Consider the following 57671-nt stretch of genomic DNA (forward strand, 5'->3'; position numbering starts at 1 on the left):
TCATGGGCGATTCCGGCTCGATGCTGATCGGCCTGATGATCGCCGCGGCGGCCACGACCGCCGCCGGCCCGGTCTCGCAGAACGCCTACGGCGCCCGCGACGTGTTTGCTCTGCTGTCACCGTTCCTGCTGGTGGTGGCCGTCATTTTCGTGCCGATGCTCGACCTTCTGCTGGCGATCGTGCGCCGCACCCGCGCGGGCCGCAGCGCATTCAGCCCGGACAAAATGCACCTGCATCACCGGTTGCTGCAAATCGGGCATTCGCATCGCCGGGTGGTCCTGCTCATCTATCTGTGGGTGGGCATCGTCGCGTTCGGCGCCGCGAGCACCATCTTTTTCGACCCGCGCGACACCGGGGCGGTCATGCTGGGCGCGATCGTGGTCGCCGGGGTGGCCACCGCGATCCCGCTGCTGCGCCGCCGCGACGACTACCAAGACGTGGACTTGGACTGACGAAACGCACCTACGACAGCCGGTAGTAGGCGTGCCGATCGTATGGTACGGTGCAGGTAGAACCCCAAAAAGAAGCTTTGAGGGTTGCCGGCCAGCCGGCCCTTCGGATGCATCTCCGAGCGCGCCGAATCACGACCGACGTGGGGAGCTACCCCTTGGGTGATTCCCCTGTGACGTGCGATACGCTCGGCGGGCCACCGATCGGTCGGTCGGGGGTTCCCCGTTTCACTACCTGGGATTGAGGTGCTGCAGTGACGACGCCAGCGCAGGACGCGCCGTTGGTGTTTCCCTCTGTTGCTTTCCGTCCGGTTCGGCTGTTTGTGCTCAGCGTCGGGATCACCGCGCTCGCGATGCTCGCCGCCGGATTGCTCGGGCATCTCATGGTCGGGGTGTTCTTTGGAATCGGGTTGTTCCTGGGTTTGCTCAACGCGCTGCTGGTACGGCATTCGGTGGATTCGATTACCGCGCGGGAACACCCGTTGAAAAGGTCGATGGCGGTCAATTCGCTGTCGCGCCTGGCCATCATCACCATCGTCGGGCTGATCATCGCCTACGTATTCCGGCCCGCGGGGTTGGGTGTGCTGTTCGGCCTGGCGCTGTTCCAGGTGCTGCTGGTCGTGGCCACCGCGCTGCCGGTCTGGAAGAAGCTGCGCACGGGCGAACCGGTACCGGCGTCGGCCCGTGAGGCCCTGGAAGACACCGACGGAGGCAACACCAGCGATGATTGAGACGTTCCTGGCCGGTTCCCAGATCGAGGTCGGCGAGCACACCACCGCCAAGTGGCTCGGTCTGACCGTCAACACCGACACCGTCCTGTCGACCGCGCTCGCCGCGGTGATCGTGCTCGCGCTGGCCTTCTTCCTGCGCGCCAAGATCACGTCGAGCGGCGTCCCCAGTGGGGTCCAATTGTTCTGGGAGGCGCTCACGATTCAGATGCGCGACCAGATCGAGGGCGCCATCGGGATGCGGATCGCGCCGTTCGTGCTGCCGCTGGCGGTCACGATCTTCGTGTTCATCTTGATCTCCAACTGGTTGTCGGTGCTGCCGCTGCAGTACACCGACAAATCCGGTCAGACCACCGAATTGCTCAAGTCGGCCGCAGCGGACATCAATTACGTGTTGGCGCTGGCCCTCTTCGTGTTCGTCTGCTACCACGTGGCCGGGATCTGGCGCCGCGGCATCATCGGGCATCCGCTCAAGGTGCTCAAGGGCCACGTCGCGTTCCTGGCGCCGATCAACCTGGTCGAAGAATTGGCGAAGCCGATCTCGTTGTCGCTCCGACTTTTTGGCAACATCTTCGCCGGCGGCATCTTGGTGGCGCTGATCGCGCTCTTCCCCGCCTACATCATGTGGTTGCCCAACGCCATCTGGAAATCGTTCGACCTGTTCGTCGGGGCGATCCAGGCCTTCATCTTCTCGATCCTGACCATCTTGTACTTCAGCCAGGCCATGGAGCTGGAGGAGCACCACGACTAGAACGCGCACGAATCGTTCGGGCACACAAACGATCACAAGATAACGCTAGATAAGGAGAAACACATGGACCCCACTATCGCTGCCGGTGCCCTCATCGGCGGTGGACTGATCATGGGTGGCGGCGCCATCGGAGCCGGTATCGGTGACGGTGTCGCGGGCAACGCGCTGGTTGCGGGTATCGCCCGGCAACCCGAGGCGCAGGGCCGTTTGTTCACGCCGTTCTTCATCACCGTCGGTCTGGTCGAGGCGGCCTACTTCATCAACCTGGCGTTCATGGCGTTGTTCGTCTTCGCAACCCCCGTCACGTAGTTCGCTGTGATGGGTGACTCGAACGCCATTGTGCTGGCGGCCGGCCAGGCAGTAGCAGAGGGAGGCAAGGGGGGCGGCAACTTCCTTGTCCCCAACGGCACGTTCTTCTTCGTGCTGGCCATCTTCCTCATCGTGCTTGCCGTCATCGGCACCTTCGTGGTCCCGCCGATCCTCAAGGTGCTGCGCGAGCGCGACGCCATGGTCGCCAAGACCCAGGCCGACAACAAGAAGTCGGCCGAGCAGTTCGAAGCCGCCCAGGCCGATTACGAAGAAGTCATGAAGGATGCGCGCGTGCAGGCGTCGTCGTTCCGCGACAACGCCCGCGCCGAGGGCCGTAAGGTCGTCGACGACGCGCGCGCCCGTGCCGAGCAAGAAGTGATGTCGACGTTGCAGCTGGCCGCCGAGCAATTGAAACGGGAAAGGGACGCCGTGGAACTGGATCTGCGCGCCAACGTGGGATCCATGTCGGCGACCCTGGCCAGCCGAATCCTCGGTGTCGACGTCGCGCCCGCCGCCGCGTCCGCCTCCGCCACCAAGTCGTCCGGGCGGTAATCGGCACATGTGGACTTTCCTTGGACAGTTGTTCGGGTTCGCGGTCATCGTGGCGCTGGTGGTGCGGTATGTCGTGCCGCCCGTGCGCAGGATGATGACCGCCCGGCAAGACCTGGTGCGCCAGCAGTTGGCCGACTCGGCCGCGGCCGCCGAGCGGTTGACCGAGTCGACGACGGCCCACAGCAAGGCAGTCGAGGCCGCCAAGGAAGAGGCGGAAAAGGTCGTCGAAGAGGCCAAGTCGGACGCCGAACGCATCACCGAGCAGTTGCAGGCCCAGGCCACGGTGGAGGCCGACCGCATCACGGCGCAGGGCGCGCGCCAGTCAGAGCTGCTGCGCGCGCAGCTGACCCGTCAACTCCGCCTGGAGCTTGGACACGAATCCGTCCGCCAGGCAGGGGAATTGGTGCGCAGCTACGTCGCCGACTCCGAACAGCAGTCGGCCACCGTCGATCGTTTCCTGGACGATCTGGACGCCATGGCGCCGGCACCCGCCGAGGTCGCCTACCCGCTGCTGGCGAAGATGCGCTCGGCCAGCCGGGAGGCGCTGCGCGCGGTGTCGGATCGGTTCGGCACCATCGCCAAGGACCTCGACAACAAAGCGCTTTCCACCCTCTCCAGCGAGCTGGTGGCGGTGGCAACAATGCTGGACCGTGAAATCGTGGTCACCCGCTACCTCACCGTGCCCGCCGAAGACGCGGCACCGCGGGTCCGGCTCATCGAGCGACTGGTGTCCGGCAAGGTTGGCGACGCCGCGCTCGACGTGTTGCGGGCGGCGGTGTCCGAACGCTGGTCGGCCAACACGGATTTGGTCGACGCCATCGAACACATTTCGCGGCAAGCCCTGCTGGAGGTCGCCGAACGCGAAGACAAGGTCGATGAGGTCGAAGACCAATTGTTCCGGGTCTCCCGCGTTCTTGACGCGCAGCCGCGACTTGCCATCCTGTTGGGCGATTACGGTTCCCCCGCCGAAGGCCGGATCGGCTTGCTGCGCAAGGTGCTTGAGGGCGCGAACACGCGGGTAAACCCGGTAGCGCTGTCGCTGCTGACCCAGACGATCGAGCTGCTGAGGGGAGAGCCGGCCGAGGTGGCCGTGAAGTTCTTGGCGGAAGTCGCGGTGGCCCGCCGCGGCGAGATCGTCGCGCAGGTCACCGCCGCGGCCGGCCTCAGCGATGCCCAGCGCGCCCGCCTCACCGAGGTTCTCAGCCGCATCTACACCCATCCGGTGACGGTGCAGCTGCAGGTCGACCCCGACGTGCTGGGCGGGCTGTTGATCGCGGTGGCCGACGAGGTGATCGACGGGACGCTCTCCTCTCGCCTGGCCGCGGCCGAGGCCCAGTTGCCCGACTGAACACATCAGCTACAACCCCACGAACGAAGATCAAGTAGGAAGACGAAAAGCCATGGCAGAGTTGACAATCTCGGCTGACGACATCCAGGGCGCCATCGAGGAGTACGTAGGCTCCTTCACCGCCGACACCTCGCGCGAGGAAGTCGGCACCGTCGTCGACGCCGGGGACGGCATCGCGCACGTCGAGGGTTTGCCGTCCGTCATGACTCAGGAGCTGCTCGAGTTCCCGGGCGGTGTCCTCGGCGTCGCCCTCAACCTGGACGAGCACAGCGTCGGCGCGGTCATCCTGGGTGACTTCGAGAAAATCGAAGAGGGCCAACAGGTCAAGCGCACCGGCGAGGTCCTCTCGGTGCCCGTCGGCGACGCGTTCCTGGGCCGGGTCGTCAATCCGCTGGGGCATCCGATCGACGGGCGCGGGGACATCGAGACCGACGTGCGGCGCGCACTCGAGCTCCAGGCGCCGTCGGTGGTCGAGCGTCAAGGCGTCAAGGAGCCCCTGCAGACGGGGATCAAGGCCATCGACGCCATGACCCCGATCGGCCGCGGCCAGCGCCAGCTGATCATCGGCGACCGCAAGACCGGCAAGACCGCAGTCTGCATCGACACCATCCTCAACCAGCGGCAGAACTGGGAGTCCGGCGACGAAAGCAAGCAGGTGCGCTGCGTGTACGTGGCCATCGGCCAGAAGGGCACCACTATCGCCGCCGTCCGTCGCGCGCTGGAAGAGGGCGGCGCGATGGACTACACCACCATCGTCGCTGCCCCCGCGTCCGACGCCGCCGGCTTCAAATGGCTTGCGCCGTACACCGGTTCGGCGATCGCCCAGCACTGGATGTACGACGGCAAGCACGTGCTGATCGTGTTCGATGACCTGAGCAAGCAGGCCGAGGCCTACCGTGCGATCTCGCTGCTGCTGCGCCGCCCCCCGGGCCGCGAGGCCTACCCGGGCGACGTCTTCTACCTGCACTCGCGGCTGTTGGAGCGCTGCGCAAAGCTTTCCGACGAGCTCGGTGGCGGCTCGCTCACGGGACTGCCGATCATCGAGACCAAGGCCAACGACATCTCGGCCTACATCCCGACCAACGTCATCTCGATCACCGACGGGCAGTGCTTCCTGGAATCCGACCTGTTCAACCAGGGTGTCCGGCCCGCCATCAACGTCGGTGTCTCGGTCTCCCGCGTCGGGGGCGCCGCGCAGATCAAGGCGATGAAGGAAGTGGCGGGCTCGTTGCGGCTGGACCTGTCGCAGTACCGCGAGCTGGAATCGTTCGCGGCCTTCGCGTCCGATTTGGACGCCACGTCCAAGGCGCAGCTGGAGCGCGGCGAGCGGCTGGTCGAACTGCTCAAACAACGGCAGTACCAGCCGATGCCGGTCGAGGAGCAGGTGGTTTCGATCTTCCTGGGCACCGGCGGCCACCTGGACTCCGTGCCCGTCGAGGATGTCAGGCGGTTCGAAACCGAACTGCTGGACCACATGCGCGCCTCCGAGGAGAAGTTCCTGGCCGGGATCCGCGACAGCCAGAAGCTTTCCGAAGAGGGCGAGAACCAGCTCGTCGAGATCATCAAGAAGTTCAAGAAGGGCTTCGCGGCCTCCGACGGCGGATCGGTGGTGCCCGACGAGCACGTCGAGGCGATGGACGAGGAAGACCTGGAAAAGGAGTCGGTGCAAGTCAAGAAGGAGAAGCCGAAGAAGGAATCCAAGGACTCCAAGGACTCCAAGAAGGACAAGAAGTAGCTAACGATGGCGGCCACACTTCGCGAATTGCGCGGGCGGATTCGTTCGGCAGGGTCGATCAAAAAGATCACCAAGGCCCAGGAGATGATCGCTACGTCGCGCATCGGTAAGGCGCAGACCCGGCTGGAATCCGCACGGCCCTACGCCTTCCAGATCACCGCGACGCTCACCACCCTGTCCGCCGAGGCCGCCCTGGACCACCCGTTGCTGGTCGAGCGGGAGGACCCGAAGCGGGCGGGCGTCCTGGTGGTGTCCTCCGACCGGGGGCTGTGCGGCGCCTACAACTCCAGCGTGTTCCGTCGCTCCGAGGAGCTGTTCTCCCTGCTGCGGGAGGAGGGAAAGACGCCGGTTCTGTACACGGTCGGCCGTAAGGCGTTGAACTACTTCAAGTTCCGCAACTGGGACATCACCGATTCCTGGACGGGGTTCTCCGAGCAGCCGACGTACGAAAATGCCACGGAGATCGCCTCGACCCTGGTCGACACGTTCATGAAGGGCGCGGGTGACGACGAGGGTCAGCCGGACGACGTCCAAGGCGTCGACGAATTGCACATCGTCTACTCGGAGTTCAAGTCGATGATGTCGCAAACCGCGGTGGCCCACCGCATCGCGCCGCTGGTGGTGGAGTACGTCGAGGAAGAACCCGAGCTGCACACCCTGTACTCGTTCGAGCCCGACGCCACAACGCTTTTCGAGGCTTTGCTGCCGCGTTACCTGACCACCCGCGTCTACGCGGCGCTGTTGGAAGCCGCGGCGTCGGAGCTGGCGTCGCGCCAGCGAGCGATGAAGTCGGCAACGGACAACGCGGACGACCTGATCAAGGAGCTGACGCTGATGGCGAACCGCGAGCGGCAGGCCCAGATCACCCAGGAGATCAGCGAAATCGTCGGCGGCGCAAACGCGCTCGCCGACGCTAAGTAGCGCACGAGGAAGAAGAAAAATGACTGCTACTGACCAGAAGACCAAAGACACCGGGAAGTCCGCGGACACCGACACCAGCGGCCGGGTGGTGCGCGTCACCGGCCCCGTCGTCGACGTCGAGTTCCCGCGCGGCTCGGTCCCCGAGCTGTTCAACGCGCTGAACGCCGACATCACCTACGAGGCGATGGCCAAGAAGCTCACGCTGGAGGTGGCGCAGCACCTGGGCGACAACCTGGTGCGCACGATCTCCATGCAGCCCACCGACGGTCTGGTGCGCGGCGTCGAGGTCACCGACACCGGCAAATCGATCTCGGTGCCGGTCGGTGAGGCCGTCAAGGGCCACGTCTTCAACGCGCTGGGGTACTGCCTGGACGAGCCGGGGTACGGCGAGGACTTCGACCACTGGTCGATTCACCGCAAGCCGCCGGCCTTCGAGGACCTCGAGCCGCGCACCGAGATGCTCGAGACCGGCCTCAAGGTCGTCGACCTGCTCACCCCGTACGTGCGTGGCGGCAAGATCGCCCTGTTCGGCGGTGCCGGTGTCGGCAAGACGGTGCTGATCCAGGAGATGATCAACCGCATCGCCCGAAACTTCGGTGGCACTTCGGTTTTCGCCGGGGTGGGCGAGCGCACCCGCGAGGGCAACGACCTGTGGGTGGAGCTCAAGGAAGCCGACGTGCTCAAGGACACCGCGCTGGTGTTCGGTCAGATGGACGAGCCGCCCGGCACACGTATGCGGGTGGCGCTGTCCGCGCTGACGATGGCCGAGTGGTTCCGCGACGAGGCGGGCCAGGACGTGCTGTTGTTCATCGACAACATCTTCCGGTTCACCCAGGCCGGCTCCGAGGTGTCGACGCTGCTCGGCCGCATGCCGTCGGCGGTGGGCTATCAGCCCACCCTGGCCGACGAGATGGGCGAGCTGCAGGAGCGCATCACCTCGACGCGAGGCAAATCGATTACCTCCATGCAGGCCGTGTACGTGCCCGCCGACGACTACACCGACCCGGCGCCGGCCACCACGTTCGCGCACCTGGACGCCACCACCGAGCTGTCGCGTTCGGTGTTCTCCAAGGGCATCTTCCCCGCGGTGGACCCGTTGGCGTCGAGTTCGACGATCCTGGACCCCGGTGTCGTCGGTGACGAGCACTACCGCGTGGCACAGGAAGTCATCCGAATCCTGCAGCGCTACAAGGACCTTCAGGACATCATCGCCATCCTCGGCATCGACGAGTTGTCCGAGGAGGACAAGCAGCTGGTGCAGCGTGCCCGGCGCATCGAGCGGTTCCTGTCGCAGAACATGATGGCTGCCGAACAGTTCACCGGCCAGCCGGGTTCGACGGTGCCGGTGAAGGAGACCATCGAGGCGTTCGACAAGCTGACGAAGGGCGACTTCGACCACATCCCCGAGCAGGCCTTCTTCCTGATCGGCGGCCTCGACGACTTGGCCAAGAAAGCCGAAAGCTTCGGCGCCAAGCTCGATTCCTGAGGATCAGTCGAAAGGTATTGGCATGGCCGAATTGAACGTTGAGATAGTCGCCGTCGAACGGAAGATCTGGTCGGGCGAGGCAACGTTCCTGTTCACCCGCACCACCGTCGGCGAGATCGGCATCCTGCCCCACCACATCCCACTGGTGGCTCAGCTGGTGGACGACGCCATGGTGCGCGTCGAACGCGAAGGCGAGGACGACCTGCGGATCGCGGTCGATGGCGGGTTCCTGACGGTGACCGAGGAACAGGTCAGCATCCTGGCCGAATCGGCCGAGTTCGAGTCGGAGATCGACGAGAACGCCGCCCGGGAGGCGGCCGAGTCGGACGATCCCCGCATCGCCGCGAGGGGGCGCGCCAGACTGCGCGCCGTCGGCGCGATCGACTAGCGCCGTCGATGAGCGCGCCCATGGTCGGCATGGTCGTGCTCGTCGTCATGCTGGGGGCCGCCGTCCTCGCACTGAGCTATCGGCTGTGGAAGCTGCGCCAGGGCGGCACGGCCGGGATCATGCGGGACATCCCCGCCGTCGGCGGGCACGGCTGGCGGCACGGCGTGATCCGCTATCGCGGTGGCGAGGCCGCCTTCTACCGGTTGTCGAGCCTGCGGTTGTGGCCGGACCGCAGGCTCAGCCGGCGTGGGGTGGAGATCGTGGCCCGCCGTGCGCCGCGCGGCGACGAATTCGACATCATGACCGACGAGATCGTCGTCCTGGAGCTGCGCGACACGACTCAGGACCACAGGTCCGGTTACGAGCTCGCACTCGACAGGGGCGCGCTGACCGCATTTTTGTCCTGGCTGGAATCCCGTCCCTCGCCGCGCGCACGCCGGCGCAGCGTGTGACTACCACCCGCTGACGGTCTGGCACCCGTATTCTTCGGGCGCGACGTCGCGCACCGTTTCGCTGAACTGCCAGCGATGCCCCGCGAGGTCCTCGACGGTGCATTCCCGTTCGCCGTATTCGCGGTCGACCGGCGCCTCCAACACCTTCGCGCCGGCCGCCCGGGCGCGTTCGAACTGGCCGTCCACGTCGGCGACCCGCACCTTGATCTCGTGCGTGACGACGCCGGCCGTCGGCGGTCGCCGCTCGCCAGCCACGTCCGCGAGGATCACGGCCCCGTGTGCGCCGATGCCCAGCTGCGCGCGGTGGCCGTCGCCGATCCGGGTTCGCTCGACGAAGCCGAAGGCCGCGGCGAGCCAATCCACCGCCGCCCGCACGTCCGGGTAGACCAGCACCGGGATCACGGCGACCGGTGGGATCGATCGGTTGTTTTTCATTGCCGCACTGCAGCTTTCATCGGTCGCCGCCCGGCTTCCAAAGCACGTCGCCCTCGGGATTGGCCGCCCGCGCCAGGATGAACAGCAGGTCCGACAGCCGGTTGAGGTACTTCGCCGGCAGCACGCTGACCGCGTCGGGCTGGGAATCGATCGCGGCCCACGCCGAGCGCTCGGCCCGTCGCACCACGGTGCGGGCGACGTGCAACAGCGCCGACAGCGGCGAACCTCCGGGCAGCACAAAGGAATTCAGCGCAGGCAGGGGTTCGTTGTACTTGTCGCACCATGCTTCGAGCCGATCGATGTAGGCCTGGGCAACTCGCAGCGGGGGATATTTGGGGTTTTCCACCACCGGGGTCGACAGATCCGCGCCCGCGTCGAACAAGTCGTTCTGGATCTGCCGCAACACACCGGCGACTTCCCCGTCGGGGCGACCGAGGGCTATCGCGACGCCGATCGCGGAGTTGGCCTCGTCGCAGTCGGCGTACGCCACCAGGCGGGGATCGTTTTTGGAGACCCGTGAGAAATCGCTCAATCCCGTCGTCCCGTCGTCGCCGGTACGCGTATATATGCGGGTCAGGTGGATCGCCATGAGAAAACGGTACTCGGCCGGCCGCCCCGCTCCGCTGCGCGGAGCGCATCGTCGTCAAGCGAGGCTGACTGACAAGCCGAAACCGCTTCACTAAACTGACGCGGGTGACTGAGCGATTCGTGGTGACCGGCGGTAACCGGTTGTCCGGCGAAGTCGCCGTCGGGGGCGCCAAGAACAGCGTGCTCAAGCTGATGGCTGCGACCCTGCTGGCCGAGGGGACCAGCACCATCACCAACTGCCCCGACATCCTCGACGTGCCATTGATGGCCGAGGTCTTGCGCGGCCTGGGCGCCACCGTCGAACTCGACGGCGACGTCGCCCGCATCACCTCGCCCGACGAGCCCAAGTACGACGCCGACTTCGCGGCGGTGCGACAGTTCCGCGCCTCGGTCTGCGTGTTGGGCCCGCTGGTCGGCCGCTGCAAGCGCGCCAGGGTCGCGCTCCCGGGCGGCGACGCGATCGGATCGCGCCCGCTGGACATGCACCAGGCGGGCCTGCGGCAGCTGGGCGCGCAGTGCAACATCGAGCACGGGTGTGTGGTCGCCCAGGCAGACACCTTGCGCGGCGCGGAGATTCAGCTGGAGTTCCCGTCGGTCGGGGCCACCGAGAACATCCTGATGGCCGCCGTCGTGGCCGAGGGCGTCACCACTATTCACAACGCGGCGCGCGAACCGGACGTGGTCGATCTGTGCACGATGCTGAACCAGATGGGCGCCCAGATCGAAGGTGCGGGTTCGCCCACCATGACCATCACCGGCGTCCCGCGGCTCCATCCGACGGAACACCGCGTGATCGGTGACCGCATTGTGGCCGCCACCTGGGGCATCGCCGCCGCGATGACGCGTGGCGATATCGAGGTGACCGGCGTCGACCCGGCCCACCTGCAGGTGGTGCTGCACAAGTTGCACGACGCGGGCGCCACGGTCACCCAAACCGACAGCAGCTTCCGGGTGACTCAGTACGAGCGCCCGAAGGCGGTCAACGTCGCGACCTTGCCTTTTCCCGGGTTTCCGACTGACTTGCAGCCGATGGCGATCGCGCTGGCCTCGATCGCCGACGGCACGTCGATGATCACGGAGAACGTGTTCGAGGCGCGCTTCCGGTTCGTCGAGGAGATGATCCGGCTGGGCGCCGACGCCCGCACCGACGGGCACCACGCCGTCGTGCGGGGTTTGCCACAACTTTCCAGCGCCCCGGTGTGGTGTTCGGACATCCGGGCCGGCGCCGGCCTGGTGCTGGCCGGGCTCGTCGCCGACGGCGACACCGAGGTCCACGACGTCTTCCACATCGACCGCGGCTACCCGTTGTTCGTGGAAAACCTGGCGATTTTGGGAGCGGAGATCGAGCGGGTAGAGTAGTCAAAGTCAGTGCCCCACAAGGGCGGTCACCCCGCGAGAGGGACCGAAACCGGGGAATTGACTCCCTCGCCGGATCGGTACTAGCCTGGCACGGCTGCCCGCAGCGGTCACCACGCAAGATGGCCAAAACTGGGGCTTGACGCCTCCGCCGGACTGGTATTAAGCTGGCAGGGTTGCCCGGAAGCGGGCGAAAACAAGCATGAGTGTTGTTTGAGAACTCAATAGTGTGTTTGGTCTTTTTTAATTGTTGTTGTTTTTTGGCCATACTCTGCACTCCCCGTGTGTGGGTATGGCTGTTTTTTGATGCCAGATGTTTGGTGTCTTTTTGTTAGGTCAGATTTTCTCTGATTGTAAATTCACCTCGTTTCTCGAGGAGATTTTGTTTGGAGAGTTTGATCCTGGCTCAGGACGAACGCTGGCGGCGTGCTTAACACATGCAAGTCGAACGGAAAGGCCCCTTCGGGGGTACTCGAGTGGCGAACGGGTGAGTAACACGTGGGTAATCTGCCCTGCACTTCGGGATAAGCCTGGGAAACTGGGTCTAATACCGGATAGGACCTCGAGGCGCATGCCTTGTGGTGGAAAGCTTTTGCGGTGTGGGATGGGCCCGCGGCCTATCAGCTTGTTGGTGGGGTGACGGCCTACCAAGGCGACGACGGGTAGCCGGCCTGAGAGGGTGTCCGGCCACACTGGGACTGAGATACGGCCCAGACTCCTACGGGAGGCAGCAGTGGGGAATATTGCACAATGGGCGCAAGCCTGATGCAGCGACGCCGCGTGGGGGATGACGGCCTTCGGGTTGTAAACCTCTTTCAGCAGGGACGAAGCGCAAGTGACGGTACCTGCAGAAGAAGCACCGGCCAACTACGTGCCAGCAGCCGCGGTAATACGTAGGGTGCGAGCGTTGTCCGGAATTACTGGGCGTAAAGAGCTCGTAGGTGGTTTGTCGCGTTGTTCGTGAAATCTCACGGCTTAACTGTGAGCGTGCGGGCGATACGGGCAGACTGGAGTACTGCAGGGGAGACTGGAATTCCTGGTGTAGCGGTGGAATGCGCAGATATCAGGAGGAACACCGGTGGCGAAGGCGGGTCTCTGGGCAGTAACTGACGCTGAGGAGCGAAAGCGTGGGGAGCGAACAGGATTAGATACCCTGGTAGTCCACGCCGTAAACGGTGGGTACTAGGTGTGGGTTTCCTTCCTTGGGATCCGTGCCGTAGCTAACGCATTAAGTACCCCGCCTGGGGAGTACGGCCGCAAGGCTAAAACTCAAAGGAATTGACGGGGGCCCGCACAAGCGGCGGAGCATGTGGATTAATTCGATGCAACGCGAAGAACCTTACCTGGGTTTGACATGCACAGGACGCCGGCAGAGATGTCGGTTCCCTTGTGGCCTGTGTGCAGGTGGTGCATGGCTGTCGTCAGCTCGTGTCGTGAGATGTTGGGTTAAGTCCCGCAACGAGCGCAACCCTTGTCTCATGTTGCCAGCGGGTAATGCCGGGGACTCGTGAGAGACTGCCGGGGTCAACTCGGAGGAAGGTGGGGATGACGTCAAGTCATCATGCCCCTTATGTCCAGGGCTTCACACATGCTACAATGGCCGGTACAAAGGGCTGCGATGCCGCAAGGTTAAGCGAATCCTTTTAAAGCCGGTCTCAGTTCGGATCGGGGTCTGCAACTCGACCCCGTGAAGTCGGAGTCGCTAGTAATCGCAGATCAGCAACGCTGCGGTGAATACGTTCCCGGGCCTTGTACACACCGCCCGTCACGTCATGAAAGTCGGTAACACCCGAAGCCAGTGGCCTAACCCTTTGGGAGGGAGCTGTCGAAGGTGGGATCGGCGATTGGGACGAAGTCGTAACAAGGTAGCCGTACCGGAAGGTGCGGCTGGATCACCTCCTTTCTAAGGAGCACCACGAAAAGCACCCCAATTGGTGGGGTGCAGGCCGTGAGGGGTTCTCGCCTGTAGTGGGCGGGGGCCGGGTGCGCAACAACAAAGCGAAAGCCAGACACACTATTGGGTCCTGAGGCAGCACTCGGGTTGTTTCGAGTGGTGTCCCCCCATCTTGGTGGTGGGGTGTGGTGTTTGAGAACTGGATAGTGGTTGCGAGCATCTAAATGGATGCACTGCCTTCGCGGTGGTGTGTCCATTAAATGTGTAATTTTTCTTTGGTTTTTGTGTTTGTAAGTGCTTAAGGGCGCATGGTGGATGCCTTGGCATCGAGAGCCGATGAAGGACGTGGGAGGCTGCGATATGCCTCGGGGAGCTGTCAACCGAGCGTTGATCCGAGGATTTCCGAATGGGGAAACCCAGCACGAGTGATGTCGTGTTACCCGCACCTGAATATATAGGGTGCGGGGGGGAACGCGGGGAAGTGAAACATCTCAGTACCCGTAGGAAGAGAAAACAATTGTGATTCCGTCAGTAGTGGCGAGCGAAAGCGGAACATGGCTAAACCGCACGCATGTGTAACCGGGTAGGGGTTGTGTGTGCGGGGTTGTGGGATTGATACGTCTCAGCTCTACCTGGCTGAGGGGTAGTCAAAAAGTGTCGTGGTTAGGGGAAATGGCCTGGGATGGTCTGCCGTAGACGGTGAGAGCCCGGTACGCGAAAACCCGGCACCTACCTTGTATCAACTCCCGAGTAGCAGCGGGCTCGTGGAATCTGCTGTGAATCTGCCGGGACCACCCGGTAAGCCTAAATACTTCTCGATGACCGATAGCGGATTAGTACCGTGAGGGAATGGTGAAAAGTACCCCGGGAGGGGAGTGAAAGAGTACCTGAAACCGTGTGCCTACAATCCGTCAGAGCCTCCTTGTGGGGTGATGGCGTGCCTTTTGAAGAATGAGCCTGCGAGTCAGGGACATGTCGCGAGGTTAACCCGTGTGGGGTAGCCGCAGCGAAAGCGAGTCTGAATAGGGCGCATCCCCTTTGGGGTGTAGTGGCATGTTCTGGACCCGAAGCGGAGTGATCTACCCATGGCCAGGGTGAAGCGCGGGTAAGACCGCGTGGAGGCCCGAACCCACTTAGGTTGAAGACTGAGGGGATGAGTTGTGGGTAGGGGTGAAAGGCCAATCAAACTCCGTGATAGCTGGTTCTCCCCGAAATGCATTTAGGTGCAGCGTTACGTGTTTCACCACGGAGGTAGAGCTACTGGATGGCCGATGGGCCCTACTAGGTTACTGACGTCAGCCAAACTCCGAATGCCGTGGTGTATAGCGTGGCAGTGAGACGGCGGGGGATAAGCTCCGTACGTCGAAAGGGAAACAGCCCAGATCGCCGGCTAAGGCCCCAAAGCGTGTGCTAAGTGGGAAAGGATGTGCAGTCGCAGAGACAACCAGGAGGTTGGCTTAGAAGCAGCCACCCTTGAAAGAGTGCGTAATAGCTCACTGGTCAAGTGATTGTGCGCCGATAATGTAGCGGGGCTCAAGCACACCGCCGAAGCCGCGACAACCGCAAGGTTGGGTAGGGGAGCGTCCCCCATTCAGCGAAGCCGCCGGGTGACCGACGGTGGAGGGTGGGGGAGTGAGAATGCAGGCATGAGTAGCGATAAGGCAAGTGAGAACCTTGCCCGCCGTAAGACCAAGGGTTCCTGGGCCAGGCCAGTCCGCCCAGGGTGAGTCGGGACCTAAGGCGAGGCCGACAGGCGTAGTCGATGGACAACGGGTTGATATTCCCGTACCCGTGTGTGCGCGTCCCTGACGAATCAGCGGTACTAACCACCCAAAACCGGATCGACCATTCCCCTTCGGGGGCATGGAGTTTCGGGGCTGCGTGGGACCTCCGTTGGTAGTAGTCAAGCGATGGGGTGACGCAGGAAGGTAGCCGTACCAGTCAGTGGTAATACTGGGGCAAACCTGTAGGGAGAGCGATAGGCAAATCCGTCGCTCATATTCCTGAGAGGTGATGCATAGCCGATTGAGGTGAATTCGGTGATCCTCTGCTGCCAAGAAAAGCCTCTAGCGAGCACACACACGGCCCGTACCCCAAACCGACACAGGTGGTCAGGTAGAGCATACCGAGGCGTACGAGATAACTATGGTTAAGGAACTCGGCAAAATGCCCCCGTAACTTCGGGAGAAGGGGGACCGGAATACCGTGAACAGCCTTGCGCTGGGAGCGGGATCCGGTCGCAGAAACCAGCGAGAAGCGACTGTTTACTAAAAACACAGGTCCGTGCGAAGTCGCAAGACGATGTATACGGACTGACGCCTGCCCGGTGCTGGAAGGTTAAGAGGACCCGTTAACCGCAAGGTGAAGCGGAGAATTTAAGCCCCAGTAAACGGCGGTGGTAACTATAACCATCCTAAGGTAGCGAAATTCCTTGTCGGGTAAGTTCCGACCTGCACGAATGGCGTAACGACTTCTCGACTGTCTCAACCATAGACTCGGCGAAATTGCACTACGAGTAAAGATGCTCGTTACGCGCGGCAGGACGAAAAGACCCCGGGACCTTCACTACAACTTGGTATTGGTGTTCGGTACGGTTTGTGTAGGATAGGTGGGAGACTGTGAAACCCCAACGCCAGTTGGGGCGGAGTCGTTGTTGAAATACCACTCTGATCGTATTGGATACCTAACGTCGAACCGTATATCCGGTTCACGGACAGTGCCTGGCGGGTAGTTTAACTGGGGCGGTTGCCTCCTAAAATGTAACGGAGGCGCCCAAAGGTTCCCTCAACCTGGACGGCAATCAGGTGTTGAGTGTAAATGCACAAGGGAGCTTGACTGCGAGACCTACACGTCAAGCAGGGACGAAAGTCGGGATTAGTGATCCGGCACCCCCGAGTGGAAGGGGTGTCGCTCAACGGATAAAAGGTACCCCGGGGATAACAGGCTGATCTTCCCCAAGAGTCCATATCGACGGGATGGTTTGGCACCTCGATGTCGGCTCGTCGCATCCTGGGGCTGGAGCAGGTCCCAAGGGTTGGGCTGTTCGCCCATTAAAGCGGCACGCGAGCTGGGTTTAGAACGTCGTGAGACAGTTCGGTCTCTATCCGCCGCGCGCGTCAGAAACTTGAGGAAACCTGTCCCTAGTACGAGAGGACCGGGACGGACGAACCTCTGGTCCACCAGTTGTCCCACCAGGGGCACCGCTGGATAGCCACGTTCGGACAGGATAACCGCTGAAAGCATCTAAGCGGGAAACCTTCTCCAAGATCAGGTTTCTCACCCTTTTAGAGGGATAAGGCCCCCCACAGAACATGGGTTCGATAGGCCAGACCTAGAAGCTCAGTAATGAGTGTAGGGAACTGGCACTAACCGGCCGAAAACTTACCAACACAAATCGCAACCACGATCCAGCGCCCGGCAGCAATGTCGCGGCGCGCCACACCCCCCACCAGAACACTTGGTTGAAAAATAAATAGAGTTACGGCGGCCACAGCGACAGGGAAACGCCCGGTCCCATCCCGAACCCGGAAGCTAAGCCTGTCAGCGCCGATGATACTGCCCTATTCGGGTGGAAAAGTAGGACACCGCCGAACATATACAAAAACACCCCCGGCAACGGGGGTGTTTTTGCATATTCTCCGCCACCCGGCGTCGAGTCGTTGCGCGATTATCAGGAAATCACCACAACAATTCGACCTTCGGCCGCCTAGTCGAACAAGGTCAGATCCGCCGGCGCGCGCTTTTTCTCCAGTTCGAGCAGGGTGCGCTTTCGATCCAGCCCGCCCCCGTAGCCGGTGAGGCTCCCGCTGGCGCCGATCACCCGGTGGCAGGGCACCACGATCGCGATGGGGTTGTGCCCGTTGGCCCAGCCCACCGCGCGCGCGGAACCGGGGGCACCGATCTGCTCGGCGATCTCCCCGTACGATCGCGTCTCGCCGTAGGGGATGGTCAGCAGCGCCCGCCACACCCGCCGCTGAAATTCGGTGCCCCGCAGCTCGAGCTCGAGGTCGAAGTCGGTGAGCTCGCCCGCGAAATAGGCGCCGAGTTGCTCGACGGCCGCATCGAACGCCCGCGCGTTGGGCGACCAGCCGGCGCGGTTCGGTTCGTAGGTCTGGTCGACCATCCGCAAGTTCGTCAAGACCGGGCCATGCCCGGCCAGGGTCAGCAGCCCGATCGGGCTCTCGATGGTGCGATAGCTGATCATGCGCGCTCCTCTGGAGGCTTTGGCGGCCAATGGTTTACCGGATGCTCGAGGGTGGTCCACAGATGCTGGGTGGCATACGAGCGCCAGGGTCGCCAGCGGGCGCTGCGCTCAACGAGTTTCCCCTGATCCGCGGGCAGCCCGAGCCGCTTTGCGGCCAGCCGAAGTCCGAGGTCGCTGGCGGGAAACGCATCCGGGTCGCCCAGGGCGCGCATCGCGATCACCTCGGCGGTCCAGGGGCCGACGCCGGGCAGCGCCAGCAACTGTGCGCGGGCGGCCTCCCAATCGCTCCCGGCGTCCAGGACGACGCTTCCGTCGGCGAGGCCGGCGATCAGCGCGTGCAGCGTCCGCCGCCGGGCTTCGGGGATCGCGAGATGGGCGGGATCGATGTCCCCGTCCTTCAAGAGCTGTTCGACCGACGGGAAGGCATGCGTCAACGTGCCCTCGGGGTCGTGCACCGGGCGTCCGTAGGCCGCGACCAGCCTGCCCGCGTGGGTGCTGGCGGCCTTGGTCGAGATCTGCTGGCCCAGCACCGCGCGCACGGCCAGCTCGGCCTCGTCTACCGTGCGCGGAATGCGTTGCCCCGGCGCCTTTTCCACCACCGCGGCCAGCCCGGGATCGGCGGCCAGCGCGTCGACCACCGCCTCGGGGTCGGCGTCGAGGTCCAGCAACCGCCGGCAGCGGGCGATCGCGGTGGTGAGGTCGCGGAAGTCGTCGAGCGCCAGCCGGCAGCGGACGTGGTCGACGGCCGGCGCGAGCGTCACGACCGCGCTGCCGTGCGGAAGCCGCAGGCTGCGCCGGTAGGCCCCCTCGCGCACCTCCTCGCAGCCGGGCACGACGCCGGCCGCGAGGTGGCCGAAGACGCCCTCGTACGCGAACGGTGTGCGCACGGGCAGCCGAAGGCACAGCGCGCCGGGGGGATTCGTTTCGTCCCCAATCCGGACGGCCGGCCGCCGGCGCAATGCCGACGGCGTGGTCTCGAACACCGAACGCACGGTGTCGTTGAACTGGCGGATGCTGGAGAATCCCGCGGCGAACGCGACATCGCCGAACGGCAGCTTGGTGGTCTCGATGAGCAGCCGCGCGGTCTGGGCCCGTTGCGCCCGGGCCAGCGCGAGCGGGCCGGCGCCCACCTCGGCCTGCAGGAGCCGCTCCAGCTGCCGCGGTGTGTAGCCGAGGTGGGCCGCCAGGCCGCCGACGCCCTCCCGGTCCACGGTGCCGTCGCCGATCAACCGCATCGCGCGGGCGACGACGTCACCGCGCGCGTTCCACTCGGGCGATCCGGGTGAGGCGTCGGGACGGCACCGCTTGCAGGCCCGGAACCCGGCCCGTTGGGCGGCCGCCGCCGTCGGGTAGAACCGGACGTTGCGCGCGAAAGGCGGCCGCACGGGGCAGCTGGGCCGGCAATAGATCCGCGTCGTCAGCACCGCGGTGACGAACCAGCCGTCGAACCGGGCGTCCTTGGACTGGACGGCCCGGTAGCAGCGGTCGAAATCGTCGTGCACGGTTCCAGACTTACACCCGCCCACCGACAAAACTGGCGGAAAACCGACATCGCAGTCCCGGCGCGCTACGGGCCGTGGTGGAGGACCGCGGCGCTCGCGATGAAGTCGCGGGCCGGGCGCGACAACGGCCGCCCGGAATTCCAGATCATCCCGACATCGCGGTAGGCGTCGGCGTCGGCCAGTGGCAGCACGCTGATCCCGGGTGCGTGCTCGCTGCCGTCGATGGGCATCAGGCTGATGCCCAATCCCGCGGCCACCAGGCCGGCAGTCGACGTGAGGTTCGCCGACTCGAGGACGATCCATGGCTGGAATTGCGCTGCGGCACAAAGCTCGTCGAGCAGCCGCCGCATGCCGAAGCCCGCCCGCATGGCCACGAACGGCTCGTCGGCCAGATCGGTCATGGACACCGCCGCGGCACCCGCAAGCGCGTGGTCGCACGGGAACGCGACACCGAGTCGCTGACGAAACAGGCCGCGCCAGGCTAGGTTTGGCGCCTGCGGCCGCGGCGAGACCACGCCGAGGTCGATCGACCCGGACTGCACGAGATCCCCGATCGATTCGGCGGCACCTTCGTCCAGCGTGAACGTCACCCGCGGTGACGCTTCCCGGAACCCGGCGATCAAACGCGGCACCACGGTGGAGCCGAACGAACCGAGAAAGCCGAGCCGGATCTCGCCGACGGCCGGATTGGCCAGGTCGTCGATCGCCCGCCGCGCCGCATCGAGCTCGCTCTGGGCGCGTCGCGTGTGCTCGTAAAAGACTCGGCCGTAGGTGTTCAGCGCGAGTCGCTTGCCGCGGCGATCGAACAGTGCGACGCCCAATCGCCCCTCCAGGCGCCCCAGCATCCGGGTCAGTGTCGGCTGCGCGATGTGCAGCTGTTCGGCCGCCGCCGTGACGTGTTGCAGCTCCGCGAGTGTGATGAACCACTCGTAGTCGCCGTCGGGCACGCCCACCACCTCATCTTATGCTGTTTCTGCATCATAAGTCAGTTTATAATTCATTTCCGTTCCCCCGCCCCGGCACCGAGCATCGTTGTTATGCCTACCGCCCACCACGCCGGCAGCCGCGGCTACCGGCGAGTGACCGCGGCGCTCTACGGTGCCGGCCTGGCCAGTTTCGCCGCAATGTACTGCACGCAGGCGCTGTTGCCGGCGTTGTCGGCGTACTACCGGATCACCCCCGCCACGGCGGCGCTCGCGGTCTCGCTGACCACGGGGATGCTCGCGCTGTCCGTCATTCCCGCGAGCGTGCTCTCCGAGCGCTACGGGCGCATCACCGTGATACTGACGTCCGGGGTGGTGTCCACCGTCATCGGGTTGTTGTTGCCGTTCAGTCCGTCGCTCGGCGTTCTCCTCGCCGGCCGGGCGCTGCAAGGCGTCGCGCTCGCCGGAATCCCCGCCGTCGCGATGGCCTTTCTCGCCGAGGAAATCCACGCCGCGTCGCTCGGGTCGGCGATGGGACGGTACATCGCCGGGACCACGGTAGGTGGGCTGGCCGGCCGGATCGTCCCGGCCCTGGTCGTCGACGTCAGCAATTGGCGGGTGGCGCTGCTGGTGTGCTCATTGGTGACGCTGGCCGGCACGGTGGTCTTCGCGGTCGCGGTTCCCCGGTCGCAATTTTTCACGCCGAAGGCGGCGAGCGGGCGGGACACGGCGCGCAACCTGGCGGTTCATCTGCGAAACCCCGTGCTGCTGAAGCTCTTTGCGTTGGGGTTCGCGCTGATGGGCGGATTCGTGACCGTGTACAACTACCTGGGGTACCGACTGATCGCGCAGCCGTTCGGATTGGCCTCGTCGGTCGCCGGGCTGTTGTTCGTGCTGTACCTGGCGGGCACGTGGACGTCCGTCGTGGCGGGGCGGCTGGCCGACCGCAGGGGACGCGCGCTCGTGTTGGGCGGCGCCCTGCCCATCACGGTGGCCGGCCTGCTGTTGACCGTCCCGCACGCGCTGGCCTCGATCGTCCTCGGCGTCGGGGTGTTCACCGGCGGGTTCTTCGCCGCGCACACGGTGGCCAGCGGCTGGGTGGGCGCGGTGGCGCATCGGCATCGCGCCGAGGCGTCCGCGCTGTACCTGTTCAGCTACTACCTGGGCGGTTCGGTCGCCGGAGTGTTGGGAGGCGTCGTCTACGCGGCCGGCGGCTGGCCGGCGACGGCGTGGTTCGTGGGCGCGCTGCTGCTGGCGGCGTCCTTGCTGGTGGCGCTGCTGGTGCGGGAACGGCCCCAGGGTCAGGCGCCGAACAACTGGGTGATCTTCGAAAAGAGTTGCCAGACGCCATAAGCGAAGGGCAGCGCCACCCACAGCCAGGCCAGCGTGATGGGGGCGGGGCGGACCGTCGTCGGCGGGTTCGTCACGGCTGCCTCTCCGGTTGCCGGTGGGGAATCGCCTCGGGCGCCAACGCGGCGCCGTCGGGCGGTGCGGGCTCATGGAATCTGGTTGCCACGGGCCTGATCAGCTCGTTGCAGATCAGGGCGACGGCCAGCAGGGCGATCATCACCTCGAACGACACGAGGTACAGGTCCGGGCCGTGCTTCCCGGCCGTCTTCTGGGAATCGGCGATGGCGTTGACGATGAGCGGGCCCAGCACACCCGCGACCGACCAGGCGGTCAGCAGCCTGCCGTGGATGGCGCCAACCTCGTAGGTGCCGAACAGGTCGCGCAGATACGCCGGCACCGTCGAGAAACCCGCGCCGTAGAACGACAGGATCAGCACGGTGCATAGCAGGAAGGCGACCTTGTTGGTGTTCGTCGTCAACAGCAGCGTCAGATACAGGAGTGCGCCGCCGCCGAGGTAGAGCCGGTACATGGTCTTGCGGCCCAGCGCATCCGACAGCGACGACCAGCCGATCCGGCCGAGCATGTTGGCCAGCGACAGCAGGGCGACGAACCCGGCGGCCGCCGAGGCCAGCACGGCCGCGCGCGGCGCCCGCGGGAAGAAGTCCTGGTAGATCGGTGAGGCCTTCTCCAGGATGCCGATCCCGGCGGTCACGTTGAAGCAGAGCACGACCCACAAGAGCCAGAACTGCGGCGTCTTGATCGCGTTGGCCGCCGACACACCGGCCGTGCTGACCAGTGATCCGGCCTTGTGCGGCTTGGGTTTCCAGCCCGGCGGGGCCCAATCCGGCGCCGGCACCCGGATCAGCAGGCACCCCATCGACATGAATACGGCGTAGGTGCAGCCCATCACGAGGAAGGTCCGCGCGACGCCGGCGGTGCTGGCGCGCCCGAACGCGTCGAGCAGGCTGTTGGTCCACGGCGACGCGATCAGCGCGCCGCCGCCGAAGCCCATGATCGCCAGGCCGGTCGCCATTCCCGGACGGTCGGGAAACCACTTGATCAACGTGGACACCGGCGAGATGTAGCCGATACCGAGGCCGACCCCTCCCACGACCCCGTAGCCCAGCACAACGAGCCAGTATTGGCGGACTGAAACTCCGAATCCCGCGATCAGCAGCCCGCTGCAGAAACACACGGTGGCAACGACCATGGCCCAGCGTGGCCCGTAGTGGTCGACGCGGGTGCCGAAGGCCGCGGCCGAAAGGCCCAGCGCCACAATGGCGACGGTGAACGGCATCGCGCTCGCGGTTCCGGAGACGTGCAGCGACTTCTCCAGCGGGATCTTGAAGACGCTCCAGGCGTAGGCCGAGCCGATGGCGAGGTGGATGGATAGCGCGGCGGGCGGAACCAGCCAGCGGCTCCATCCGGGTTTAGCAACGATTCTCGAACGGTCCAGCAAGCCAACGCTTGTCACGATGCACCCTTCTCCCGCGGGCGGAGCTCCGTCCCGTCGCCACTATTTGTGGGTGCGGCCTCGCGGTCAAGGCGCGATTTCTATTGTCCGATAAGGGATTTCTATCGACAACGCTCATCGGCACTGACCACGGGCGTTGTCAACGCGGATCAGCGATCGGACCGGGCGACCTCAACCGGTTGGGCCAGTCGCGTGGGGCGCTCGTGCCCGCGCAGGGTCACGGTGTCGCCCAAAGACCAACGGGCGCATTCGTCTTCGCTGGCGCCCTCGAGCGCGCCGGCGGTCGCAAGCAACTTGCCCGGACGGGACTTGGCCAGTTCGCACAGTCGCGCGGCCTCGTTGACCGGCTCGCCGATGACGGTGTATTCGAACCTTTCCTTGGCGCCCACGTTGCCGGCGACGACCTGGCCGGCCGCGACGCCGATGCCGGCGTCGAGCTCGCACATCTCGCCGGCAAGGCGCTTGGCGATGCAGCGCGCGGCGGCCAGCGCCGCGTCTTCGGGCGAGTCCAGGCGGTTGGGGGCCCCGAAGATGGCCAGCGACGCGTCGCCTTCGAACTTGTTGACCAGTCCGCAATGGCGGTCCACTTCCTCGACGACGATCGCGAAAAACCGGTTGAGCACTTCGACGACCTGGGTCGGCGGTTGCGTGGTCACCAATTGAGTGGAGCCGACGATGTCGATGAAGACCACGGCGACGTGGCGTTCTTCGCCGCCGAGTTTCGGTCGCTCGCGCTCGGCGGCCAGCGCGACCTCGCGGCCGACGTGCCGGCCGAAGAGATCGCGCACGCGTTCGCGTTCGCGCAGGCCATTGACCATCGCGTTGAAACCCCGCTGCAGCTCGCCCAATTCGGTGCCGTCGAAGACCACCAGGTCGCCGCGCAGATTGCCCTGCTCGACGCGCCGCAGCGCCGCGCGCACCACCCGCACCGGTGTCGCGGTCAGCCAGGCCAGAATCCACATCAGGAGGCAGCCGAAGATCAGGGTGGCGAACGAGATGATCAGCACGCCGACCGCGAACTGGGTCTCGGTCAGGTTCCGCATCAGGATCTGAAACATCGCCAGGAGGGCGATGCCGATGACGGGCACGCCGGATCCCAAAAACCACACCATCATGGTTCGGCCCATGATCCCCGCCGACAGCCGTCGCGGCGGTGGCCCGGCCTCGAGCGCCTGAGCGGCCACCGGGCGCAGCGCGAACTCGGCGAGCAGATAGCTGCCCGTGGCCACCAGCACCCCGCAAAAGCTCACGCAGACCAGAAACCGCGGGATGAACTGGGTGTTGACGAGGCCGTAGAGGATGGTCGACACCACCGCGCCGAGTCCCCACAGGATGAGGTCGGCGATGGCGATCCGCCACGGGGCCAGGAAGGTGTTCCGCTCGTCGATGCCGCTGGGCTTGCGCTCCTCGATCGCCCAGCGCAGGGCGAGCACGGTCTGGCGGGTGATCCAATAGGTGCCCAGCGCCAAGGCGATCGCGACGTAGGCGGGCACGACCGCGAAGGTGAGCCAGGCCGGCGCGTCGTCGAACACGCTCGGCTCGGGAATCGCGACCGCCACCAACAGCAGCGTGACCCCGATGCCGATGAAGTTCGCGCCCAGGACCAGCACGGTCAAAATGATCTGGATGCGGATGCGGCGACGTCGCTGGCTTTCCGATACCCGCCCGAGGAGCAAGGATCCGTACGCAGGCGTTTCCGGCAGGCGGCCGCTCTGGCGGGTAATCCGCTCGAGCACCCGGCCGATACGTTGCGCCATGCTCTTTTTGGACGACATGGTGGCGCAAGCCTAATTTGTCGCCCAAGCTCTAAGGTGAGTCGGGTGCGCCTCGTCATCGCCCAATGCACCGTCGACTACGTCGGCCGGCTCACCGCACACCTGCCGTCGGCGCGGCGGCTGTTGCTCTTCAAGGCCGACGGGTCGGTCAGCGTGCACGCCGACGACCGTGCCTACAAGCCGTTGAACTGGATGAGCCCGCCGTGCTGGCTGACCGAGGAGGCGGGCGGCTCCGGCGATCAGGCGCCGCTGTGGGTGGTGGAGAACAAGGCCGGCGAGCAGCTGCGCATCACTGTCGAGGAGATCGAACACGACTCCAGCCACGACCTGGGTGTCGACCCCGGCTTGGTGAAGGACGGCGTCGAGGCGCATCTTCAGGCGTTGCTCGCCGAACACGTCCAGCTGCTGGGCGAGGGATACACGTTGGTCCGCCGCGAGTACATGACCGCGATCGGACCGGTGGATCTGCTGTGTCGCGACGAGCGCGGTGGCTCGGTCGCGGTCGAAATCAAGCGCCGCGGCGAGATCGACGGGGTCGAACAGCTCACCCGCTATCTGGAGTTGCTCAACCGCGACAGCGTTCTGGCACCGGTCAAGGGGATCTTTGCCGCTCAGCAAATCAAGCCGCAGGCGCGCACGCTGGCCACCGACCGCGGGATTCGTTGCGTCACATTGGATTACGACAAGATGCGCGGTATGGACAGCGATGAATACCGGTTGTTCTGACGCGCTTAACTAGACTGTCGGGCATGCCTCGGCGCCGTACACCGCCACGCCGGCAGCGCCCGGTGTCGCTCCCGCCGGTTCCGCACCGGGTGGAGACGGGCCCGGACGGTTACGAATACGAGGTGCGCCCGGTCGCCGCGGCCCGCGCGGTCAAGACCTATCGCTGCCCCGGTTGCGATCACGAAATCGGTTCCGGCACTCCACATCTGGTGGTGTGGCCCGCCGAAGGGCCGCAGGGAGCCGATGACCGGCGGCATTGGCATACGCCGTGCTGGGCTAACCGCGCCACTCGCGGCCCGACCCGAAAGTGGTCTTGAAATCTCGGCATGCCATCACGAATGTGCGGCTCGCCGCGCCCGAAGACCGAAGGTGCGGCCAGCCGCACACTCGGCGGATTCCGCCGCTTCCGGAGCCCTCCTAGGAGGCCGGCTCGACCAACTCGATCAGGACCCCGCCGGCGTCCTTGGGATGGATGAAGTTGATCCGTGAGTTTGCTGTGCCGCGGCGGGGCGCCTCGTAGACGAGTCGCACGCCCTGCTCATGCAGCTGCTCACAAATGGCGTCCAGGTCGCTGACCCGAACGGCCATCTGTTGGATGCCCGGTCCGCGCTTTTCCATGAACTTCGCGATCGTCGACGAGTCGTCGAGCGGGGCCATCAGCTGGAGCTGGGCGGTGGTCCCGGGGACGGCCAGCATCGCCTCGCGTATGCCCTGGTCGTCGTTGACTTCCTCATGCACCAGGATCATGCCGAGGTGGTCGTGGTACCAGGTGATGGCGGCGTCCAGGTCGGCGACCGCAATGCCGACGTGATCCAGGCCGGTCACCAAGGAGGTTGCCAGGAGGTGACGGGCGTCAACTTGATCGGTCGTCATCACGTAACGGTAACCTGACGGCAAAGATTGCGCTTCTCCAGGATGCCGAATCGGCCGTCCGGGCACGCTCAGGAGGTACTCATGACGACGTCGGTGATAGTTGCTGGGGCGCGGACGCCCATCGGCAAGTTGATGGGTTCGCTGAAGGATTTCTCGGCCAGCGACCTGGGCGCGATTGCGATCGCCGGGGCGCTCGAGAAGGCCCAGCTGCCGGCGTCGGCGGTCGAGTACGTGATCATGGGCCAGGTGCTGACGGCCGGCGCCGGCCAGATGCCCGCCCGTCAGGCGGCGGTCGCTGCGGGCATCGGCTGGGACGTTCCGGCGCTGACCATCAACAAGATGTGCCTGTCCGGCATCGACTCCATCGCCCTGGCTGACCAGCTCATTCGCGCCGGCGAGTTCGACGTGGTGGTGGCCGGCGGCCAGGAGTCGATGACGAAGGCGCCCCACCTGCTGATGGACAGCCGGGCGGGCTACAAGTACGGCGACGTGACGGTGCGCGACCACATGGCCTACGACGGCCTGCACGACGTGTTCACCGACCAGCCGATGGGCGCGCTCACCGAGCAGCGCAACGACCTCGACAAGTTCACCCGGCAGGAGCAGGACGAGTTCGCTGCGCGGTCCCACCAGAAGGCGGCCGCGGCATGGAAGGACGGCGTCTTCACCGACGAAGTGGTGCCGGTCAATATCCCGCAGCGCAAGGGTGATCCGTTGCAGTTCGCCGAGGACGAGGGGATTCGCGCTAACACCACTGCGGAGTCCCTGGCCGGCCTGAAACCCGCGTTTCGCCGCGATGGCACCATCACGGCCGGCTCGGCGTCGCAGATTTCCGACGGCGCGGCCGCGGTGGTGGTGATGAACAAGGCGAAAGCGCAGGAGCTCGGCCTTTCCTGGCTCGTCGAGATCGGCGCGCATGGCGTTGTCGCCGGTCCGGACTCGACGCTGCAGTCCCAGCCGGCCAACGCGATCAAGAAAGCGCTCGGCCGAGAGGGCATCTCCGTTGACCAGCTCGACGTCGTCGAGATCAACGAGGCTTTCGCCGCGGTGGCCCTGGCCTCGACCCGTGAACTTGGCGTCGATCCCGAGATCGTCAACGTCAACGGCGGCGCGATCGCGGTCGGTCATCCGATCGGCATGTCGGGCGCCAGGATCACTTTGCACGTCGCCCTGGAGTTGGCGCGGCGGGGGTCCGGTTACGGCGTAGCGGCCCTCTGTGGCGCGGGCGGCCAGGGTGACGCCCTGATCCTGCGGGCCGGTTAGGCACACCCGCCGCCGTTGCTGAAGTTAGCTGGGGGCAAAGTTTGTGATCTTGGTCATAACACCCGGTAACGGTCCGTATGGGCGCGGGTTCGGGCCGATTCGCCCGGGCAGGAGCGTCGGCGCGACCGGCTGGCTCGGTGTGCGGAGCGCATGACAGACTTGACGGCGTGACGCGTCCGCGACCCTCGATCGGGCCCGCACTGGCCGGTGCGGTCGACCTGTCCGGCCTCAAGCAGCGAGCCCAGCAGAACGCTTCCTCCGCCGGCCCCGCGGGCCCTGCGGCGCCCGCGACGCCGGGTGGCACGGAGGTCAACGAGGCCAATTTCGAGGAACAAGTGATCGTCCGGTCCGACGAGGTCCCGGTCGTGGTCTTGCTGTGGTCGCCGCGCAGTGACGCGTGCGTCCAGCTCCTCGAGACGCTGTCCGACCTGGCCGCCGAGGACGGCGGCACGTGGGCGCTGGCGACGGTCAACGTCGACGTGACGCCCAGGGTGGCCCAGATATTTGGCGTCGACGCGGTGCCGACCGTCGTGGCATTGGCCGCCGGTCAGCCGCTGTCGAGCTTTCAGGGCGTTCAGCCGCCCGACCAGTTGCGCCGGTGGGTGGACTCGCTGCTTTCGGCGACGGCCGGAAAGCTCAGGGGCCCAAGCGGTTCCGGAGAAGCGGAAGTGGATCCGCAGCTGGCCCAGGCGCGCCAACAACTCGAGGACGGCGATTTCGACGCCGCCAAAGAGTCGTATCAGGCGATCCTGGACGCCAACCCGGCCAGCGTCGAAGCCAAGGGTGCGATCCGGCAGATCGAATTCCTTACGCGCGCAACGGCGCAACGCCCGGATGCGGTCGCGGCGGCCGATGCCGCGCCGGGCGACATCGACGCCGCGTTGGCCGCGGCCGACGTGCAAATCCTCAACCAGGACGTGAGCGCGGCGTTTGAGCGCCTGATCGCCTTGGTGCGCAGCACATCCGGCGACGAACGCACCCGCGTGCGCACCCGGCTGATCGAGCTGTTCGAGCTCTTCGATCCCGCCGACCCCGAGGTCGTCGCCGGTCGGCGCAACCTGGCCAACGCGCTGTACTGAGTCCAGCCTTACGGGCCCGATATCCCGTTGATCCCGGGCAGGCCGAGCACCCCGCCCGTGCCGCCGGCACCGCCGGTGCCGCCGAGACCCGTCGCCCCGCCGACTCCGCCGTTACCGCCGTTACCGCCGTCGCCGACCAGGACGGCACTGCCGCCCGCGCCGCCGGCCCCGCCGGCACCCGTCGGCACCAGGCTGTTGCCGCCCGCGCCGCCGCCGCCGCCGTTGCCGATGGCGCCGCCGGCCGCGCCGTTGCTCGTGGCGGTCGCGGCACCGCCGCCGGCACCGCCCGCCCCGCCGATGCCGAACAGGCCTGCGGCCCCGCCCTTACCGCCCGGCTGCCCGAGCCCGCCGGACCCGCCGGCGCCGCCGTTGCCGAGCAGGATCCCGCCGGCGCCGCCCGGCGCCCCGGTGCCCGGTGCGCCGTTGGCGCCGTTGCCGATAAGCGGGCGGCCCAGGAGCAACTCGGTGGGCGTGTTCACGAGGCCGAGCAGCTGCTGCTCCAGGCCCTGCAACGGTGAGGCGTTCGCGGCCTCGGTGGCGGCGTACGACATCGCGCCCGACGCCACTGCCTGCACGAACTCTGAATGGAAGGCCTCCACTTGCGCGCTGATCGCCTGGTACTGCGCGCCGTGCGCGGAAAAGAACGCCGCTACGCTCGCCGACACCTCGTCCGCGGCCGAGGCCACCATTCCCGTCGTGGGCGCCGCCGCCGTCGCGCTGGCCGTGCTAATTGTGGAACCGATATTTGCCAAATCCGACGCCGCCCCCGAAACCATTTCTGGTACCGCGAACACGAACGACATGCCTGCCTCCCAGCGAGTACGGCGACGATGACGCCTGGGGAGTGGATCATATCCAGACTTTCCGAAATTCGGAAAGTAGCTCGGCTTTACTGGAGCGGCGATTAAATGGTGCTTTACTTATCGCAATGCAAGCGGTATAAGCGGCGCCGACCGCTTTTTATTCGGGTTCCAGCCACAGCGCCGACGTGGGCGGCAGGACCAGCACTGCCGAAGCCGGACGGCCGTGCCACGGGTCCTCGGTGGCGTCGACCCCGCCCATGTTGCCGATCCCAGACCCGTTGTAGACGGTCGCGTCGGTGTTGAGCACCTCGCGCCAGCGGCCCGCGTAGGGCAGGCCGAGACGGTAACCGCTGTGCTCGGATCCGGCAAAATTGAATACGCACGCCATTACCGAGCCGTCGTTTCCATATCGGAGGAAACTCAACACGTTGTTGGCGGAATCGTTGGCGTCGATCCAGGAATAGCCGTCGGGAATGGTGTCTTGGCTCCACAGCGCCGGGTGGCTGCGGTAAATCTCGTTGATGTCGCGCACCAGGCGCAGAACGCCGTTGGAGAAACCCTGTTCGTCGAGTTGCCACCAATCCAAACCGCGCTGCTCGGACCACTCGGCGCGCTGGCCGAATTCCTGTCCCATGAATAACAATTGCTTGCCCGGGTGCGCCCATTGATAGGCGAGCAGGCTGCGCAGCCCCGCGGCCTTGACGTGGTTGTTGCCCGGCATCCGGCCCCACAGGGTCCCCTTGCCGTGCACCACCTCGTCGTGGCTGAGCGGCAGCACGTAGTTCTCGCTGAACGCGTACAGCATCGAAAAGGTCATCTCGTGGTGGTGGAAGCTGCGATAGATCGGGTCGCGGCTGATGTAGTCGAGCGTGTCATGCATCCAGCCCATGTTCCACTTCATCGAAAAGCCAAGGCCGCCAAGGTTTGTCGGCCGGGTCACGCCAGGCCACGACGTCGACTCCTCGGCGACGGTGACGATGCCGGGCGCGGCCTTGTGCGCCGTCGCATTCATCTCCTGCAGGAACTGCACCGCCTCCAGGTTCTCCCGGCCGCCGTAGATGTTCGGCGTCCAACCGCCCTCCGGACGTGAGTAGTCGAGGTAGAGCATCGACGCGACAGCGTCCACCCGCAGGCCGTCGATGTGGAACTCCTCGAGCCAATACAAGGCGTTGGCCACCAGGAAGTTGCGCACCTCCGCACGCCCGAAGTCGAAGACGTAGGTCCCCCAGTCGAGTTGCTCCCCGCGCTTGGGGTCGGCGTGCTCATACAGCGGGGTGCCGTCGAAACGGCCGAGCGCCCAGGCGTCCTTCGGGAAGTGCGCCGGCACCCAGTCCACGATCACCCCGATGCCGGCCTGGTGCAGCGCGTCGACCAGCCCCCGGAAGTCGTCGGGCGTGCCGAAGCGCGACGTGGGCGCGTAGTACGACGTCACCTGGTAGCCCCACGAGCCGGCGAACGGGTGCTCGGCGACCGGCAGCAGCTCCACGTGGGTGAAGCCCTGCTCCACGACGTAGTCCGTCAGCTCCCGGGCGAGCTGGCGGTAGCTCAGCCCGGGGCGCCAGGACCCCAGGTGCACCTCGTAGGTGCTCATCGGCTCGAAAACCGGGTTGCGCTGCGCGCGCCGCGTCATCCAGTCGGCGTCCTCCCACGTGTACCTGCTGCGCGTGACCCGCGACGCGGTGTGCGGCGGCACCTCGGTGGCGAATGCCATCGGGTCGGCACGCTCGGTCACCACGCCGTCGGCGCCGTGCACGCGGAACTTGTACAGGCCGTCCACCGGGAAATCGGGCCAGAACAACTCCCACACCCCGGAGGAGCCCAGCACCCGCATGGGCGCCTCGTTGCCGGTCCAGGCGTTGAACTCGCCGATCAGGCTGACGCCCTTGGCGTTGGGCGCCCACACCGCGAACGACACCCCGTTCACCACGCCGTCGGCCGTGGTGAACGAGCGGGGGTGAGCGCCGAGGACTTCCCAAAGCCGTTCGTGGCGGCCCTCGCCGAAGAGATGGAGATCGACTTCACCCAGGGTGGGCAGGAAGCGGTAGGCGTCGGCGACGACGTGCGGATCGGAACCCTCGTAGGTCACCTCCAGCCGGTAGTCGATGAGGTTGACGAACGGCAGTGCCACCGCGAACAGGCCGGATTCGATGTGCCGCAATGGGAACCGGTCGCCACCGACCAGCGCGACGACGTCGCGGGCGTGCGGGCGCAACGCGCGGATGACCGTGTGGTCGCCGTACTCGTGGGCCCCCAGGATGCCGTGCGGGTTGTGGTGCGCGCCCGCCACCAGGCGCGCCAGATCAGCTGGGTCGGGCGCCAGATTTAGTCCGGCGAGTTCGTCCGTTCGGCTCAAAGCCCGTCACCTCCTACGCAACAGCGTGTTTCGGGATTCGTACGGTATGAGCGGCATGTTGATGATGTGCGCGACCGCCCGCGATGGGTCGAGGCGTATGTAGTTCGACTGCCCCCATTGGAATTCCTGACCCGTGATCTCGTCGCGCACCCAAAACCGCTCATAGGGCTCCATACCCAATGCGGCCATGTCCAACCACAGCGTCGCTTCCTCGGGCCCGAACGCGTTGAGTGTCACCACGACCAGCACGCAGTCGCCGGTGGCCGGGTCGAACTTGCTGTAAGCCAGCAGCGCGTCGTTGTCGACGCCGTGGAAGTGAATCGTGCGCAGCTGCTGCAACGCGGGATGCAGGCGTCGAATCGTGTTGAGTTGCTTGATGAACGGCTCGAGCGACCGGCCCTCGGCGAGCGCGCGCTCAAAGTCGCGAGGCCGCAGCTCGTACTTCTCGGAATCCAGGTACTCCTCGCTGCCCTCGCGCACCGCGCGGTGCTCGAACAGCTCGTAGCCCGAGTAGACCCCCCACGCCGGGCCCATGGTCGCCGCGAGCACCGCGCGGATGGCGAACATGCCGGGACCGTGGTGCTGCAGTACCGCGTGCAGGATGTCGGGGGTGTTGACGAACAGGTTCGGCCGCCGGAAGTCGGCGAGGGCGGCGATGTCGTTGCCGAATTCGATGAGCTCCCACTTGGCCGTGCGCCACGTGAAGTAGCTGTAGGACTGCGTGAAGCCGAGCTTGGCCAGGCCGTACTGGCGGGCCGGCGGGGTGAAGGCCTCGGACAGGAACAGCACATCGGGATCGGCGTCTTTGACCTGGCCGATCAGCCAGGCCCAGAAGTCCGGAGGCTTGGTGTGCGGGTTGTCGACCCGAAAGAACTTGACGCCGTGGTCGATCCAGTGCCGGACCACCCGCAGCACTTCGTCGTAGAGACCCGCGGGATCGTTGTCGAAGTTGATCGGGTAGATGTCCTGATACTTCTTCGGCGGGTTCTCCGCGTACGCGATGGTTCCGTCCGGCAACTCGGTGAACCACTGCCGGTGTTCGCGGGCCCACGGGTGGTCGGGTGCGCACTGCAGCGCCAGGTCCAAAGCCACCTCCATGCCCAGATCGCGTGCCGCGGCGACGAAGTCGTCGAAGTCGTCGATCGTGCCCAGGTCGGGGTGGACCGCGTCGTGGCCGCCCTCGTCGCTGCCGATCGCCCACGGGGATCCCACGTCCCCGGGAGCGGCGGTGGGGGAGTTGTTGCGGCCCTTGCGGTGTACCTTGCCGATCGGGTGGATGGGCGGGAGGTAGACGACGTCGAAGCCCATGTCGGCGATCCGCGGAAGCTGTGCGGCCGCGGTGGCGAAGGTGCCGTGCACGGGCTTGCCCTTCTTGTCCCAGCCGCCGGTCGAGCGCGGGAACATCTCGTACCACGCGCCGAAGCGCGCCAGCGGCCGGTCGACCCACACCCCGAACTGTTCGCCGCGGGTGACCAGGTCCCGCAACGGGAAAGCGGCCAAAAGCTCTTCGATCTCCGGGCTCAGGGCCAGCGCGGTGCGGGTGACCGGGTCCCCGGGGGCCCGCAACGCCGTGGCGGCCGCCAGCAGCGGATCGCGGCGCGCCCGGGGCACACCGGTCGCCGCGCGCTCGAACAGCGCGGCGCCCACCAACAGATCGTTGGACAATTCCTTCTCGCCTTGGCCGGCGTCGAGTTTGGCGACCAGCCCATGGCGCCACGAGTGAATCGGGTCACCCCATCCGTCGACGCGGAAGGTCCACAGCCCGACCCGGTCGGGGGTGAAAACACCGTGGAAGACGTACGGTTCCTGACCTTCGGTCATGGGCAGCAGCAGCGGCTTGATCCGCTGCTCCGCCGCCTTGCCGTCGAGGGCGGGTGCGGGACGTTCGGGGGCCTGCACCGCCTTGATCCGGCGCGATTCGCCGACCTGCGGGTACCGCCGCCCGAGGTAGCGCACGACCAGGGTTGCTGCGACGGCCTCGTGGCCCTCTCGCCAGACCGCGGCGCTCACGGGGACCATCTCACCGACCACGGCCTTGGCCGGGTACGCGCCGCAGGAGACGACGGGCTGGACGTTATCGATCTCGACACGACCGGGCACAAACACTCCGTTCGGCTTCTCCGGTTCCTCCTCGGCCCGCCGCGCGGGCCGCATCGTCACCGCAGGCGTTTCGATCGTCGTGGCGAGACCGCGCAGTGCTTCGTCGCGGAATGCCTCGCCTCTCGGAAACTTCCTGTCGTGGGGGCTTTCTCTGACGGACCGCATCGTTGCGGCCCCAACAACTAACCGATACCCACCCTAGTGCGCCGTCACACACCCCCGAAGCCGAAGGTCAGTCGCTCGCCCTGCGGCCGGCGGAATCCTCAGTAAGGTAATGACGTGTGAAAGCCCTTCGCCGCTTTACCGTCCGTGCTCATTTGCCCGAGCGTCTCGCCGCGCTGGATCAGCTTTCGACCAACCTGCGGTGGTCGTGGGACAAGCCCACGCAAGACCTGTTTGCGGCCATCGACTCGACGCTGTGGGCGCGATGCGGCTCCGACCCGGTGGCGCTGCTCGGTGCGGTGAGCCCGGCGCGGCTCGACGAACTCGCGCTGGACGAGCAATTCGTGGGCCGGCTCGACGAGCTCAGTGCCGACCTGAACGATTACCTGAGCCGTCCGCTCTGGTACCAGCAGCGGCAGCACGCCGGCGCCGCGCTGCCCGCCGCCATCGCGTACTTCTCGATGGAGTTCGGCGTGGCCGAGGTGCTGCCCAATTACTCCGGCGGCTTGGGCATCCTCGCCGGTGACCACCTGAAGTCCGCGTCCGACCTGGGCGTCCCGCTGATCGCCGTGGGCCTGTACTACCGCTCTGGTTACTTTCGGCAGTCGCTCACCGCCGACGGCTGGCAGCACGAGACCTACCCGGCGCTGGACCCGCAAGGGCTGCCGTTGCGGCTGCTCACCGACGCCGCACGCGAACCCGTGCTGGTGGAACTGGCGCTTCCCGACTCCGCGCAGCTGCGGGCGCGGGTCTGGGTCGCGCAGGTGGGACGCGTTCCGCTGCTGCTGCTGGATTCCGACGTCCCCGAAAACGAGCACGAGCTGCGCGGCGTCACCGACCGCCTGTACGGGGGCGACCAGGAACACCGGATGCGTCAGGAAATCCTGGCCGGCATCGGCGGGGTGCGCGCCATCCGTGCGTTCACCGCCATCGAGGGGCTGCCCGCGCCCGAGGTGTGGCACATGAACGAGGGGCATGCGGGATTCCTCGGGGCCGAACGCATCCGCGAGCTGATCACCGATTCCGGCCTGGACTTCGACACCGCGCTGACCGTCGTGCGGTCGGCGACCGTGTTCACCACCCACACCCCGGTGCCCGCCGGCATCGACCGGTTCCCCGTCGAGATGGTGCGGCTGTACTTCGACGACGGCCTCGACGCCGACGGCGCGGGAAGGGCCAAGGGTGCGCCCGCCTTGCTGCCGGGCGTGCCGACCGCGCGGATCATGGCGCTCGGCGCCGAGGACGACCCGACCAAGTTCAACATGGCCCACATGGGCCTGCGCCTGGCCCAACGGGCCAACGGTGTTTCGCTGTTGCACGGCCGGGTCAGCCGGGCCATGTTCAACGAGCTGTGGCCGGGCTTCGATTCGGAGGAGGTGCCGATCGGCTCCATCACCAACGGCGTGCACGCGCGCACCTGGGCGGCGCCGCAATGGTTGCAGCTGGGCCGCGAGCTGGCCGGGTCGGACTCGTTCGGCGATCCCGGGGTGTGGCTGCGGCTGCAGGAGGTCGATGCCGGCCACCTGTGGTGGATCCGCTCACAACTGCGGTCGCTGCTGGTCGACGATGTCCGGCGACGGTTGCGCAGCTCGTGGCAGGAGCGCGGCGCACCGGATGCCGAATTGGCCTGGATAGCAACGGCTTTCGATCCGGACGTGCTCACCATCGGGTTTGCCCGGCGGGTGCCGACCTATAAGAGGCTGACGCTGATGCTGCGCGACCCGCATCGGCTCGAACAGCTGCTCCTCGACGAGGAAAGGCCGATCCAGCTGATCGTCGCCGGCAAATCGCATCCCGCCGACGACGGCGGCAAAGCGCTGATCCAGCAGGTGGTGCGGTTCGCCGACCGCCCGGAGGTGCGGCACCGCATCGCCTTTTTGCCCGACTACGACATGTCGATGGCCCGGCTGCTGTATTGGGGCTGCGACGTCTGGCTGAACAACCCGCTGCGGCCCTTGGAGGCCTGCGGCACGTCGGGGATGAAGAGCGCGCTCAACGGCGGGCTGAACCTGTCCATCCGCGACGGCTGGTGGGACGAGTGGTACGACGGCGAAAACGGTTGGGAGATACCGACTGCCGACGGCGTGGCCGACGAGGCCCGGCGCGACGACCTGGAATCCACCGCGCTGTACAACCTGCTGGAGCAGGCGGTGGCACCGAAGTTCTACGAGCGCGACGAACGCGGGGTCCCGCCGCGGTGGATAGAGATGGTGCGCCACACGCTGCAGACCCTCGGCCCGAAAGTGCTGGCGTCCCGCATGGTTCGCGATTACGTCGAGCAGTACTACACCCCGGCGGCGGCATCGCTGCGCAAGACCACCGCGGCCGAAGACGGCGCCGCAGAATTCGACGCGGCCCGCGAGCTGGCCGCGTATCGCCGGCGCGCCCACGACGCGTGGCCCAAGATCACCATCACCGATGTGGACAGCACCGGCCTGCCGGACACCCCGGTGCTCGGCTCCAAGCTGACCCTGACCGCCACCGTGCAGCTCGACGGGCTGGCGCCCGACGAGGTCACGGTGCAGGCGCTGGTGGGCAGGGTCGACGCCGGCGACGCGCTGCAGGAGCCGGTCACCGTCGAGATGTCCTATACCGGCACCGCCGAGGGTGGCAACCAGGTGTTCTCGACGACCACGCCCCTGCCGCTGGCCGGTGCGGTGGGATACACGGTGCGCGTGCTGCCCAACAACCCCATGCTGGCCGCCAGCAACGAGCTCGGTCTCGTCACGCTGGCCCGTTAGCCCAGTGGCGATCGCAAGCGCGGCGCCGCAGGGCGTGGCGGGTCGCCACCATCAGCCGGCCGAGCTGCGCAGCCGCTGCAGCGCGCCTCGAACCTGGGCGGCGTCGGTGGTCGCCCAGAACGGTGGCAGCGAGGCGCGCAGGTAGCCGCCGTAGCCCGCGGTCACCATTCGCGAATCCAGGACCGCGACCACGCCGCGGTCGGTGACGCGGCGCAGCAGCCGGCCCGATCCCTGCGCCAGCAGCAGCGCGGCATGGTTGGCGGAGACGGCCATGAAGCCGTTGCCACCGCGCGCGGCCACCGCGCGCTGCCGCGCGCCCAGCAGCGGGTCGTCGGGCCGGGGGAACGGGATGCGGTCGATCAGCACTAGCGACAGCGACGGCCCAGGTACGTCGACGCCCTGCCACAGCGACAGGGTGCCGAACAGCGACGTCTCCTCGTCGCCGGCGAACTGCTCGACCAGTGTGGAGGTGCTGTCGTCGCCCTGGCACAGGACCGGCGTCGAGAGCCGCGAGCGCATGGCCTCGGCGGCGGCGCGGGCGGCCCGCATCGACGAGAACAGGCCCAGGGTGCGCCCGCCGGCCGCGGTGATGAGCTCGGCGATCTCGGTCAGCTGCTCGGCCGAGCCGGTGCCTTCGCGGCCCGGCGGCGGCAGATGCGCCGCCACGTAAAGGATTCCGGCCTTGGCGTGTTCGAACGGCGACCCCACGTCCAGCCCGCGCCAGCGAATGTCCCCGTCCTGCCCGCCGGTCAGGCCCCACGCCCCGGCCATCGCGTCGAAGGACCCGCCGATCGCCAGGGTCGCCGAGGTCAACACCGTCGTCGAACGCGAGAACACCGCGCTGCGCAGCAGGGCGGCGACCGACAGCGGTGCCACCCGCAGCACCGGACGCACCGAACCCCGGTTGTCCTCGTGGTCGAGCCAGACCACGTCGCTGCGGTCCGGGATGGCCGGGGCGAACGACGCCAGGATCCGCGATGCGGTGTCGGATACCTCGCTGAGCGCCGCGACGGCCTCGGCGCGCGCCGCCGCCGCCCTCGGGTCGCTTTTGGTGTCGTTCCTGGTGTCGATGGCCGAGCGCGCCGCGGTGGCCGTGTCGCGCAGCGCCGTCAGGTAGGTCTCCATCTCCTCGTCGAGGCGATCGATGCGGCCCGGCGTGCCGTCGTGGACGGCCGCGGCGAAGTTCGCGGTCGTCGCCTCCAGCCGCTGGGTCAGCTCGGGCCCCACCAACCGGGCGATGCGCCGCGCGACGAGGCCGAGCGCGGCCGACGTCAGCTCGGCGGTGGCCACCGACGTCACGCGGTCGACGAGCTCGTGCGCCTCGTCGACCACCAGCAGCGCGTGCTCCGGCAGCACCGCCGAGTCCGCGACGGCATCGATGGCCAGCAGCGCATGATTGGTCACGACGACGTCGGCCCGGCCGGCCTCTGCCCGTGCCCGTTCGGAGAAGCACTCGGAGCCGAACGGACACCGCGCCACGCCCAGGCATTCCCGCGCCGAGACGCTGGCCTGCGACCAGGATCGGTCGGGCACCCCGGGCTTCAGGTCGTCGCGGTCGCCCGAATCGGTCGCCGACGCCCAGGCGGTGAGCCGTTGCACGTCGCGGCCCAGCGCGCTGACCGCCACCGGATCGAAGAGCTCCTCCTGCGGTCGCTCGTCATCCGAGTCGTCGGCGGCGCCGCCGTTATGAATCTTGTTCAGGCACAAGTAGTTTCGCCGCCCCTTCAGCAGCGCGAAGCGCGGCCGCCGCGGCAGCGCCCCGGCGAGCGAATCGGCCAGCCGGGGCAGGTCGCGGTCGACGAGCTGGCGCTGCAGCGCGATGGTGGCCGTCGACACCACGACGGGCCCCTCGTCGCCGACCGCGCGGACGATCGCGGGAACCAGGTACGCCAGCGACTTGCCGGTGCCGGTGCCGGCCTGCACGACGAGGTGCTCTCCGGTCTCGAAGGCCCGCTCGACCGCGGTGGCCATCTCCAGCTGGCCCGGGCGCTCGCTGCCACCGAGCGCGGCCACGGCGATGGCCAGCAGCTCGGGCACGGACATGGTCACGTCGGACGTGGTCACTCCCTTGAGCTCAGGTGGGGATGTGTGTCGTGGGGATCGCCGGCTCGCCGTGCGACAGGTTCAGGCCTTCCCACGGCAGGCTGTGCAGCCCGGAGGCCACCAGCTCGCGCGCCGCCGCCAGGTCCGGGCGTGACACCACCTCGCCGCCGCGGACCAGCGCCGTCGTCAGCGCTCGGCACGGTTCGGCGGTCTGCGGGGGGCGGCCGGCCGGGTACACCACCTCCTCGGTGATGGTTCCCGTCGGGCGCGCCAGCCGCAGCGCCTCCTTGCGCCCGCCCCGAGTTTCCTTGTGGCTGCTCCGCTTTTGCACGGGCATGCCGTCCACTTCGACCAGCTTGTAGACCATGCTGGCGGTCGGCGCGCCGGAGCCGGTCACCAGCGACGTGCCGACGCCGAAGCTGTCCACCGGCTCGGCGCGCAGGGCGGCGATGCTGAACTCGTCGAGGTCACCGGACACCACGATGCGGGTCCGCGTGGCGCCCAGCCCGTCGAGCTGTTCGCGGACCTGGCGGGCGAGCACCGCGAGCTCGCCGGAGTCGATGCGCACGGCGCCGAGTTCGGTGCCGGCGGCGGCCACGGCGTTGGCCACGCCGGTCGTCACGTCGTAGGTGTCCACCAGCAGCGTGGTGGCCGCGCCCAGCGCGTCGACCTGTGCCCGAAACGCCGCCAGCTCGGTGATTTCAGCGGGACCGCCCTCCCGGGTGTGCAGCATCGTGAACGCGTGCGCGGCCGTTCCCTCGGTGGGTATCCCGTAGCGGCGCTGGGCGCCGAGGTTGGAGGTCGCGGCGAAGCCGGCGATATACGCGGCGCGCGCCGCGGCGACCGCCGCGCGCTCGTGGGTGCGGCGCGAACCCATCTCGATCAGCGGGCGGTCCTCGGCGGCGCTGACCATGCGCGCCGCCGCCGAGGCGATCGCGGTGTCGTGATTGAAGATCGATAACGCCAGCGTCTCGAGAACCACGCAGTCGGCGAAGCTGCCGGTCACGGAAAGCACCGGCGAACCCGGGAAGTACAACTCGCCCTCGGCGTAGCCGTCGATATCGCCGCCGAACCGGAAATCGCGGAGGTAGCCCACCGTGTCGGGGTCAAGGAACCGCGCCAGCAAACCGCAGGCGTCGTCGTCGAACCTGAACTGCGGCAACGTTTCCAGCAGCCGGCCCGTTCCGGCGACGACGCCGTAGCGGCGGCCGTCGGGCAGCCGGCGGGCGAACAGTTCGAACGTGGTCCGGCGGTTCGCGGTGCCGTCGTGCAGCGCCGCGGCCAGCATGGTCAACTCGTACCTGTCGGTCAGCAGCCCGGCCAGGACCGGCTCGTTCATTCCGCAACGGTAACGGCTGGCGGCGGCCGGGGTGTGCCTCGGTATCGTAGAGGCCATGGTTGTTGCGTCAGCGCCCACCAAGCCGGGCACTACCGGGCAACGCGAGTCGGCTCCGGTAGACGTCACGGCCAGCCCATGGGTCACCATCGTGTGGGATGACCCGGTCAACCTGATGACCTACGTGACGTATGTCTTCCAGAAGTTGTTCGGCTACAGCGAGCCGCACGCCACCAAGCTGATGCTGCAGGTGCACAACGAGGGGAAGGCGGTCGTCACGGCGGGTAGCCGGGAATCCATGGAAGTTGACGTGTCCAAGCTGCACGCCGCCGGTTTGTGGGCGACGATGCAGCAGGACCGGTGAGGCCCGAGGCCGACCGGGATCCCTTGTGCGCAAATGGAAGCGCGTCACGACCGCCAACGGTCCCCGTTTTCGGTCCGGCTTGGCCTCGCACGAGGCCGCCCTGCTCAAGAACCTCGTCACCGCGATGATCGGCCTGCTCGACGAGCGCGAATCTTCTTCGCCCACAGACGAACTCGAGGAGATTACCGGCATCAAGACGGGGAACGCCGAACCGCCCCGCGACCCGACGCTGCGCCGGCTGCTACCGGATTTTTACAAGCCGGACGACACGGAGGGTAAAACCGACGACGTGGCGTCCGCCGGCGACACCCCCGACAGCCTCAACGCGGCGCTGCGCAGTCTGCACGAGCCGGACATCATCGATGCCAAACGCGTTGCCGCACAAAAGCTTCTGGACACCGTTCCGGACAACGGCGGCCGCTTCGAACTGACCGAGGACGAAGCGAACGCCTGGATCGCGGCCGTCAACGACATCCGGTTGACGTTGGGCGTGATGCTCGAGATCGGGCCGGATGGTCCGGAACGGCTCCCGGCCGACCATCCGCTGGCCGTGCACTTCGACGTTTACCAGTGGCTGACCGTCCTGCAGGAGTACCTGGTCCTCGCGCTGATGGGGAAGCCGGCCGGATGAACTCCATCACCGACGTCGGGGGCATCCGCGTCGGTCACCACCAGCGACTCGACCCCGACGCGTCGTTGGGGGCGGGCTGGGCCTGCGGCGTCACGGTCGTGCTCACCCCACCCGGCACGGTCTGCGGGGTCGATTGCCGCGGCGGCGCGCCGGGCACCCGCGAGACCGATCTGCTGGACCCGGCCAACACCGTGCGCTTCGTCGACGCGGTGTTGCTCGCCGGCGGCAGCGCCTACGGCCTGGCGGCCGCCGACGGCGTGATGCGCTGGCTGGAGGAACGCGAACGCGGCGTGAGCCTGGACGGGGGCGTGGTGCCCATCGTGCCGGGCGCGGTGATCTTCGACCTGCCGGTCGGCGGCTGGAGCTGCCGGCCGACGGCGGAGTTCGGCTACGCGGCGTGCGAAGCCGCGGACGCGGGGCCGGTGGCGCCTCCGTGACTTTGACGACGCCTGCCGCTTCCGGCGTCACCGTCGGCGCCGTGGTCGCGGTGAACTCCGCCGGCGACGTCGCCGACCGCGTGACCGGCCTGCCCTGGATGCCGAGCCTGAGCGACGAGTTCGCGCTGACGCCGCCGCCGGCCGCGCAGGTCGCCGCGTACGCGGAGTTGCCCTCGGCGCTGAACCCGCTGAACACCACCATCGCCGTCGTCGCGACCGACGCCGCGCTGAGCGCGGCCGCGTGCCGGCGCGTGGCGATCGCCGCCCACGACGGCCTGGCGCGCACCATCCGCCCGGCGCACACGCCGCTGGACGGCGACACGGTGTTCGCGCTGGCGACCGGGGCCGTCGAGGTGGCCCCGGCCGTCGGTTCCACACCGCTGCCCGCCGCGTTTTCCCCGGAGACGGCGCTGATCGCCGAGGTGGGGATGGCCGCGGCCGATTGCCTGGCCCGGGCGGTGCTGGTCGGGGTGTTCGCCGCCGAGTCGGTGGCCGGAATCCCGACCTACCGCGACGTGTTGCCCGGGGCGTTCGGCTGACGGAGGCAAGTTCGCCGGTAGCCTGGACGATGCCGGGAACGCGCGAGAAGGGCAGCTATGACCCAGGGACATCCGCGGGCGCCAGCGTCCCAGTCGAAAAAGCGGCCGCACTGGGCGGTCGGCGGCGCCACGATCCTCACTTTCGTGGCGCTGCTGTACCTCATCGAGCTGATCGATCAGCTGACGCACCATTCGCTGGACCGCAACGGCATCAGGCCGTTGGAGGCGGATGGGTTGTGGGGCATCCTCTGGGCGCCCTTCCTGCATGCGAGCTGGACGCACCTGCTGGCCAACACCGTGCCCGCTCTGGTGCTGGGCTTCCTCATGACGTTGGCCGGCATGTCCCGGTTCGTATGGGCCACCGCGATCGTGTGGATCGTCGGCGGCTTCGGCACCTGGCTCATCGGCAACTGGGGCGGCTGCCGCTTTGAGTCCGACCACATCGGGGCCTCCGGCCTGATCTTCGGCTGGCTGACGTTTTTGCTGGTGTTCGGGATATTCGTGCGCAGGTTCTGGGACATCATCACGGGCCTGGTGGTGTTGTTCGCCTACGGCGGCATCCTGGTGAGCGCCGTGCCCGTCCTGGACAAGTGCGGCGGCGTGTCGTGGCAGGGCCACCTGTGCGGCGCGCTGGCGGGCGTCGTTGCCGCCTATCTGCTGTCCGGCCCGGAGCGCAAGGCGCGCGCATCGAAGAAAGCCGGCGCACGGCGCCCCCGCACATGAGCTCGCCGTCCCCTGCCTGCGGGCGGGGACCCCAGGCGCCCGTCGGGGTCTTCGACTCCGGCGTCGGGGGGCTGACCGTCGCGCGGGCGATCATCGACCAGCTGCCCGACGAGGACATGATCTACGTCGGCGATACCGCCAACGGCCCCTACGGTCCGCTGCCCATTTCCGAGGTCCGCGCCCACGCGCTGGCCATCGGTGACGACCTCGTCGAGCGGGGTGTCAAGGCGCTGGTGATCGCCTGCAACACGGCGTCGGCGGCCTGCCTGCGCGACGCCCGCGAGCGCTACGACGTGCCCGTCGTCGAGGTGATCCTGCCGGCGGTGCGCCGCGCGGTCGCCACCACCCGCAACGGCCGCATCGGCGTCATCGGCACCCGCGCGACCATCAACTCGCATGCCTATCAGGACGCGTTCGCCGCCGCCCGCGACACGGAGATCACCGCGGTGGCCTGCCCGCGGTTCGTCGACTTCGTCGAGCGCGGGGTGACCAGCGGCCGTCAGGTGCTCGGGCTGGCCGAGGGCTATCTGGAGCCGCTGCAGCGCGCGCAGGTCGACACGCTGGTGCTGGGGTGCACGCACTATCCGCTGCTGTCGGGGCTGATCCAGCTGGCGATGGGCGAGAACGTGACGCTGGTGTCCAGCGCCGAGGAGACCGCCAAGGAAGTGCTTCGGGTGCTCACCGAACACGAGTTGCTGCGCCCTCATGACGCGCCGCCGGCCACGCGCATCTTCGAGGCGACGGGCGACCCCGAGGCGTTCACCAAACTGGCGGCGCGATTCCTGGGCCCCGCGGTGACGGGTGTTCAGCCGGTGCAGCAAACCCGTGTCGGCTAGCGCGGTGGGGAGATTCTGGTCACATCAAAGCGGCGATGTTTTCTCCATCGTGCGATCGGGCATGGCACAGTAGTGTCCGTGCGAATAACCGTGCTCGGCTGCTCGGGCAGCGTGGTCGGTCCGGATTCGCCGGCATCGGGTTATCTGCTTCGGGCGCCGGATACCCCGCCGCTGGTTCTCGATTTCGGCGGCGGTGTGCTGGGCGCGCTGCAGCGCTACGCCGACCCCGGCTCGGTCCACGTCCTGCTGACACACCTGCACGCCGACCACTGTTTGGACGTGCCGGGCCTGTTCGTGTGGCGCCGCTACCACCCGTCGAAGCCGCTCGGGAAGGCGTTGTTGTACGGCCCCGGCGACACCTGGTCGCGGTTGGGGGCCGCGTCGTCGCCCTATGGCGGCGAGATCGACGATTGCTCGGACATATTCGACGTCCATCACTGGGTGGAGGGTGAGCCGGTCACGTTCGGGGCGCTCACGGTGACGCCCCGGGTGGTGGCGCATCCCACCGAGTCGTATGGCTTGCGCGTCACCGATCCCAGCGGTGCCTCGTTCGTCTACAGCGGTGACACCGGCATCTGCGATCAGCTCGTCGAGCTCGCGCGCGGCGCCGACGTTTTTCTCTGCGAGGCGTCGTGGACGCACGCGCCGGATCGCCCGCCCGCGCTGCACCTGTCGGGCACGGAGGCGGGCAGGGTCGCGGCCCAGGCCGGCGTTCACGAGCTGTTGTTGACCCACATCCCGCCGTGGACTTCGCGAGAGGACGTGATCAGCGAGGCCAAGGCCGAATTCGACGGTCCCGTGCACGCGGTGGTATGCGGTGAGACGTTCGATGTCCGCCGCTCCGAAAGGGTCTGAGCACCCGGCGTTGGCTAGGGTTACTGGGTGTCCAAACGAGAAGACGGCCGCCTCGACGACGAGCTTCGCCCCGTAGTCATCACCCGCGGATTCACCGATCACCCGGCGGGTTCGGTGCTGATCGAATTCGGCCACACCAAGGTCATGTGCACCGCCAGCGTCACCGAGGGTGTGCCGCGCTGGCGCAAGGGTTCCGGCCTGGGGTGGCTGACCGCGGAATACGCCATGCTGCCGTCCGCCACCCATTCCCGCTCCGACCGCGAGTCGGTGAAGGGCCGGCTCAGTGGACGCACCCAGGAGATCAGCCGGCTGATCGGCCGGTCGCTGCGGGCGTGCATCGACCTCAGGGCCTTGGGGGAGAACACGATTGCCGTCGACTGCGACGTGTTGCAGGCCGACGGCGGCACCCGTACCGCGGCGATCACCGGTGCGTACGTTGCGCTGGCCGACGCCGTCACCTATCTGTCCGCGGCGGGCAAACTGTCGGACCCGCGTCCGCTGTCGTGCGCCATCGCGGCGGTCAGCGTCGGCGTCGTCGACGGCAGGATTCGGGTGGACCTGCCCTACGAAGAGGACTCGCGCGCCGAGGTCGACATGAACGTCGTCGCCACCGACACCGGAACCCTGGTGGAGGTTCAGGGGACGGGGGAGGGCGCGACGTTCCCCCGCTCGACGCTGGACAAGTTGCTCGACGTGGCGCTGGCCGCGTGCGACCAATTGTTCGCCGCTCAGCGCGAGGCCCTGGAGCGGCCCTACCCGGGTGTGCTGCCGGAGGGACCCCCGGCGCCGAAGGCGTTCGGCACCTGAGCGCGCCGGCGACGATGCAGAGCGAAGCGATGAGGACGAGCGGCGCTTGTGACAGGCTGCTGGTGGCCAGCCTGACCCTGGCCTAATTGCCCCGCGGTCTGTCACCGCCGACACCGCGGCCGAGAAGAGACCCATTCCAGTCGGTCATGACTCGTCCTCCTGGAGCTCGAATATCGGGATGGTGCGCGTGGTTTTTGACTGGTAGTTCGCGAACGCGAACGCGGGTACGGTCGCGTTGATCTTGGGGATGATCGCCTCACGGTCGGACGAGTCGAGCTCGTGCGCGACGACGTCGAACGAGTCGGTGGCGACTTCAACGCGCGCTCGCGGGTTGGCCCGCAAGTTGTGCACCCACGCCGGGTTGACGTCGGCGCCACCGTAACCGGCGACGATCAGCAGCTTGCCGTCGATACGGAAGGCCACCAGCGGCGTGACGCGCGGGTCGCCGGATTTCGCGCCCTTCGTAGTCAGTAGCAACAGCTCGTTGCCTTCGAATCGCCCGCCCACCTTGCCGGCGTTGGCGCGAAACTCGTCGGTGATGTTGTTATTGAGCGCCTTGAGCGTCTCGGTATCGGGTTTTTGGCTCACCCTGGGGCAAGCTACTTCGTCGCCCTGTCTATTCCTTGCGGAGCGTGCCGTACGCGTGCCGGCACCGCTGAGCGATTCGCGTCGCCGACTTATCGGCTCGCAGTCCGTAAGGTGGCCGGGGTGCATCGGCAACTGCCCAGACGCACGATTAGGAATAGATGATGACCCGCCTGCTGGTGGCCAGCCGCAACCCCAAGAAGCTGGCCGAGCTGCGCCGGGTGCTCGACGGCGCCGGCCTGACGGGGCTGACGTTGGTCTCGCTGAACGACGTCGCGCCGTTCGACGAAGCTCCCGAGACCGGCGCGACGTTCGAGGACAACGCGCTGGCCAAGGCGCGGGACGGGTTCGCCGCAACGGGTCTGGCTTGCGTGGCCGACGACTCGGGTCTGGAGGTGGCGGCGTTGAACGGGATGCCCGGCGTGCTGTCGGCGCGCTGGTCGGGTAACCACGGCGACGACGCCGCCAATACCGCGCTGCTGCTGGCTCAGTTGCGTGACGTACCCGACGAACGGCGCGGCGCGGCGTTCGTGTCGGCCTGCGCGCTGGTGTCGCCGTCGGGCGAGGTCGTCGTTCGCGGCGAGTGGCCGGGCACTATCGCGCGGGAGGCCCGCGGCGACGGCGGGTTCGGCTACGACCCGGTGTTCGTCCCGTGCGGCGAAGACCGCACCGCCGCACAGCTCAGCCCGGCGGAAAAGGATGCCGTGTCGCACCGCGGTCGCGCGCTGGCGCTGTTGGTGCCGGCGCTGCGCGACCTCGCGGCACCACGACTGTGAACCTGGCCGCACAGTCGGCCCCGAGCGTGCGGCCAGCCGCACACTCGATCCTTACAGCCCGAAGCGCGCCTTGACGTCCTTGGTCTGGAAGTGCTCGACGATGATGCCCAGCAGCGGGATCGTGCCCGACAGCAGCACCCCGACGGCCTTGCCGATCGGCCAGCGGACCTTGATCGCGAGGTTGAACGCCGCCAGCACATAGACGAAATACACCCAGCCGTGCACGACCTCGATCCACCGGATCTCGTGGTGGAACACCAGGTGCGAGACGATCTCGTAGCACAGCGCGATGAGCCATAGGCCCGTCGTCCACGCCATGATCCGGTAGCCGAGCAACGCGGTGCGGATCTTCTCGACGGGGAAGGCGGGCGCCGGCGCGCCGGGGGTCTCGGGTGTGGTCATGCGGTGGTCCTGTTCTGCTTCTCGGCATCTTCTTTGGCGAGCTCGGCCAGGTAGGCGTTGTACTCCCGCAGCGCGGCATCCTCGGGTGGCGGCGGGACCGGCTTGGGCCGCTCGGGCAGTAGGCCGGCGGGTATCTCGGTCATCTCGCCGCTCTTGTGCGGTTCCGGTGGCGCCTCCTCGTAACGGACGAACTTGCGGTACGCGTACACGCAGAACCAGGCGAACAGCGGCCACTGCAGCGCGTAGCCCAGGTTCTGGAATGAGCCCGAGACCGACTGGAACCTGGTCCACTGCCACCAGCCCAGCGCCAGGCAGCCGCACGCCGCGACGATCACCAAGGCGATCAGCGCGGGCCTGCGACGGCGGGTAGTCGGCACCCCTTGAAGGTACCGCCCACGATTCGGGCCCGACGAATTCGCGGCCGGGGCGGCTCCACGGAACTTCGAGGCCTTTCGGTTATGGGCCGCGCCGCCGACAAGTCGTCGTCACCGCGAGGCGATAGGATCGCGAAGTCTTGCGGGCGTGGCGAAATGGCATACGCGCCGGCTTTAGGTGCCGGTGCTCGAAAGAGCGTGAGGGTTCGAGTCCCTCCGCCCGCACCGACGCCCTCGCCCGAACGAGGCCGCTGGGATAGCCCGGTGCTACTGGCCCTTGCCGCCGCCGCCGCCCGTGGCGGTGCCATCTGGGGCACTCATGACAACGGCGCTGCCACCCCCGCCACCGCCGCCTGAGCCGAGCAGTTGCTCGCCGGGACCGCCTTGGCCCCCGGTGCCGCCGCCGATCCCGGGGCCGCTGTTGCCGGAGCTGCCGAAGGTGAACCTGGTGCCGCCGGCGCCGCCGGCGCCGCCGGCGATCGTGGTGGCGCCACCCCCGGCGCCGCCGGTGCCGCCGCCGCTCAATTGGCCGCTGCCGCCACCGCCACCACCGCCCCCGGCGGCGTCGACGGCGGAGGCGGCGGTCCCGGTGACGGTGGCGCCTGCGCCGCCGAAGCCGCCGGTGTTGCCAGGAAGGCCGCTTCCGCCGTTGCCGCCGGTGCCGGCAGTGATCGTGGTGGCACCGACGTTGACGGCCCCACCGCCGCCACCGCCGCCGGCGTCGCCGCCGGCAGTCACGAAGTTGGGGCCGCCGCCTTGACCACCGCCGCCGCCGGTGCTGGTGACGTCGAGGGAACTGCTGGGATCGATTATTTCGGCGCCGCCTCCGCTACCTCCGTTGCCGCCGTGGATGCCGGCGCCTCCGGCGCCGCCGCCGCCACCACCGCCACCGGCGATGGCGCCGGCGGTGGTCGTGGTGAGGACGCCCCCACCGCCGGCACCTCCGTTGCCGCCGTTGCCGCCGGTGCCGCCGGTGCCACCCGTGCCGCCGGTGCCGCCGGTGCCGCCGACGGCGCCGGTGAAGCTCGCGGCGCCGCCGTCGCCGCCGTCGCCGCCGTCGCCGCCGGTGCCGTAGACGCTCGCGGTGCCGCCGGTGCCACCGTTGCCGCCGTTGCCGTTGAGGGCGCCGGCGATGCTGGCGGCGCCGCCGTCGCCGCCGTGGCCGCCGTGGCCGCCGCTGATGCCGGCCCCGCCGCTGCCGCCGTCGCCGCCGGTGCCGCCGACGGCGCCGCTCAAGGTGGTGGTGCCGCCATCACCGCCAGTGCCGCCGTCGCCGCCGTTGCCGCTGGCGCCCGTGCTGCCAACGACCGAGCCGGCGCCGCTACCGCCGGCCCCCCCGTTGCCGCCGACACCACCGTTGCCGCCGTTGCCGGTGTCGCCGGTGCCGCCCGTCCCGCCGTGACCGCCGCCGCCGCCTTGGCCGCCGGCCCCGCCGGCGCCCAACAGGCCGCCGGGCCCGCCGGGCCCGCCCACGCCGCCGGCCGCACCCGACCCGCCATTCCCGCCGTTGCCGAAAAGCCAGCCACCCGGTCCGCCGGCCTGCCCCGTCCCCGGCGCCCCATTGGTGCCATCGCCGAACAGCGGCCGGCCCGTCAGGCTCCGCCAGGGCGAGAACGCCCCGATGCCCGCGGCCGCTTGTTCGAGGGTTTGCAATGGGTACACATTGGCCGCCTCGGCGGCCGCATACGCGCCACCCGCGCCGTTCAGCGCGTGCACGAACCGGGTGTGAAACGCCGCCGCCTGGGCGCTGAGCGACTGAAACTGCCGGGCGTGGCTGGAAAACAGCGACGCGACCGCCGCCGACACCTCGTCTTCCGCCGCGGCCACCACTCCTGCCGTCGGGACCGCCGCCGCGGTGTGCGCAGCGGTGACCGCCGAGCCGATCTCCGACAAGTCCATTGCCGCCGAACCGAGGAACTCTGGGGCCACCGCCAGATACGACATCGCTACCTCTCATCAGATCCCCATCCGGGTAAATCGGATGAACGGGACAAGTTACGAGAGAATAAGGTGCCGGGTGGCGGCTGCGATAGGGCTAGGTCCCGACCACCGCCGGCCGACACCGGGCAGTCGTCCTCGCCGTCCGTTCCTGCGTGCGCGCGTCTGTGAGAATTTCGCCTGTCCCGGCGCATCGTCACCGCGGGCACCGTCGCCACACCCGGGCGACGCGGTTGGGTGTACACCACCTCGGCTCGTGTCGAACGACGTCCGATTCCGCCGAGAGCCGTAAACGCACAGGCATCGCGCCTCTAGATGGCCCGGACATCACCGACTCAGAGAACACGTGTTTATCGAGCGCGGTGGTTGGGAAGCCGATGGGGAAGCGTGAGCCGACCGGCCCACAGAAACCTCGATCAGACCGCTGGGATGACTTATGGGTTCTCCGCTTCGTAGCCTCACCCGTTGGAGCACAGCGCCCGCGAAGGGCGTGGAAACCGCCCGATCGTGGGTGAACGTCCCGCGCGGGCTGGCCGCCCGCGCGACCACCCCGCTGCTGCCCGACGACTATCTCAAGCTGCTCAATCCGCTGTGGTCGGCGCGGGAGTTGCGCGGCCGCATCGTCGACGTGCGCCCCGAAACGGCCGACTCGGCGACCGTCACGATCAAGCCCGGCTGGGGCTTCTCGGGCAAATACCAGCCGGGCCAATACGTCGGCATCGGCCTACGCATCGACGGCCGGTGGCACTGGCGCTCCTATTCATTGACCTCGATCCCGCGACGGGACAACAAGAACATCACCATCACCGTCAAGGCCACCCCGGAGGGTTTTCTGTCGACCCACCTGGTCAATGGCGTCAAACCGGGCACCATCGTGCGGTTGGCGTCGCCCAAGGGAGACTTCGCGCTGCCCGACCCGCCGCCGCAGAAGATCCTCTTCATCACCGCCGGCAGCGGCATCACACCGGTGATGGCTATGCTGCGCACCCTCAGGTCGCGCGGCCAGCAGGCGGACATCACGCATATCCACTCGGCGCCCAGCGCGGACGATGTGATCTTCCACGACGAGCTGCGCGAACTGGAGAAGACTCGGCCCGATTACCGACTTCACTTGCAGCTCACCAAAACTCAGGGCCATATCGATTTCGAACACCTCGCCGACATCGTGGCCGACTGGCGGGAGCGCCCGGCCTGGGTGTGCGGCCCGAACTCCCTGCTGGACGCCGCCGAGGAGGCATGGAAAGAGGCGGGCTGCAGCGACCAGCTGCACATGGAGCGCTTCACCATCGCCGCTACCGACAAGGGCGGGGAAGGCGGCACCGTCACCTTCGCCATATCCGATAAGACCATCGAAATCGACGGCGCCACATCGATTATGGAGGCCGGCGAACAGGTGGGGATCCAGATGCCCTTCGGGTGCCGGATGGGAATCTGCCAGACGTGCGTGCTCCCGCTGGAGGAGGGGCATGTGCGCGACGTCAGGTCGGGGACCGAACACGGCGCCGGCGATCGCATCCAGACCTGCATTTCCACGGCATCCGGAAACTGCACCATCAAAATCTAGGGGGGACCCATGGCAATCACCGACATCAAGGCATACGCGCACCTGACCACCGAGGACATCGATCAGCTCGCGCAGGAGCTGGACGCGATCCGCGCCGACATCGAGGAATCGCGCGGCGAGCGCGACGCCCGTTATATTCGCCGGTCCATTCAACTGCAGCGCGCGTTGGCCGTCGGCGGCCGAATCGCGTTGTTCGCCAGCCACAACAAGCTGGCCTGGCTCAGCGGCACCGCCATGCTCGCGAGCGCGAAGATCATCGAGAACATGGAGCTGGGCCACAACATCATCCACGGCCAATGGGACTGGATGAACGACCCGGAGATTCACTCCACGGAGTGGGAGTGGGACACCACCTGCCCGAGCGTGCAGTGGAAGCATTCCCACAACTTCGTCCACCACAAGTACACCAACGTCGTCGGGCTCGACGCCGACGTGGGCTACGGGATCATGCGCGTGACCCGCGACGAACCGTGGGAACCCTGGATGCTGGGCAACCCGATCTACAACATGCTGCTGGGCACGTTCTTCCAGTACGGCGTCGCCCTGCACCACATCGAGTCGGCCAAGCTGCGCAAGAAGGAAAAGAGCTCGGCCGAGGCGGCCAAAGATCTGCGGGTGATCGGCAAGAAGGTGGTCAAGCAGGAAGGCAAGGACTACGTGATCTTCCCCGCGCTGAGCGGGCGGAACTGGAAGCGCACCATCAAGGCCAACATGACGGCCAACCTGATCCGCAACATCTGGGCATACATGGTCATCTTCTGCGGCCACTTCCCCGACGGCGCAGAGAAATTCACCGTCGAGGAGTTCGAGAACGAGACGAAGGGGGAGTGGTACCTGCGGCAGATGCTCGGGTCGGCGAACTTCAACGCCGGGCCGTTCATGGCGTTCATCAGCGGCAATCTGTGCTACCAGATCGAACACCACCTCTTCCCGGACCTGCCGAGCAATCGCTACGCGGAGATCGCCGTGCGGGTGCGTGAGCTGTGCGACAAGTACGACCTGCCGTACACCACGGGATCCCTTGGGCGCCAATACCTACAGACGTTCTGGACGATTCTCAAACTTGCCCTGCCCGACAAACTTCTGCAGGCGACGCCCGACGACGCCCGCGAGACGCGCTCGGAGCTGAAGTTCCGCGTGCGCGACGGTCTGCGCGAGAGCTTCGTCGACCCCGAGACCGGCAAGCGGCGGGGCCTGCGCACCGCGTTGCGGGAGTTGCGGGGATCCGGCCAGGCGGCGTAGGCGGCGGTCCCAGGTTGGCGAAGACCCGCCCAGATCGACGCCAGCGCGAAAAAGTTCGAGTAGAGGTCACGGTTTCGTCGATCTCGACGCGCGGAGGTGGTCCGGGCGGGCTGGGAGTCGGCACCCGAGGTTGACCTTTGGTAAGGCAACCCTTAGTTTGTGGGGTGACTTACCTACTCGGAGGGTGCTGAATGCAGCTGGGTATGCAGTGGTGATTTCGCCCGAACGCCCGATCGACCGCTGATGGCGCGCGGCTTCCAGGGCGTGATGCTGCGCAGCTTCGGCGCCCGCGACCACACGGCGACGGTGATCGAAACCGTCCGCATCGCCCCGCATTTCGTGCGGATTCGGATGGAGTCGCCCACCCTGTTCGAGGACGCGGAGGCCGAGCCCGCGGCGTGGCTGCGGTTCTGGTTTCCCGACCCGGAGGGCTCGGGCACCGAGTTCCAGCGCGCCTACACGATCTCGGAGGCGGACGCGGCCACCGGCCGCTTCGCGGTCGACGTCGTGCTGCACGAGCCGGCGGGCCCCGCGTCGACGTGGGCGCGCACCGTCGAGCCCGGCGCGACGATCGCGGCCATGTCGCTGATGGGCTCGTCGCGCTTCGACCCGCCCGCGGAGCAGCCGGCCGGCTATCTGCTGATCGGCGACTCGGCGTCGATCCCCGGAATTAACGGCATCGTGGAAACCGTCCCCGACGACGTCCCGATCGAGTTGTACCTCGAGCAGCACGATGACAACGACACGCTCATCCCGCTCGCGAAACACCCGCGGCTGCGGGTGCATTGGGTGGCGCGCCGCGACGAGAGGTCGCTGGCCGCGGCGATCGAGAGCCGGGACTGGTCGAACTGGTACGCCTGGGCCACGCCCGAGGCCACCACGCTCAAGCAGGTCCGGACCCGGCTCCGCGACGAGTTCGGGTTCCCCAAGTCCGAAATCCACGCCCAGGCGTATTGGAGCGCCGGACGGGCGATGGGCACCAGCCGCGGCGACGAGCCGGAAAGCGTTGCGCCGCAACCCGAACCGCCGACACCGACGACCTCGGCGCCCCCGAAGGGCAGCTGGCGCGCCCAGGCGGCGGGCCGGTTGCTCGCGCCGCTGCGGTCGGCGCTGATCCTCTCCGGCGTGCTGCAGGCCGTGATCACGCTGCTGCAGCTGGCGCCGTTCGTGCTGCTGGTCGAGCTGGCCCGGCTGCTGGTGGCGGGCGCCCCCGCCCCCCGCCTGTGGGCGGTGGGCATCGCGGCCGTCACCCTGCTCGGCGCCGGCACCGTTCTCGGCGCCGCCCTGACGCTGTGGCTGCACGTCATCGATGCGCGTTTCGCGAACGACTTGCGCGCACGGCTTTTGACGAAGCTCTCCCGGTTGCCGCTGGGCTGGTTCACCGCCCGCGGATCGGGGTCGATCAAGCAGCTGCTGCAGGACGACACGTTGTCGCTGCACTATCTGGTCACCCACGCCATACCGGACGCGGCCGCCGCGGCCGTCGCCCCGGTGGCGGTGCTGGTCTATCTGTTCGTCGTCGACTGGCGCGTGGCGCTGGTCCTGTTCCTGCCCGTCCTGGTCTACCTGGTGCTGACGTCGTCCATCACGATCCAGTCCGGCCCGCGCATCCCCCAATCGCAGCGCTGGGCGGAGAGGATGAGCGGGGAAGCCGGCGCGTATCTCGAGGGACAGCCGGTGATTCGCGTCTTCGGCGGCGCCGCGGCGTCCAGCTTCCGCCGCCGCCTCGACGAATACGTCGGTTTCCTGGTGGCCTGGCAGCGGCCCCTGGCCGGCAAGAAAACGCTGATGGATCTGGCCACCCGCCCCGCGACGTTCCTGTGGCTCATCGCGCTCACGGGCACCCTCCTGGTTGTCACCGGCCGGATGGATCCGGTCAACCTGTTGCCATTCCTGTTGCTGGGCACCACCTTCGGCGCGCGCTTGCTCGGCATCGCCTACGGTCTGGGCGGCATCCGCGCCGGGACGCTGGCCGCCCGCCGGCTGCAGAACACCCTCGACGAGCCCGACCTCGAAACGCGGCAGGCCGAAGCGCCGAACGCCGACGCCGGGGCCACGGTGGTGTTCGATCGGGTCAGCTTCGGCTATCGCCCCGGCGTACCGGTGATCCAGGACGTGTCGCTGACGTTGCGGCCCGGCACCGTCACCGCGCTCGTCGGACCGTCGGGCTCCGGGAAGTCGACGCTGGCCGCACTGCTCGCCCGGTTCCACGACGTCGAGCGGGGCGCGATACGCGTTGGCGGGCAGGACATTCGATCGCTGACGGCCGACGAACTCTACACGCGGGTCGGTTTCGTGCTGCAGGAGACGCAGCTCGTGCACGGCACCGTCGCGCAGAACATCGCGCTGGCCGTGCCGGACGCCACCGCCGAACGAATCGAGGCCGCGGCGCGCCAGGCGCAAATCCACGACCGCATCATGCGACTGCCGGAGGGTTACGACACCGTGCTGGGCGCCGGCGCCGGACTGTCGGGCGGCGAACGCCAGCGGCTGACCATCGCCCGCGCCATCCTCGCCGACACCCGGGTTCTGATCCTCGACGAGGCGACCGCGTTCGCCGACCCGGAATCGGAATACCTTGTGCAGCAAGCCCTCAACCGGCTCACCCGGGAGCGCACCGTTCTGGTCATCGCCCATCGCCTGCACACCGTCACCAAAGCCGACCAGATCGTCGTGCTCGACCATGGCCGGATCGCCGAACGCGGCACCCACGACGAGTTGCTGGCCGCGGACGGACGCTACCGGCGGCTGTGGGACACCGGCCGGGTGCCGGCGGCCGCGGCCCCGGAGGTTGCGCGATGATCAGGACCTGGATCGGGCTCGTCCCGCCCGACCGGCGCGGCAAGGTGATCGCCTACACCGCGCTCGCCCTGACCTCGGTGGCGGTGCGGGCGCTCGCCACGGTGCTGCTGGTGCCGCTGGTGGGCGCGCTGTTCGCCGCGCCGCACCGCGCGCTGGTGTGGGTGGGCTGGCTCACCGCCGCGACCGTGACCGGCTGGGTGATCGACACCGCCACCGCGCGCATCGGCTTCGACCTGGGCTTCGCCGTGCTCGACCACAGCCAGCACGACGTGGCCGACCGGCTTCCGGACGTCCGGCTCGATTGGTTCACCGCCGACAACACCGCCACTGCACGGCAAGCCATCGCCGCAACCGGACCCGAACTCGTCGGCCTGGTGGTCAACCTGCTGACGCCGCTGGCCACCGCGATCCTGCTGCCGGCGGCCATCGCGCTCGCGCTGCTGCCGGTGTCCTGGCAGCTCGGCGCGGCCGCCCTGGGCGGCGTGCCGCTGCTGCTGGGCGCGCTGTGGGCGTCCGCGCGGCTCGCGCGCCGCGCCGACGGCGCCGCCGCCGCGGCCAATACCGCGCTCACCGAGCGCATCATCGAGTTCGCCCGCACCCAGCAGGCGTTGCGCGCCGCGCGCCGCGTCGAACCGGCCCGCAGTCTGGTCGGCGACGCGCTGGCCGCGCAGCGCGGCGCGACGATGCGGTTGCTGTCCATGCAGGTGCCGGGCCAGCTGCTGTTCAGCCTGGCCAGCCAGCTGGCCCTGATCCTGCTGGCGGGGGCGACGACGGCGCTGACCATCGGCGGCACGCTCACCGTCCCGGAGGCCATCGCGCTGATCGTCGTGATCGCCCGCTACCTCGAGCCGTTCACCACCATCAGCGAACTGGCCCCTGCGCTGGAGAGCACCCGCGCGACGCTGGACCGCATCCGTTGCGTGCTCACCGCGCCGGTCCTGAAGGCCGGCGTCGCGACGCTGCCGGACCGCGCGTCGGCCCCGCGCGTCGAGTTCGACGACGTCACCTTCGCCTACGGGGACTCCACCCAGCCGGTGCTCGACGGCGTCAGCTTCTCGTTGCGGCCGGGGAGCGCGACGGCGATCGTCGGCCCCTCCGGCTCGGGCAAGAGCACGGCGCTGGCGCTGATCGCGGGCCTGCACGAACCGACCCGTGGCCGGGTGCTCATCGACGGCGTCGACGCGGCGACGCTGGATGCCGAGGCGCGGCGCGGGGCCGCCAGCGTCGTGTTCCAGCACCCGTACCTGTTCCACGGGACCATCCGCGAGAACGTCTACGCCGGAAACCCGTCCGCCGGCCAGGCGCAATTCGAGCGTGCGGTCGCACTGGCGCGGGTCGACGAACTCACCGGCCGGCTGCCCGACGGCGCCGACGCGATCGTCGGCGAGGCCGGGTCGACGCTGTCCGGCGGCGAACGACAACGGGTCAGCATCGCGCGCGCCTTGCTCAAAGACGCGCCGATCCTGCTGGTCGACGAGGCGACCAGCGCCCTGGACACCGAGAACGAGGCGGCGGTGGTCGACGCGCTCACCGCCGACCCGCGGGCGCGCACCCGGGTCATCGTCGCCCACCGCCTGGCCAGCATTCGGCACGCCGACCGAGTGCTGTTCCTGGACAACGGGCGCGTGGTCGAGGACGGCACCGTCGACGAACTGCTCGCCGCTGGCGGGCGTTTCGACGAATTCTGGCGACAGCAGCACGATGCCGCGGAATGGCGGATCGCCGCCGAGTAACTCGGCATGGTCGACGGCGACGCTTGCCGTATGCCTTACAGTGAGGCGGTCAGTTCACCGTCGGGAATGCTGGAGGCGTGCGTATGGGTGCTGTGGTGTCGATTCCGCGGTATCCCGGCGACGTGACCCCCGAATGGCTTTCGGCAGCGCTCACCGGCCGCGGCGCAGCCGTCGAGGTCTCCAGCGTCGAGGTGGCGGCCATCGGCACCGGCCAGACCGGCGCGACCTACCGTGTGACGGCCAGGTATGCGACGGATCCGGGCAACCTGCCGCAGACCTTTGTGATCAAGCTGCCGGCCCAGGACGACACCGTGCGCGACCGCGTTGTCATCGGGTACCGCAGCGAATGCGCGTTCTATTCATCGGTGGCCGAACGGGTGCAGGTGCCGACGCCGGAATGCTTCTACTGCGAGATCAGCCAGGACGCAATGGATTTCGCTCTCCTGCTCGCCGATCAAGCGCCGGCGGTGCAGGGCGATCAGCTCGCCGGCTGCGGCGAAGCCGAAGCGCACCTGGCGGTGACCGCCCTGGCCGGCCTGCACGCGCCCAGTTGGTGTGATCCGGTCTGGCTGGATTTCGAAGGCATCGCCTTTGGACGGCCGGACGAAGCCGGGGCCAACGGCATGGGCGAGGTGGCGAAGATGAGCGCCGGCATCACGCTCGAGAAGCTGGGCGATCGAATGATCCCCGAGGACCGCGACACCTTCAGTGCGGCAATGGGTTTGGTGGCACCGTGGCTGCTGGCCGAGTACGACCGCTTTGCCTTGCTGCACGGCGACTACCGGCTGGACAACATGCTGTTCGACCCGGACCGAACCCGGGTCAGCGTGGTCGACTGGCAGACCCTCGGCGTGGGCCTGCCCGCCAGGGATCTCGCCTACTTCACAGCCACCAGCCTGAATCCGCAACTGCGGGCCACCATCGAAGAAGAGCTCGTCGCCGCCTATCACCGGGAGCTGTCGCG

48 protein-coding genes, 1 tRNA gene, 3 rRNA genes and 1 pseudogene (2 of these 53 running past the window's edge) are annotated in these 57671 nt (G+C 67.6%); 35 read left to right on the forward strand and 18 right to left on the reverse strand.

The genetic code is table 11. The annotated features are described in order from the left end of the window. The 11 genes from MTAB308_RS24455 to MTAB308_RS24505 form a co-directional block, all read left to right on the forward strand. Positions 1–452: the 3' end of a glycosyltransferase family 4 protein gene (locus tag MTAB308_RS24455; RefSeq protein WP_216823707.1), read on the forward strand. It extends 736 nt beyond the left edge of the window; the window shows 452 of its 1188 coding nt (coding positions 737–1188); its start codon lies off the left edge, out of view; the stop codon is at positions 450–452. Positions 453–703: 251 nt separating this feature from the next. Continuing rightward, complete coding sequence (locus MTAB308_RS24460; RefSeq protein ID WP_077102920.1) at positions 704–1180, forward strand: ATP synthase subunit I; 477 nt, start codon at positions 704–706, stop codon at positions 1178–1180. Continuing rightward, positions 1173–1928, forward strand: a complete 756-nt coding sequence (gene atpB, locus MTAB308_RS24465; protein WP_077102922.1) for a F0F1 ATP synthase subunit A — start codon at positions 1173–1175, stop codon at positions 1926–1928. The genes MTAB308_RS24460 and atpB overlap by 8 nt, the downstream gene beginning before the upstream one ends. A gap of 63 nt (positions 1929–1991) precedes the next feature. Next, the gene (locus MTAB308_RS24470) at positions 1992–2237 is read left to right on the forward strand and encodes a F0F1 ATP synthase subunit C (protein ID WP_067113102.1); all 246 of its coding nucleotides are present in this window, start codon (positions 1992–1994) and stop codon (positions 2235–2237) included. A 9-nt stretch (positions 2238–2246) separates the two neighbouring features. Further along, positions 2247–2789 carry a F0F1 ATP synthase subunit B gene (locus MTAB308_RS24475; RefSeq protein ID WP_077102924.1) on the forward strand — a complete coding sequence of 181 codons (543 nt, stop codon included), beginning with the start codon at positions 2247–2249 and terminating at the stop codon, positions 2787–2789. A 7-nt stretch (positions 2790–2796) separates the two neighbouring features. Continuing rightward, positions 2797–4137: a F0F1 ATP synthase subunit B/delta gene (locus tag MTAB308_RS24480; RefSeq protein WP_077102926.1), complete on the forward strand. Its 1341-nt coding sequence runs from the start codon at positions 2797–2799 to the stop codon at positions 4135–4137. A 52-nt stretch (positions 4138–4189) separates the two neighbouring features. Further along, positions 4190–5872: a F0F1 ATP synthase subunit alpha gene (gene atpA / locus MTAB308_RS24485; protein ID WP_077102928.1), complete on the forward strand. Its 1683-nt coding sequence runs from the start codon at positions 4190–4192 to the stop codon at positions 5870–5872. 6 nt (positions 5873–5878) lie between these two features. Further along, positions 5879–6793 (forward strand): F0F1 ATP synthase subunit gamma, encoded by a 915-nt coding sequence (locus MTAB308_RS24490; protein WP_077102930.1) that lies wholly within the window; start codon positions 5879–5881, stop codon positions 6791–6793. 19 nt (positions 6794–6812) lie between these two features. Then, a complete protein-coding gene (gene atpD / locus MTAB308_RS24495; RefSeq protein ID WP_077102932.1) occupies positions 6813–8279 on the forward strand; it encodes a F0F1 ATP synthase subunit beta in 1467 nt (488 codons plus the stop codon). Between the two features lie 22 nt (positions 8280–8301). Beyond that, on the forward strand, positions 8302–8667 hold the full coding sequence (locus tag MTAB308_RS24500; RefSeq protein WP_077102934.1) for a F0F1 ATP synthase subunit epsilon: 366 nt from the start codon (positions 8302–8304) through the stop codon (positions 8665–8667). An 8-nt stretch (positions 8668–8675) separates the two neighbouring features. Continuing rightward, the gene (locus tag MTAB308_RS24505) at positions 8676–9119 is read left to right on the forward strand and encodes a DUF2550 domain-containing protein (RefSeq protein ID WP_077102936.1); all 444 of its coding nucleotides are present in this window, start codon (positions 8676–8678) and stop codon (positions 9117–9119) included. Here the strand turns inward: MTAB308_RS24505 and MTAB308_RS24510 are convergent, their stop codons facing one another. Both MTAB308_RS24510 and MTAB308_RS24515 read right to left on the reverse strand, forming a co-directional pair. Further along, positions 9120–9554 carry a VOC family protein gene (locus MTAB308_RS24510; RefSeq protein WP_077102939.1) on the reverse strand — a complete coding sequence of 145 codons (435 nt, stop codon included), beginning with the start codon at positions 9552–9554 and terminating at the stop codon, positions 9120–9122. It abuts the gene before it with no gap. Between the two features lie 16 nt (positions 9555–9570). Continuing rightward, entirely contained in the window at positions 9571–10143 is a 573-nt protein-coding gene (locus MTAB308_RS24515) for a cob(I)yrinic acid a,c-diamide adenosyltransferase (protein ID WP_077102941.1), read from the reverse strand. Positions 10144–10247: 104 nt separating this feature from the next. Between MTAB308_RS24515 and murA the strand changes: the two genes are divergently transcribed. The 4 genes from murA to rrf all read left to right on the forward strand — a co-directional run bounded on the left by murA (position 10248) and on the right by rrf (position 16985). Continuing rightward, positions 10248–11501, forward strand: a complete 1254-nt coding sequence (gene murA / locus MTAB308_RS24520; protein WP_077102943.1) for a UDP-N-acetylglucosamine 1-carboxyvinyltransferase — start codon at positions 10248–10250, stop codon at positions 11499–11501. Positions 11502–11881: 380 nt separating this feature from the next. Then, positions 11882–13401, forward strand: a 16S ribosomal RNA gene (locus tag MTAB308_RS24525). 279 nt (positions 13402–13680) lie between these two features. Then, positions 13681–16781: ribosomal RNA gene (locus MTAB308_RS24530) — 23S ribosomal RNA — on the forward strand. A 90-nt stretch (positions 16782–16871) separates the two neighbouring features. After that, a 5S ribosomal RNA gene (gene rrf / locus MTAB308_RS24535) occupies positions 16872–16985 on the forward strand. The 16S, 23S and 5S rRNA genes sit together here, the layout of an rRNA operon. 113 nt (positions 16986–17098) lie before the next feature. On the opposite strand, the gene MTAB308_RS24540 is transcribed toward rrf, so the two are convergent. From MTAB308_RS24540 to MTAB308_RS24550, 3 genes are all read right to left on the reverse strand, one after another. Next, positions 17099–17596 (reverse strand): methylated-DNA--[protein]-cysteine S-methyltransferase, encoded by a 498-nt coding sequence (locus MTAB308_RS24540; RefSeq protein ID WP_077102945.1) that lies wholly within the window; start codon positions 17594–17596, stop codon positions 17099–17101. Next, positions 17593–19098, reverse strand: coding sequence for a DNA-3-methyladenine glycosylase 2 family protein (locus MTAB308_RS24545; RefSeq protein WP_077102947.1), 1506 nt, complete (start codon positions 19096–19098; stop codon positions 17593–17595). Before MTAB308_RS24545 ends, MTAB308_RS24540 begins: the two co-directional genes overlap by 4 nt. Positions 19099–19163: 65 nt before the next feature. Then, complete coding sequence (locus MTAB308_RS24550; RefSeq protein WP_077104749.1) at positions 19164–20045, reverse strand: LysR family transcriptional regulator; 882 nt, start codon at positions 20043–20045, stop codon at positions 19164–19166. A 90-nt stretch (positions 20046–20135) separates the two neighbouring features. Between MTAB308_RS24550 and MTAB308_RS24555 the strand changes: the two genes are divergently transcribed. Beyond that, complete coding sequence (locus MTAB308_RS24555; protein WP_108637398.1) at positions 20136–21374, forward strand: MFS transporter; 1239 nt, start codon at positions 20136–20138, stop codon at positions 21372–21374. On the opposite strand, the gene MTAB308_RS30650 is transcribed toward MTAB308_RS24555, so the two are convergent. The 3 genes from MTAB308_RS30650 to MTAB308_RS24565 all read right to left on the reverse strand — a co-directional run bounded on the left by MTAB308_RS30650 (position 21323) and on the right by MTAB308_RS24565 (position 24620). Further along, positions 21323–21448 (reverse strand): MFS transporter small subunit, encoded by a 126-nt coding sequence (locus MTAB308_RS30650; protein WP_425436317.1) that lies wholly within the window; start codon positions 21446–21448, stop codon positions 21323–21325. The genes MTAB308_RS24555 and MTAB308_RS30650 overlap by 52 nt on opposite strands. Then, a complete protein-coding gene (locus tag MTAB308_RS24560; RefSeq protein ID WP_245831484.1) occupies positions 21445–22845 on the reverse strand; it encodes an L-lactate MFS transporter in 1401 nt (466 codons plus the stop codon). The genes MTAB308_RS30650 and MTAB308_RS24560 overlap by 4 nt, the downstream gene beginning before the upstream one ends. 149 nt (positions 22846–22994) lie before the next feature. After that, entirely contained in the window at positions 22995–24620 is a 1626-nt protein-coding gene (locus MTAB308_RS24565; RefSeq protein ID WP_077102949.1) for an adenylate/guanylate cyclase domain-containing protein, read from the reverse strand. Between the two features lie 45 nt (positions 24621–24665). On the opposite strand from MTAB308_RS24565, the gene nucS reads away from it, so the two are divergent. Both nucS and MTAB308_RS24575 read left to right on the forward strand, forming a co-directional pair. Further along, entirely contained in the window at positions 24666–25346 is a 681-nt protein-coding gene (gene nucS, locus MTAB308_RS24570) for an endonuclease NucS (RefSeq protein ID WP_077102951.1), read from the forward strand. Positions 25347–25369: 23 nt separating this feature from the next. Next, positions 25370–25663 carry a hypothetical protein gene (locus MTAB308_RS24575; protein ID WP_077102953.1) on the forward strand — a complete coding sequence of 98 codons (294 nt, stop codon included), beginning with the start codon at positions 25370–25372 and terminating at the stop codon, positions 25661–25663. Positions 25664–25763: 100 nt separating this feature from the next. Here the strand turns inward: MTAB308_RS24575 and mce are convergent, their stop codons facing one another. Further along, the gene (mce, locus tag MTAB308_RS24580) at positions 25764–26222 is read right to left on the reverse strand and encodes a methylmalonyl-CoA epimerase (protein WP_108637400.1); all 459 of its coding nucleotides are present in this window, start codon (positions 26220–26222) and stop codon (positions 25764–25766) included. Between the two features lie 78 nt (positions 26223–26300). Between mce and MTAB308_RS24585 the strand changes: the two genes are divergently transcribed. Both MTAB308_RS24585 and MTAB308_RS24590 read left to right on the forward strand, forming a co-directional pair. Next, positions 26301–27482 (forward strand): acetyl-CoA C-acetyltransferase, encoded by a 1182-nt coding sequence (locus MTAB308_RS24585; RefSeq protein WP_077102955.1) that lies wholly within the window; start codon positions 26301–26303, stop codon positions 27480–27482. A gap of 167 nt (positions 27483–27649) precedes the next feature. Continuing rightward, a complete protein-coding gene (locus MTAB308_RS24590; RefSeq protein ID WP_077102957.1) occupies positions 27650–28561 on the forward strand; it encodes a tetratricopeptide repeat protein in 912 nt (303 codons plus the stop codon). A gap of 8 nt (positions 28562–28569) precedes the next feature. Here MTAB308_RS24590 and MTAB308_RS24595 read toward each other — a convergent pair whose 3' ends face one another. From MTAB308_RS24595 to MTAB308_RS24605, 3 genes are all read right to left on the reverse strand, one after another. Continuing rightward, positions 28570–29364: a PE family protein gene (locus tag MTAB308_RS24595; protein ID WP_077102959.1), complete on the reverse strand. Its 795-nt coding sequence runs from the start codon at positions 29362–29364 to the stop codon at positions 28570–28572. Between the two features lie 157 nt (positions 29365–29521). After that, positions 29522–31717, reverse strand: a complete 2196-nt coding sequence (glgB, locus tag MTAB308_RS24600; RefSeq protein WP_077102961.1) for a 1,4-alpha-glucan branching protein GlgB — start codon at positions 31715–31717, stop codon at positions 29522–29524. A 6-nt stretch (positions 31718–31723) separates the two neighbouring features. Further along, on the reverse strand, positions 31724–33817 hold the full coding sequence (locus MTAB308_RS24605; RefSeq protein ID WP_216823693.1) for an alpha-1,4-glucan--maltose-1-phosphate maltosyltransferase: 2094 nt from the start codon (positions 33815–33817) through the stop codon (positions 31724–31726). Between the two features lie 281 nt (positions 33818–34098). Between MTAB308_RS24605 and glgP the strand changes: the two genes are divergently transcribed. Beyond that, entirely contained in the window at positions 34099–36720 is a 2622-nt protein-coding gene (gene glgP / locus MTAB308_RS24610) for an alpha-glucan family phosphorylase (protein WP_077102963.1), read from the forward strand. 51 nt (positions 36721–36771) lie between these two features. Here the strand turns inward: glgP and MTAB308_RS24615 are convergent, their stop codons facing one another. Both MTAB308_RS24615 and MTAB308_RS24620 read right to left on the reverse strand, forming a co-directional pair. Then, positions 36772–38763 (reverse strand): ATP-dependent DNA helicase, encoded by a 1992-nt coding sequence (locus MTAB308_RS24615; protein WP_108637471.1) that lies wholly within the window; start codon positions 38761–38763, stop codon positions 36772–36774. A gap of 31 nt (positions 38764–38794) precedes the next feature. Further along, positions 38795–40159 (reverse strand): nicotinate phosphoribosyltransferase, encoded by a 1365-nt coding sequence (locus MTAB308_RS24620; RefSeq protein WP_425436319.1) that lies wholly within the window; start codon positions 40157–40159, stop codon positions 38795–38797. Between MTAB308_RS24620 and clpS the strand changes: the two genes are divergently transcribed. From clpS to rph, 7 genes and pseudogenes are all read left to right on the forward strand, one after another. Further along, the gene (gene clpS / locus MTAB308_RS24625; RefSeq protein ID WP_066914654.1) at positions 40158–40463 is read left to right on the forward strand and encodes an ATP-dependent Clp protease adapter ClpS; all 306 of its coding nucleotides are present in this window, start codon (positions 40158–40160) and stop codon (positions 40461–40463) included. The genes MTAB308_RS24620 and clpS overlap by 2 nt on opposite strands. A gap of 25 nt (positions 40464–40488) precedes the next feature. After that, positions 40489–41094, forward strand: coding sequence for an oxidative stress transcriptional regulator AosR (gene aosR, locus MTAB308_RS24630; protein ID WP_077102969.1), 606 nt, complete (start codon positions 40489–40491; stop codon positions 41092–41094). Next, positions 41091–42070, forward strand: a pseudogene (locus tag MTAB308_RS24635) (P1 family peptidase). The gene aosR and the pseudogene MTAB308_RS24635 overlap by 4 nt, the downstream one beginning before the upstream one ends. 57 nt (positions 42071–42127) lie before the next feature. Continuing rightward, the gene (locus MTAB308_RS24640) at positions 42128–42793 is read left to right on the forward strand and encodes a rhomboid family intramembrane serine protease (protein ID WP_077102971.1); all 666 of its coding nucleotides are present in this window, start codon (positions 42128–42130) and stop codon (positions 42791–42793) included. Further along, on the forward strand, positions 42790–43629 hold the full coding sequence (gene murI, locus MTAB308_RS24645; protein ID WP_077102973.1) for a glutamate racemase: 840 nt from the start codon (positions 42790–42792) through the stop codon (positions 43627–43629). Before MTAB308_RS24640 ends, murI begins: the two co-directional genes overlap by 4 nt. Before the next feature lie 72 nt (positions 43630–43701). Continuing rightward, positions 43702–44484 carry a cyclic nucleotide-degrading phosphodiesterase gene (locus MTAB308_RS24650; RefSeq protein WP_066914649.1) on the forward strand — a complete coding sequence of 261 codons (783 nt, stop codon included), beginning with the start codon at positions 43702–43704 and terminating at the stop codon, positions 44482–44484. Positions 44485–44511: 27 nt separating this feature from the next. Then, positions 44512–45291 carry a ribonuclease PH gene (gene rph, locus MTAB308_RS24655; protein ID WP_077102975.1) on the forward strand — a complete coding sequence of 260 codons (780 nt, stop codon included), beginning with the start codon at positions 44512–44514 and terminating at the stop codon, positions 45289–45291. Between the two features lie 144 nt (positions 45292–45435). On the opposite strand, the gene MTAB308_RS24660 is transcribed toward rph, so the two are convergent. Then, positions 45436–45879 carry a nitroreductase family deazaflavin-dependent oxidoreductase gene (locus tag MTAB308_RS24660; RefSeq protein ID WP_077102977.1) on the reverse strand — a complete coding sequence of 148 codons (444 nt, stop codon included), beginning with the start codon at positions 45877–45879 and terminating at the stop codon, positions 45436–45438. A gap of 158 nt (positions 45880–46037) precedes the next feature. Here MTAB308_RS24660 and rdgB point away from each other — a divergent pair, with 158 nt between their 5' ends. Beyond that, positions 46038–46652, forward strand: a complete 615-nt coding sequence (gene rdgB / locus MTAB308_RS24665; RefSeq protein WP_108637403.1) for an RdgB/HAM1 family non-canonical purine NTP pyrophosphatase — start codon at positions 46038–46040, stop codon at positions 46650–46652. A 51-nt stretch (positions 46653–46703) separates the two neighbouring features. Here rdgB and MTAB308_RS24670 read toward each other — a convergent pair whose 3' ends face one another. Then, entirely contained in the window at positions 46704–47054 is a 351-nt protein-coding gene (locus MTAB308_RS24670; RefSeq protein ID WP_077102979.1) for a DUF3817 domain-containing protein, read from the reverse strand. Then, the gene (locus tag MTAB308_RS24675; protein ID WP_077102981.1) at positions 47051–47431 is read right to left on the reverse strand and encodes a hypothetical protein; all 381 of its coding nucleotides are present in this window, start codon (positions 47429–47431) and stop codon (positions 47051–47053) included. The genes MTAB308_RS24670 and MTAB308_RS24675 overlap by 4 nt, the downstream gene beginning before the upstream one ends. Before the next feature lie 139 nt (positions 47432–47570). Here MTAB308_RS24675 and MTAB308_RS24680 point away from each other — a divergent pair. Then, positions 47571–47653, forward strand: a tRNA-Leu gene (locus MTAB308_RS24680). A gap of 42 nt (positions 47654–47695) precedes the next feature. Here MTAB308_RS24680 and MTAB308_RS30375 read toward each other — a convergent pair. Further along, complete coding sequence (locus MTAB308_RS30375; RefSeq protein WP_077102983.1) at positions 47696–49372, reverse strand: PE family protein; 1677 nt, start codon at positions 49370–49372, stop codon at positions 47696–47698. 430 nt (positions 49373–49802) lie between these two features. Here MTAB308_RS30375 and MTAB308_RS24690 point away from each other — a divergent pair, with 430 nt between their 5' ends. The 5 genes from MTAB308_RS24690 to MTAB308_RS24710 all read left to right on the forward strand — a co-directional run. Further along, entirely contained in the window at positions 49803–50930 is a 1128-nt protein-coding gene (locus MTAB308_RS24690; protein WP_077102985.1) for a ferredoxin reductase, read from the forward strand. A gap of 9 nt (positions 50931–50939) precedes the next feature. Further along, the gene (locus tag MTAB308_RS24695; RefSeq protein ID WP_077102987.1) at positions 50940–52172 is read left to right on the forward strand and encodes a fatty acid desaturase family protein; all 1233 of its coding nucleotides are present in this window, start codon (positions 50940–50942) and stop codon (positions 52170–52172) included. Between the two features lie 243 nt (positions 52173–52415). Continuing rightward, entirely contained in the window at positions 52416–54974 is a 2559-nt protein-coding gene (locus MTAB308_RS24700) for an ABC transporter ATP-binding protein/permease (protein WP_077102989.1), read from the forward strand. Beyond that, entirely contained in the window at positions 54971–56707 is a 1737-nt protein-coding gene (locus MTAB308_RS24705) for an ABC transporter ATP-binding protein (RefSeq protein WP_077104758.1), read from the forward strand. Before MTAB308_RS24700 ends, MTAB308_RS24705 begins: the two co-directional genes overlap by 4 nt. Before the next feature lie 83 nt (positions 56708–56790). Continuing rightward, on the forward strand, positions 56791–57671 hold the 5' portion of the coding sequence (locus MTAB308_RS24710; RefSeq protein WP_077102991.1) for a phosphotransferase family protein. It continues 196 nt past the right edge of the window; only the first 881 of its 1077 coding nucleotides appear in the window; its start codon is at positions 56791–56793; the stop codon falls past the right edge of the window.

Source organism: Mycobacterium terramassiliense, from assembly GCF_900157385.1.
GTDB classification, from domain to species: Bacteria; Actinomycetota; Actinomycetes; order Mycobacteriales; family Mycobacteriaceae; genus Mycobacterium; species Mycobacterium terramassiliense.

Excerpts from the sequence above, each read along its gene's own strand:
- atpB (WP_077102922.1), top strand. The coding sequence starts at position 1,173 with ATGATTGAGACGTTCCTGGCCGGTTCCCAGATCGAGGTCGGCGAGCAC.
- MTAB308_RS24470 (WP_067113102.1), top strand. The coding sequence starts at position 1,992 with ATGGACCCCACTATCGCTGCCGGTGCCCTCATCGGCGGTGGACTGATC.
- MTAB308_RS24475 (WP_077102924.1), top strand. The coding sequence starts at position 2,247 with ATGGGTGACTCGAACGCCATTGTGCTGGCGGCCGGCCAGGCAGTAGCA.
- MTAB308_RS24480 (WP_077102926.1), top strand. The coding sequence starts at position 2,797 with ATGTGGACTTTCCTTGGACAGTTGTTCGGGTTCGCGGTCATCGTGGCG.
- atpA (WP_077102928.1), top strand. The coding sequence starts at position 4,190 with ATGGCAGAGTTGACAATCTCGGCTGACGACATCCAGGGCGCCATCGAG.
- MTAB308_RS24490 (WP_077102930.1), top strand. The coding sequence starts at position 5,879 with ATGGCGGCCACACTTCGCGAATTGCGCGGGCGGATTCGTTCGGCAGGG.
- atpD (WP_077102932.1), top strand. The coding sequence starts at position 6,813 with ATGACTGCTACTGACCAGAAGACCAAAGACACCGGGAAGTCCGCGGAC.
- MTAB308_RS24500 (WP_077102934.1), top strand. The coding sequence starts at position 8,302 with ATGGCCGAATTGAACGTTGAGATAGTCGCCGTCGAACGGAAGATCTGG.
- MTAB308_RS24505 (WP_077102936.1), top strand. The coding sequence starts at position 8,676 with ATGAGCGCGCCCATGGTCGGCATGGTCGTGCTCGTCGTCATGCTGGGG.
- MTAB308_RS24510 (WP_077102939.1), bottom strand. The coding sequence starts at position 9,554 with ATGAAAAACAACCGATCGATCCCACCGGTCGCCGTGATCCCGGTGCTG.
- MTAB308_RS24515 (WP_077102941.1), bottom strand. The coding sequence starts at position 10,143 with ATGGCGATCCACCTGACCCGCATATATACGCGTACCGGCGACGACGGG.
- MTAB308_RS24540 (WP_077102945.1), bottom strand. The coding sequence starts at position 17,596 with ATGATCAGCTATCGCACCATCGAGAGCCCGATCGGGCTGCTGACCCTG.
- MTAB308_RS24555 (WP_108637398.1), top strand. The coding sequence starts at position 20,136 with ATGCCTACCGCCCACCACGCCGGCAGCCGCGGCTACCGGCGAGTGACC.
- MTAB308_RS24565 (WP_077102949.1), bottom strand. The coding sequence starts at position 24,620 with ATGTCGTCCAAAAAGAGCATGGCGCAACGTATCGGCCGGGTGCTCGAG.
- MTAB308_RS24575 (WP_077102953.1), top strand. The coding sequence starts at position 25,370 with ATGCCTCGGCGCCGTACACCGCCACGCCGGCAGCGCCCGGTGTCGCTC.
- MTAB308_RS24585 (WP_077102955.1), top strand. The coding sequence starts at position 26,301 with ATGACGACGTCGGTGATAGTTGCTGGGGCGCGGACGCCCATCGGCAAG.
- MTAB308_RS24595 (WP_077102959.1), bottom strand. The coding sequence starts at position 29,364 with ATGTCGTTCGTGTTCGCGGTACCAGAAATGGTTTCGGGGGCGGCGTCG.
- MTAB308_RS24615 (WP_108637471.1), bottom strand. The coding sequence starts at position 38,763 with ATGTCCGTGCCCGAGCTGCTGGCCATCGCCGTGGCCGCGCTCGGTGGC.
- clpS (WP_066914654.1), top strand. The coding sequence starts at position 40,158 with ATGGTTGTTGCGTCAGCGCCCACCAAGCCGGGCACTACCGGGCAACGC.
- MTAB308_RS24620 (WP_425436319.1), bottom strand. The coding sequence starts at position 40,159 with ATGGCCTCTACGATACCGAGGCACACCCCGGCCGCCGCCAGCCGTTAC.
- MTAB308_RS24640 (WP_077102971.1), top strand. The coding sequence starts at position 42,128 with ATGACCCAGGGACATCCGCGGGCGCCAGCGTCCCAGTCGAAAAAGCGG.
- murI (WP_077102973.1), top strand. The coding sequence starts at position 42,790 with ATGAGCTCGCCGTCCCCTGCCTGCGGGCGGGGACCCCAGGCGCCCGTC.
- rdgB (WP_108637403.1), top strand. The coding sequence starts at position 46,038 with ATGATGACCCGCCTGCTGGTGGCCAGCCGCAACCCCAAGAAGCTGGCC.
- MTAB308_RS24670 (WP_077102979.1), bottom strand. The coding sequence starts at position 47,054 with ATGACCACACCCGAGACCCCCGGCGCGCCGGCGCCCGCCTTCCCCGTC.
- MTAB308_RS30375 (WP_077102983.1), bottom strand. The coding sequence starts at position 49,372 with ATGTCGTATCTGGCGGTGGCCCCAGAGTTCCTCGGTTCGGCGGCAATG.
- MTAB308_RS24690 (WP_077102985.1), top strand. The coding sequence starts at position 49,803 with ATGGGTTCTCCGCTTCGTAGCCTCACCCGTTGGAGCACAGCGCCCGCG.
- MTAB308_RS24695 (WP_077102987.1), top strand. The coding sequence starts at position 50,940 with ATGGCAATCACCGACATCAAGGCATACGCGCACCTGACCACCGAGGAC.
- MTAB308_RS24700 (WP_077102989.1), top strand. The coding sequence starts at position 52,416 with ATGGCGCGCGGCTTCCAGGGCGTGATGCTGCGCAGCTTCGGCGCCCGC.
- MTAB308_RS24705 (WP_077104758.1), top strand. The coding sequence starts at position 54,971 with ATGATCAGGACCTGGATCGGGCTCGTCCCGCCCGACCGGCGCGGCAAG.